45 protein-coding genes, 2 tRNA genes and 1 riboswitch (2 of these 48 running past the window's edge) are annotated in these 57,671 nt (G+C 35.8%); of the genes, 24 read left to right on the forward strand and 23 right to left on the reverse strand.

Going from position 1 to position 57,671, the window contains the following annotated elements:
- On the reverse strand, positions 1-2,055 hold the 5' portion of the coding sequence (locus C8J95_RS00540; protein ID WP_107807170.1) for a glycoside hydrolase domain-containing protein. It extends 924 nt beyond the left edge of the window; 2,055 of the gene's 2,979 nt are visible here — the first part of the coding sequence; it begins with the start codon at positions 2,053-2,055; the stop codon falls past the left edge of the window.
- Positions 2,056-2,223: 168 nt separating this feature from the next.
- On the opposite strand from C8J95_RS00540, the gene C8J95_RS00545 reads away from it, so the two are divergent.
- Entirely contained in the window at positions 2,224-2,946 is a 723-nt protein-coding gene (locus C8J95_RS00545) for a hypothetical protein (protein WP_107807171.1), read from the forward strand.
- Between the two features lie 126 nt (positions 2,947-3,072).
- Here C8J95_RS00545 and rpsJ read toward each other — a convergent pair whose 3' ends face one another.
- From rpsJ to C8J95_RS00570, 5 genes are all read right to left on the reverse strand, one after another.
- Positions 3,073-3,378 carry a 30S ribosomal protein S10 gene (gene rpsJ, locus C8J95_RS00550; RefSeq protein WP_009087374.1) on the reverse strand — a complete coding sequence of 102 codons (306 nt, stop codon included), beginning with the start codon at positions 3,376-3,378 and terminating at the stop codon, positions 3,073-3,075.
- A gap of 18 nt (positions 3,379-3,396) precedes the next feature.
- Positions 3,397-5,514, reverse strand: coding sequence for an elongation factor G (gene fusA, locus C8J95_RS00555; RefSeq protein WP_059155913.1), 2,118 nt, complete (start codon positions 5,512-5,514; stop codon positions 3,397-3,399).
- An 8-nt stretch (positions 5,515-5,522) separates the two neighbouring features.
- Positions 5,523-5,999 carry a 30S ribosomal protein S7 gene (rpsG, locus tag C8J95_RS00560; RefSeq protein ID WP_034871612.1) on the reverse strand — a complete coding sequence of 159 codons (477 nt, stop codon included), beginning with the start codon at positions 5,997-5,999 and terminating at the stop codon, positions 5,523-5,525.
- 22 nt (positions 6,000-6,021) lie between these two features.
- Positions 6,022-6,429: a 30S ribosomal protein S12 gene (gene rpsL / locus C8J95_RS00565; protein WP_009087380.1), complete on the reverse strand. Its 408-nt coding sequence runs from the start codon at positions 6,427-6,429 to the stop codon at positions 6,022-6,024.
- A gap of 150 nt (positions 6,430-6,579) precedes the next feature.
- A complete protein-coding gene (locus C8J95_RS00570; protein WP_107807172.1) occupies positions 6,580-7,542 on the reverse strand; it encodes an alkaline phosphatase family protein in 963 nt (320 codons plus the stop codon).
- A 242-nt stretch (positions 7,543-7,784) separates the two neighbouring features.
- Here C8J95_RS00570 and C8J95_RS00575 point away from each other — a divergent pair, with 242 nt between their 5' ends.
- The 7 genes from C8J95_RS00575 (at position 7,785) to C8J95_RS00605 (ending at position 13,453) form a co-directional block, all read left to right on the forward strand.
- The gene (locus tag C8J95_RS00575) at positions 7,785-8,261 is read left to right on the forward strand and encodes a Dps family protein (RefSeq protein WP_107807173.1); all 477 of its coding nucleotides are present in this window, start codon (positions 7,785-7,787) and stop codon (positions 8,259-8,261) included.
- Positions 8,262-8,377: 116 nt separating this feature from the next.
- Positions 8,378-9,565 (forward strand): nicotinate phosphoribosyltransferase, encoded by a 1,188-nt coding sequence (pncB, locus tag C8J95_RS00580; RefSeq protein WP_107807174.1) that lies wholly within the window; start codon positions 8,378-8,380, stop codon positions 9,563-9,565.
- A gap of 5 nt (positions 9,566-9,570) precedes the next feature.
- Positions 9,571-10,032: a YciI family protein gene (locus C8J95_RS00585; protein ID WP_107807175.1), complete on the forward strand. Its 462-nt coding sequence runs from the start codon at positions 9,571-9,573 to the stop codon at positions 10,030-10,032.
- 52 nt (positions 10,033-10,084) lie between these two features.
- Positions 10,085-10,573, forward strand: a complete 489-nt coding sequence (locus C8J95_RS00590) for a TspO/MBR family protein (RefSeq protein WP_107807176.1) — start codon at positions 10,085-10,087, stop codon at positions 10,571-10,573.
- 120 nt (positions 10,574-10,693) lie between these two features.
- Entirely contained in the window at positions 10,694-12,190 is a 1,497-nt protein-coding gene (gene rmuC, locus C8J95_RS00595; RefSeq protein ID WP_107807177.1) for a DNA recombination protein RmuC, read from the forward strand.
- Positions 12,191-12,616, forward strand: a complete 426-nt coding sequence (locus C8J95_RS00600) for a hypothetical protein (RefSeq protein ID WP_107807178.1) — start codon at positions 12,191-12,193, stop codon at positions 12,614-12,616.
- A 72-nt stretch (positions 12,617-12,688) separates the two neighbouring features.
- Positions 12,689-13,453 carry an RNA methyltransferase gene (locus C8J95_RS00605; protein WP_107807179.1) on the forward strand — a complete coding sequence of 255 codons (765 nt, stop codon included), beginning with the start codon at positions 12,689-12,691 and terminating at the stop codon, positions 13,451-13,453.
- A 119-nt stretch (positions 13,454-13,572) separates the two neighbouring features.
- On the opposite strand, the gene C8J95_RS00610 is transcribed toward C8J95_RS00605, so the two are convergent.
- Positions 13,573-13,839, reverse strand: a complete 267-nt coding sequence (locus C8J95_RS00610; protein WP_107807180.1) for a hypothetical protein — start codon at positions 13,837-13,839, stop codon at positions 13,573-13,575.
- Between the two features lie 182 nt (positions 13,840-14,021).
- Here C8J95_RS00610 and C8J95_RS00615 point away from each other — a divergent pair, with 182 nt between their 5' ends.
- Both C8J95_RS00615 and C8J95_RS00620 read left to right on the forward strand, forming a co-directional pair.
- Positions 14,022-15,125, forward strand: a complete 1,104-nt coding sequence (locus C8J95_RS00615) for a hypothetical protein (RefSeq protein ID WP_107807181.1) — start codon at positions 14,022-14,024, stop codon at positions 15,123-15,125.
- The gene (locus C8J95_RS00620) at positions 15,109-15,711 is read left to right on the forward strand and encodes a hypothetical protein (protein ID WP_107807182.1); all 603 of its coding nucleotides are present in this window, start codon (positions 15,109-15,111) and stop codon (positions 15,709-15,711) included. The genes C8J95_RS00615 and C8J95_RS00620 overlap by 17 nt, the downstream gene beginning before the upstream one ends.
- Here the strand turns inward: C8J95_RS00620 and C8J95_RS00625 are convergent.
- Both C8J95_RS00625 and C8J95_RS00630 read right to left on the reverse strand, forming a co-directional pair.
- Positions 15,648-16,184 carry a 5-formyltetrahydrofolate cyclo-ligase gene (locus C8J95_RS00625; RefSeq protein WP_255412688.1) on the reverse strand — a complete coding sequence of 179 codons (537 nt, stop codon included), beginning with the start codon at positions 16,182-16,184 and terminating at the stop codon, positions 15,648-15,650. The two genes, C8J95_RS00620 and C8J95_RS00625, sit on opposite strands and share 64 nt — an antisense overlap.
- Positions 16,185-16,312: 128 nt before the next feature.
- Positions 16,313-17,683 carry a rhodanese-related sulfurtransferase gene (locus C8J95_RS00630; RefSeq protein WP_107807184.1) on the reverse strand — a complete coding sequence of 457 codons (1,371 nt, stop codon included), beginning with the start codon at positions 17,681-17,683 and terminating at the stop codon, positions 16,313-16,315.
- A gap of 287 nt (positions 17,684-17,970) precedes the next feature.
- On the opposite strand from C8J95_RS00630, the gene C8J95_RS00635 reads away from it, so the two are divergent.
- Positions 17,971-19,494 carry a trypsin-like peptidase domain-containing protein gene (locus C8J95_RS00635; protein ID WP_034871625.1) on the forward strand — a complete coding sequence of 508 codons (1,524 nt, stop codon included), beginning with the start codon at positions 17,971-17,973 and terminating at the stop codon, positions 19,492-19,494.
- Positions 19,495-19,562: 68 nt separating this feature from the next.
- Here C8J95_RS00635 and C8J95_RS00640 read toward each other — a convergent pair whose 3' ends face one another.
- From C8J95_RS00640 to C8J95_RS00660, 5 genes are all read right to left on the reverse strand, one after another.
- Positions 19,563-21,272: a RagB/SusD family nutrient uptake outer membrane protein gene (locus C8J95_RS00640; protein ID WP_107807185.1), complete on the reverse strand. Its 1,710-nt coding sequence runs from the start codon at positions 21,270-21,272 to the stop codon at positions 19,563-19,565.
- Positions 21,273-21,284: 12 nt separating this feature from the next.
- Positions 21,285-24,161: a SusC/RagA family TonB-linked outer membrane protein gene (locus C8J95_RS00645; RefSeq protein WP_107807186.1), complete on the reverse strand. Its 2,877-nt coding sequence runs from the start codon at positions 24,159-24,161 to the stop codon at positions 21,285-21,287.
- Between the two features lie 153 nt (positions 24,162-24,314).
- The gene (locus tag C8J95_RS00650) at positions 24,315-24,749 is read right to left on the reverse strand and encodes a hypothetical protein (protein ID WP_107807187.1); all 435 of its coding nucleotides are present in this window, start codon (positions 24,747-24,749) and stop codon (positions 24,315-24,317) included.
- 6 nt (positions 24,750-24,755) lie between these two features.
- The gene (locus C8J95_RS00655; RefSeq protein ID WP_009087415.1) at positions 24,756-25,136 is read right to left on the reverse strand and encodes a RidA family protein; all 381 of its coding nucleotides are present in this window, start codon (positions 25,134-25,136) and stop codon (positions 24,756-24,758) included.
- A gap of 26 nt (positions 25,137-25,162) precedes the next feature.
- Positions 25,163-27,769: a putative LPS assembly protein LptD gene (locus tag C8J95_RS00660; protein WP_107807188.1), complete on the reverse strand. Its 2,607-nt coding sequence runs from the start codon at positions 27,767-27,769 to the stop codon at positions 25,163-25,165.
- Positions 27,770-27,814: 45 nt separating this feature from the next.
- Here C8J95_RS00660 and C8J95_RS00665 point away from each other — a divergent pair, with 45 nt between their 5' ends.
- The 12 genes from C8J95_RS00665 to C8J95_RS00720 all read left to right on the forward strand — a co-directional run bounded on the left by C8J95_RS00665 (position 27,815) and on the right by C8J95_RS00720 (position 41,399).
- Complete coding sequence (locus tag C8J95_RS00665) at positions 27,815-29,113, forward strand: N-acetylmuramoyl-L-alanine amidase (protein WP_107807189.1); 1,299 nt, start codon at positions 27,815-27,817, stop codon at positions 29,111-29,113.
- A 61-nt stretch (positions 29,114-29,174) separates the two neighbouring features.
- A tRNA-Glu gene (locus tag C8J95_RS00670) sits at positions 29,175-29,246 on the forward strand.
- A 70-nt stretch (positions 29,247-29,316) separates the two neighbouring features.
- Positions 29,317-29,571 (forward strand): 30S ribosomal protein S20, encoded by a 255-nt coding sequence (gene rpsT / locus C8J95_RS00675; RefSeq protein ID WP_021348600.1) that lies wholly within the window; start codon positions 29,317-29,319, stop codon positions 29,569-29,571.
- 12 nt (positions 29,572-29,583) lie between these two features.
- Positions 29,584-29,658: transfer RNA gene (locus C8J95_RS00680), tRNA-Glu, on the forward strand.
- Between the two features lie 189 nt (positions 29,659-29,847).
- On the forward strand, positions 29,848-31,203 hold the full coding sequence (locus C8J95_RS00685) for a hypothetical protein (protein ID WP_107807190.1): 1,356 nt from the start codon (positions 29,848-29,850) through the stop codon (positions 31,201-31,203).
- Positions 31,200-32,030, forward strand: coding sequence for a hypothetical protein (locus tag C8J95_RS00690; protein WP_107807191.1), 831 nt, complete (start codon positions 31,200-31,202; stop codon positions 32,028-32,030). Before C8J95_RS00685 ends, C8J95_RS00690 begins: the two co-directional genes overlap by 4 nt.
- Positions 32,031-32,178: 148 nt before the next feature.
- On the forward strand, positions 32,179-32,400 hold the full coding sequence (locus tag C8J95_RS00695; RefSeq protein WP_107807192.1) for a hypothetical protein: 222 nt from the start codon (positions 32,179-32,181) through the stop codon (positions 32,398-32,400).
- Between the two features lie 145 nt (positions 32,401-32,545).
- On the forward strand, positions 32,546-33,307 hold the full coding sequence (locus C8J95_RS00700; protein ID WP_107807193.1) for a GntR family transcriptional regulator: 762 nt from the start codon (positions 32,546-32,548) through the stop codon (positions 33,305-33,307).
- Between the two features lie 64 nt (positions 33,308-33,371).
- Positions 33,372-36,701, forward strand: a complete 3,330-nt coding sequence (locus tag C8J95_RS00705) for a glycoside hydrolase family 38 C-terminal domain-containing protein (protein ID WP_255412689.1) — start codon at positions 33,372-33,374, stop codon at positions 36,699-36,701.
- 629 nt (positions 36,702-37,330) lie between these two features.
- The gene (locus tag C8J95_RS00710) at positions 37,331-38,272 is read left to right on the forward strand and encodes an ROK family protein (protein WP_107807195.1); all 942 of its coding nucleotides are present in this window, start codon (positions 37,331-37,333) and stop codon (positions 38,270-38,272) included.
- A 14-nt stretch (positions 38,273-38,286) separates the two neighbouring features.
- Complete coding sequence (locus C8J95_RS00715) at positions 38,287-40,041, forward strand: class I mannose-6-phosphate isomerase (RefSeq protein WP_107807196.1); 1,755 nt, start codon at positions 38,287-38,289, stop codon at positions 40,039-40,041.
- 5 nt (positions 40,042-40,046) lie between these two features.
- On the forward strand, positions 40,047-41,399 hold the full coding sequence (locus C8J95_RS00720; protein ID WP_255412690.1) for a sugar porter family MFS transporter: 1,353 nt from the start codon (positions 40,047-40,049) through the stop codon (positions 41,397-41,399).
- A 65-nt stretch (positions 41,400-41,464) separates the two neighbouring features.
- Here C8J95_RS00720 and C8J95_RS00725 read toward each other — a convergent pair whose 3' ends face one another.
- From C8J95_RS00725 to C8J95_RS00735, 3 genes are all read right to left on the reverse strand, one after another.
- Entirely contained in the window at positions 41,465-43,354 is a 1,890-nt protein-coding gene (locus tag C8J95_RS00725; RefSeq protein ID WP_107807198.1) for a MutS2/Smr-associated SH3 domain-containing protein, read from the reverse strand.
- A 342-nt stretch (positions 43,355-43,696) separates the two neighbouring features.
- Entirely contained in the window at positions 43,697-45,190 is a 1,494-nt protein-coding gene (locus C8J95_RS00730) for a RagB/SusD family nutrient uptake outer membrane protein (RefSeq protein ID WP_107807199.1), read from the reverse strand.
- Between the two features lie 15 nt (positions 45,191-45,205).
- The gene (locus tag C8J95_RS00735) at positions 45,206-48,124 is read right to left on the reverse strand and encodes a TonB-dependent receptor (protein ID WP_107807200.1); all 2,919 of its coding nucleotides are present in this window, start codon (positions 48,122-48,124) and stop codon (positions 45,206-45,208) included.
- A gap of 83 nt (positions 48,125-48,207) precedes the next feature.
- Positions 48,208-48,303: riboswitch (SAM riboswitch) on the reverse strand.
- A gap of 308 nt (positions 48,304-48,611) precedes the next feature.
- On the opposite strand from C8J95_RS00735, the gene C8J95_RS00740 reads away from it, so the two are divergent.
- Complete coding sequence (locus C8J95_RS00740; protein WP_107807201.1) at positions 48,612-49,022, forward strand: type II 3-dehydroquinate dehydratase; 411 nt, start codon at positions 48,612-48,614, stop codon at positions 49,020-49,022.
- Between the two features lie 77 nt (positions 49,023-49,099).
- On the opposite strand, the gene pckA is transcribed toward C8J95_RS00740, so the two are convergent.
- The 6 genes from pckA to C8J95_RS00770 form a co-directional block, all read right to left on the reverse strand.
- Complete coding sequence (gene pckA / locus C8J95_RS00745) at positions 49,100-50,683, reverse strand: phosphoenolpyruvate carboxykinase (ATP) (RefSeq protein ID WP_107807202.1); 1,584 nt, start codon at positions 50,681-50,683, stop codon at positions 49,100-49,102.
- Between the two features lie 95 nt (positions 50,684-50,778).
- Positions 50,779-51,690 carry a GYDIA family GHMP kinase gene (locus C8J95_RS00750; protein ID WP_255412691.1) on the reverse strand — a complete coding sequence of 304 codons (912 nt, stop codon included), beginning with the start codon at positions 51,688-51,690 and terminating at the stop codon, positions 50,779-50,781.
- 57 nt (positions 51,691-51,747) lie between these two features.
- Positions 51,748-52,623 (reverse strand): ACP S-malonyltransferase, encoded by an 876-nt coding sequence (fabD, locus tag C8J95_RS00755; RefSeq protein WP_107807203.1) that lies wholly within the window; start codon positions 52,621-52,623, stop codon positions 51,748-51,750.
- Positions 52,624-52,681: 58 nt separating this feature from the next.
- Positions 52,682-54,583, reverse strand: coding sequence for a LysM peptidoglycan-binding domain-containing protein (locus C8J95_RS00760; protein WP_107807204.1), 1,902 nt, complete (start codon positions 54,581-54,583; stop codon positions 52,682-52,684).
- 37 nt (positions 54,584-54,620) lie between these two features.
- Positions 54,621-56,213 carry a bacillithiol biosynthesis cysteine-adding enzyme BshC gene (gene bshC / locus C8J95_RS00765; RefSeq protein ID WP_107807205.1) on the reverse strand — a complete coding sequence of 531 codons (1,593 nt, stop codon included), beginning with the start codon at positions 56,211-56,213 and terminating at the stop codon, positions 54,621-54,623.
- A gap of 9 nt (positions 56,214-56,222) precedes the next feature.
- Positions 56,223-57,671, reverse strand: partial view of a putative porin gene (locus C8J95_RS00770; protein ID WP_107807206.1) — the 3' portion only. 492 nt of this gene lie beyond the right edge of the window; the window shows 1,449 of its 1,941 coding nt (coding positions 493-1,941); its start codon lies beyond the right edge, outside the window; the stop codon is at positions 56,223-56,225.

Genomic DNA, 57,671 nt, shown 5'->3' on the forward strand with positions numbered 1-57,671 from the left:
CTCACGGATGGTATTGTAGATTTTAACCTTCAGTCCGCTCTGGTGTGCCTTGCTGATATAATCTTTCATTTCTTTTGTAGCAATGAAGGGGTAATTGATATATGGATTTATATCAGTTCCATGGTGAATATTGATTACGTTGGCACCACTTTCTTTGGCTTTTTCTATCGGAACATATTTATGGTAAAATCTGTTTTCCCATTGCCATTCTGTATTTATAGTATGGAAAGGCGTGATGAGTAAATGGAAGTTATAATACAACTCCTCCCCTTTTTTCAGGTTTCGGCTTCCGCTGTAATTATTAACAATTACTCCGGATTTGTCTTCTGTAATATTAATTCCGCCCATGTTATTATTTCCCCATGAACCCGGAAGTATCAAAGGCTTTTGTAAATAGAAATTAGTATTCAGCGGGCGTGAGTATTTTTCATCCCGAAGACTAAACTGCAGCCCGGCATTTACATTACCTAACCAGGCTCCATCCTGATTCTTTTTTGCTACATCCCATTTCCAAGAGAAATTTTCAGGACGGTTACCTCCTTTCTCGCCTAACCCCATTAGATACTTGGATGCATAAGATGAAAACGGAATTTGCATAGAGATATCCTTTAGTTCTACATCGTTCAGCGCAGTTACTTTTACTTTATATTCCATAAAGCCATCAAACTCCAGGGATCCTTCTATTTCCATTTTCAGGTTCTGTCCCTGGCTTTTCGAATACCAGCTGTACAATCCTTCTTCTTTTTTGACCAGCTTAAATTCTGCCTGACCAAGCTTCTCGGGGGTTCCGTTAGCATTTACTATATTAAATTTAACTGGCGAAGCCAATACCTCATTGGCCTTTGTGGAGATTTCCGTCATCTCCTGAGTAAAGAATGTCTGTATTTTTGCAGGAAGCCCATCCGGCGAAAGAATTACCTTTCTTCCTAACAGAGAAATTTCACGATTGGTTGTATTATATACTAATGGTGTATAAGGTTTGATTACCGTATTCTCTTGTGCCATGGTAGAATTAAGCCACGGAAGGCGCGTCATCTTCCAGGGTTCATCATAACCTTTGTGCTTTGCAATAGAACCGGAGATACTAATTTCTACCGGAATATTTTGTGCTGGTGCATTCTCCGGCTGAATAGTTACAACAGCTTTGTAAGTCCCGGCAGGGACATCAGTAGGAATATCAAATCCACACCAAATGGACTGAATATTACCTGGTGCCACATTTACGGCAAATTTCAGAGGTTTTCCTTCATAGCTGGTACCATCTATATTGATGGAAGTAAAAAGCGAGGAATTTATTTTACCAGCAGAGGAAACTAAATCTGTTGCAGTAACTTTTACATTTTTCAGTTCCGTAGCTTTTGCCAGTACACCCAACTGAAAAGCATAAAATTCTCCTTTGTCAGTATTTCCGGTAAATTTGCTATTATCCCTCTTAGGATCTACCCATATCTGCGGAAGTTCATTCATCTTTACCGGATTCTCTCTGGATTCCGGGAATATCAGATAGGCATCATTTGCATGTTTTTTCAGATACTGATCTATCTCTGCTTTTGACGCCAGAACTTCCATAGGATTGTTCTCGTTAAATCTGTCTACAGCATCTATCCGCATAAACTTTGCTACCTCACTTCCCTTTACATCTGAAGTACCAGGAACTGTTTTTTTAAGATAAACAGCCTGCGGGTAATTTTCACTAGCCTTCAACTCATAAGGAAGATAATAAATATAGTATGTCCCTTTTCCGGAAACAGGGTCGAAAAGAACTTCTCCCTGTTCTCTGTTGATATTGAGATAAGCATTTACTTCGTATTGTTTCTGCGAGGTACTGTCTACTACTAAAATCCGTTGTCCGTCTTTTACTTCGGGATTTCTCCACGGAATTACAGCTTTTGCAACTTTAGATTTTCCCTCAAATTTTACAACTGCTCTTTTGTTACCCAATTTATCGGGATTCCAAAGCTCTTTTTGTGGAGGATAAATATGCTGAGCATGTATTGCAATACCCAGAAATGAAAGTACGGACAGCCCTAATTTTTTAGAGTATGCTGTTTTCATAGTTTATGGTTATTTGTTTTATTCTATCAAAAGTACTACTCTTCAACTAATTAACAGTCATAAGTTTTGATATTTAATCCCTGAAAACAGTGATTTTAGCAGTTTATCTGCTCCAAAGCATATTAGATATTCAGGCTTTTCGCTACTTTCACCACATAAAAAACAAATATGAAAAAGACATTCGGCTTATTATTTTCATTTATTTCTTTGTTGGCTTTCTCACAGATGCAAACATATAAACTGGAGAATGCAGTTTCATACAGGATTAAAGACGATTTTTACTCCAATTTTCTAAATATTTTTTCAACATCGGATTATTCAGCTAATCTCTTTGTCGTAGCAACCCCCATGGGAAACACTGCTTCCTTAAATGTAAATAACCATTTTTATGCGGTATATTCAGATGATGGGAAAGTTTTTAAAATTGATGTTGAAGAAACTTTTGACAGGAACAAGTATAAAAATAATAACGATCCGGATCTTGACTTAACAGATTTTAAAAATACTCTTCTGGTAAAAAGAACAAACAAGAAAGAAACTATAAACTCCAAACAATGTGATGTATATTCTATAACCAGTAAGGATGGCAAAAACAACAATGAAACAGTTTGCATTGATACAACATCCAGATTGAATACTGTTCCTTTTATAATTCCGGCAATAAAAGATTCGGTAAAGGGCTTAGTCTACCGTATTGGTAATAAAATCGAGCTCAATTATTCCGGTACAATTGAGGATATGGAAAAAGAAGAAAAAGATTCTGAAGATGGAAGTGATGGCGAAGTGACTAAGACAAAACAAAAAGATCTCGTTATACAGTTTAATGAAAAGACCGAAATAGAAAATTATAAGAAGGAATACAACAAAAAGAGATATTTTAAAAAAGAGTAAAAGGTCATAGTCTTCCAGCTATGCTCATATATGAATTATAAAATCTCTTGGTACAGAAATGCGTAAAAAAACACCACATTCTTTCGAATGTGGTGTTTCTATTATCACGGCAAAGTATGCACGTTATCACACTTTAATTTCTACGTCTACACCGCTAGGAAGTTCTAACTTCATTAGAGCATCCACAGTTTTAGAAGAAGAAGAGTAGATATCCATCAATCTCTTGTGAGCAGAAAGTTGGAACTGTTCTCTTGATTTCTTGTTTACGTGTGGAGATCTCAACACAGTGAAGATTCTTTTATTTGTTGGTAAAGGGATTGGCCCGTTTACGATAGCCCCTGTAGCCTTTACTGTTTTTACGATTTTCTCAGCAGATTTATCAACTAAGTTGTAATCGTAAGATTTTAGCTTTATTCTGATTCGTTGTGACATTTTTAATCTAATTTAAAATTAACCTCTAGCTTTTGCGATTACATCCTCAGCAACATTGCTTGGAGCTGGTTCGTATTTCTCAAATTCCATAGAAGAAGTAGCTCTACCAGAAGATAATGTTCTTAATGAAGTTACATAACCGAACATTTCTGATAATGGAACGAATGCTTTGATAACTTTAGCGTTATTTCTGTCATCCATACCGTTTACTGTACCTCTTCTTCTGTTAAGGTCACCTACGATGTCCCCCATGTACTCCTCAGGAGTTACAACTTCAAGTTTCATAATAGGTTCCATGATTACAGGCTTAGCAGCTCTACCAGCTTCTTTGAAACCTAGCTTCGCAGCCAATTCGAAAGATAACTGATCGGAGTCAACCGGGTGGAAAGATCCATCCTTAAGAGTTACTTTGATACCTTCAATTTCGAATCCAGCTAAAGGACCATTTTTCATAGCCTCTTTGAAACCTTTTTCTACAGAAGGAACAAATTCTCTTGGAATGTTACCACCTTTAATTTCGTTGATGAATTCAAGACCTAACTTACCTTCTTCAGCAGGACCGATTTCGAATACGATATCTGCGAATTTACCACGACCACCAGTTTGTTTTTTGTAAACTTCTCTGTGGTTAGCAGTAGCAGTAAGAGATTCTTTGTACTCAACCTGAGGCTGACCTTGGTTAACTTCAACTTTGAATTCTCTTCTTAGACGGTCTACAATGATATCTAAGTGAAGCTCACCCATACCAGAGATAATTGTTTGGCCAGAAGCCTCATCAGTTTTAACCTGGAAAGTTGGATCTTCTTCAGCAAGCTTAGCTAATGCGTTACCAAGTTTATCCTGGTCTGCTTTAGTTTTAGGCTCAACAGCGATACCGATTACCGGATCTGGGAAGATCATAGATTCAAGAACGATAGGGTTCTTTTCATCAGATAGAGTATCACCAGTTTTAATATCCTTGAAACCTACAGCTGCACCAATATCTCCTGCCTCGATATACTCAACAGGGTTTTGCTTGTTAGCGTGCATCTGATAGATTCTTGAAATTCTTTCTTTGTTACCAGATCTTGTGTTAAGAACATAAGAACCTGCATCTAGTCTACCAGAGTAAGCTCTGAAGAATGCTAAACGACCTACGAATGGGTCAGTAGCAATTTTAAATGCTAAAGCTGCAAATGGTTCTTTAACGTCTGGTTTTCTTGTAATTTCTTCATCAGTTCTTGGGTCTGTACCTTTGATATCGTCTTTGTCCATTGGAGAAGGAAGATATTTACATACAGCATCCAGCATGAACTGAACACCTTTATTTTTGAAAGATGATCCACAAGTCATTGGGATAATAGAAAGATCAATTGTAGCTTTTCTTAAAGCTTCGTTGATTTCGTCCTCAGAGATTGAATCTGGATCTTCGAAGAATTTCTCCATCAAAGTCTCATCATAGTCAGCAACAGCTTCAACTAATTTCTCTCTGTATTCAAGAACTTCAGCTTTCATATCCTCAGGAATTGGAACTACTTCGAAAGTAGCACCTTGTCCAGCCTCATCCCATACGATCGCTCTGTTCTTAATAAGGTCTACAACACCTTTGAAGTCCTCTTCAGCACCGATAGGTAATACAATTGGAACTGCATTAGATCCTAACATTTCTTTAACCTGGTTTACCACGTTAAGGAAGTCAGCACCTTGTCTGTCCATTTTGTTTACGAATCCCATTCTAGCAACTTTGTAGTTGTCAGCAAGTCTCCAGTTGGTTTCTGACTGAGGCTCTACTCCGTCTACTGCAGAGAATAAGAATACTAAACCATCCAATACTCTTAAAGAACGGTTTACTTCTACTGTGAAGTCAACGTGTCCCGGTGTATCGATGATGTTGAAGTGGTATCCTTTAGTTTCTGGTAAAGATTTACCTTGGTCTGTAGGGAAGTTCCAGCTACAAGTTGTAGCAGCAGAAGTAATGGTAATACCTCTTTCAGCTTCCTGCTCCATCCAGTCCATGGTAGAAGCACCTTCGTGAACTTCACCAATCTTGTGAGTTTTTCCTGTATAGAAAAGGATACGCTCAGTTGTAGTAGTTTTACCAGCATCGATGTGTGCAGCGATACCAATATTTCTTGTGTATTTAAGATCTCTACTCATCTTACAAATTAAAATTTAAAGTGTGAGAATGCTTTGTTAGCCTCAGCCATTTTGTGCGTATCTGTCTTTTTCTTAACAGCAGCACCTTCTTCTTTAGCAGCAGCAACAATCTCTGCAGCTAATTTCTGAGCCATAGACTTATCATTTCTGGCAGTAGCATACTTAATTAACCACTTCATTGCCATAGAGATTTTTCTATCTGCACGGATAGGCATTGGAATTTGGAAGTTAGCTCCTCCAACTCTTCTAGATCTTACCTCTACGTGTGGCATTACGTTAGTTAACGCATCTTTCCAAATTTCAAGGGAAGTTTTTTCCTGATCTTCTTTCTTCTTTTCAACGATTTCTAATGCATCATAGAAAATTCTGAAAGCGATAGACTTCTTACCGTCTAACATCAGGTTATTTACAAATCTTGTTACCAATTGATCATTAAACTTTGGATCTGGTAGCAAAGGTCTTTTTTTAGCTTTTGTCTTTCTCATTGTACTGTTCCTAATTTAATGATTACTTTTTCTTACCTGTAGCTGCAGGCGCTTGTCCTGGTTTAGGTCTCTTAGCTCCGTACTTAGATCTTCTCTGAAGTCTTCCGTTAACTCCCGCAGTATCTAAAGCACCACGTACAATGTGATATCTAACTCCCGGTAGGTCTTTCACCCTTCCGCCTCTTACCAATACTATCGAGTGCTCTTGAAGATTATGTCCTTCTCCCGGGATGTAGGCGTTAACCTCTTTACCATTAGAAAGTCTAACTCTCGCAACTTTTCTCAAAGCTGAGTTAGGTTTCTTAGGCGTGGTTGTATATACTCTCGTACATACGCCTCTTCTTTGTGGACATGATTCCAAAGCAGCCGATTTACTCTTCTTAGTAAGCGTGGCTCTTCCTTTTCTAACTAATTGTTGAATAGTAGGCATGTAATTGCTTTATTATTTTTTATTTGAGGATGCAAAAATATAAATTATTTTTTGATTTACAAACAATTATGTTTTTATTTCGTGCAGAAAAATCAGTATTAAAATTTGTAAACCATATCATTACAATTCTAATGCTCATTATTTCTTCACTTATTTAAATACATCTTTTATTACTTTTCCTTTTGAATATTGCAGCGGAAACTGCAGAAGTTCTGCAATCGTATTTGCAATATCTATTTGTTCATAACTACCCGTATTAATGGTAGCATTCTTTTTAAAATCCGGCCCCATTGCAAAAAATTCAATATGTCTGCAACCTACACAATCATCGCCATGATTCTGGAATCCACCTTTGCTATCAATGTGCCTTCCGTGATCGTTACTTACAATTAATGTAGTCTTATCTTTATATGAAGGCAAAGACTGGATATAGTCCCATATTTCTTTAATTGAAGCATCTGTTGTTTTTATAGCCTTAATATATTCTTTCCAATTATTATTATGTCCATAAGAATCTACATCTTTCAGATTTATAACAATAATATTAGGACTATACTTTTTCATTACCTCTTTTGTATTCGCTACAGTTACAGCATCATCACGATAGTTGGATCCATTACCGCTGATACCACAGTCTGCGCTGGGCTGAAACTTATCTTTCCAGCCATCAAGCTTACAATTATTCAGAACTTCAAGTTTGTCTTTAGATGCTATAACCCAGGCTTTAGTCTTGTCCGCTCCGGTATACTTCAGCCATTGCTGCATTATTGACGGAAACCCTGGCAGCTCTTTTCCATTATTTTGTATGGACTCATAGACTCCACTACACATTGCGCTATGACCCGGGTTAGTATTGGTTGTACCATTATTTTTAAAGTCACTGATAAAAACCCCTTGCTGTAAAAGATTTACCCTATTCGGAATATTCTCTTTATTGGCAGCCTCCCAGGTCTCGGAGATACGCGGACCGTCTACTACAAGCAGAACAACATTTTTGGTCTGGTACTTTTCTGCCACCTTTTGAGAAGATTCAAATGACTCATTATTATTATCACTACATGAAAATGATAACAACAATGAAATAAGAGGAAATAGTAATGTGAATTTCTTCATTATAAATATTTTGTGATTAGTGTTTTTATATGACGGCAAAAATAACGCTCCTCTCCTATTAAGACGATGAACATAATATTACAGAATCATTAAAAGTATTTAACACACTTTTTCATAATCATCCACTGCAACTTTTAATACTTATCTTTGAGTTAGATTTAATCTATCAATATAAAATAAATCAATAGTTTTTATTTATTAAATTTGTATATCGAAATATTAACATTAATAATATAATACAAATGAAAAATTCTAATTTAATAGGACTAAAAGCAGAAGATTGCAGGAACATTGCTGAAAAACTAAATGTTTTATTGTCTAACTATTCAATATTTTATCAGAATACACGTGGAGCGCACTGGAATATAAAAGGTGATTTATTCTTCACGCTTCATCCAAAATTCGAAGAACTTTACAACAGCCTTATATTAAAGATTGATGAAATTGCAGAAAGAATCCTTACACTAGGTGCACAACCACAGCATAATTATTCATTCTATATTAAAAATTCATCTATTAAAGAGAGCAATGAAGTAAGTGATGGCCGTAAATGTGTTGAAGACATTCTTGCTTCTTTCAAAAAGATTATCGAGCTTCAAAGAGAATTACTGGACATTACAGACGAAGCAGGTGACGAAGGAACAAACTCTTTAATGAGCGATTATATTACAGAACAGGAAAAAGAAGTATGGATGTATAGCTCTTTCCTTGGAAAATAAACTCATTCTATATCATATAATATATAGAACAAAGCAGCCTCTTTATTTTAAAGAAGCTGCTTTTTATTTCTGCAATCTTTCATCTATCTTCCTTATATTAGCATAAATAAACGAAGATGTTAGAAGATCATAACGTAAGATTGGTTTCCCTATTAGATAATGATTTTTACAAATTTACCATGCAATGTGCTGTTGTAAAGCTGTTTCCAAGTGAAGTTGTAAAATATGATTTTATAAATCGTGGCAAACACGAATATCCTGAAGGCTTTGCAGACGAGCTGAAAAAAGCTGTCAATGCAATGTCTCAACTAAGGCTTACCAAAGAAGAAAAACAATTCTTAAAAAAGACATGTCCATATCTGGACTTGCCCTATATAGACTTTTTAGAAGGTTATCGCTACGACCCATCCGAAGTACACATTAAACAAGAAGGATCGAACCTGGAAGTACAGGTTTCAGGATTATGGTATCGGACAATCTTGTGGGAGGTTCCTTTATTATGCTTGATCAGCGAGCTTTATTACTCCATGAAAGGACTTCAAAGAGAAGATGATGAAACAATCATTCAGAAGACTATAGAGAAAGAGAAAAAGTTTAAAACACTTCAGGTTCCTTTTGCAGAATTCGGAACAAGAAGAAGACACTCTTACAGGGTACACCGATTGGTTATGCAGGCACTTACATCGATGGAAGACTCTACCTTTACAGGATCTTCCAATGTACACATGGCCATGTTATACAATGTAAAACCAATTGGTACACATGCCCATGAATGGTTTATGTTCCACGCAGCAGAATATGGCTTCAAGATGGCTAATTCTCTTTCTCTGGAACATTGGGTAGACGTCTATCGTGGCGATTTGGGAGTTGCTCTTTCAGACACCTATACTACAGATGTATTCTTTCAACAGTTTGATAAAAAATTTGCAAAACTATTCGACGGCGTAAGACATGACAGTGGAGATCCTATAGAATTTGCAAACAAAACTATAGAACATTATAAAAAGCACGGTATCAACCCATTATTTAAATACATTATTTTCTCTGATGCCCTGAATCCTGAGAAAGTTGAAGAAATTACCAAAGCCTGCCGTGGCAGAATTGGAATTTCCTTTGGTATCGGAACCAATCTGACAAACGACGTTGGTCTTGCTCCGAGTAATATTGTAATGAAGCTTATCAGTGTAAAAGGAATCAATAACGAATGGATTCCAACAGTAAAGCTTTCTGATGAAAAAGGTAAATATACCGGAGATCCTAAAATGATAGAACTGGCAAAAGAGTTTTTACAAATAAAAAGCTAACAGCTATGAAGGCAAAAAATTTTATAACAGGAATAGCAATACTTTCAGTTGCATTATTACAAGCACAAACCCAATCTGAATATAATGAAAAGCTGGCAAAAGATTTGGAAGCAGATAAATATGGGATGAAAAAATACATGTTTGTAATTTTGAAATCCGGAAAAACAGAACTAGCAGACAAAGCAAAAAGAGCCGAGCTGATAAAAGGACACCTCACAAATATTGGAAAACTTGCCGAAGCCGGAAAACTGACAGTGGCCGGACCATTTTTGGAAAAGAATGATAAAAATTACAAAGGCATCTTCATCCTTAATTCCGATAATAAAGAAGAAACAGAAACACTTTTAAAAAGTGATCCTGCTATTGCTGCCGGTATTTTCGATGTAGAAATTTACCCGTGGTATGGATCTGCCGCATTACCCACCTATCTGGAAAATCATAAAAAAATAGCCAAAGAAAATCCATAGTGATTTTCTTTTTTATTTTTGAGTAAATTTGCATAACCAAAGAGAAGAGCATATGAAAAGACAAATTGACTGGAAGGCTTTAGCTGCATGTATATCCTTTCATGTATTTGTATTTTTCATTATACACACTCTAACACCTGCCAACTCCTTCAATGTATGGTACAACCATTTGGACAAACCGCTCTTTACTCCACCATCTAATTTTTTGTTCCGGACTATATTTCTTATGTATTTCTTTTCCGGCATCGCATTTTATTTCATCTGGAAATCTAAAGAAAACCGTCTCAAATATCGTCAGAAAGCGCTTACATGTTATTATATCATTTTCGTACTCATATCCTTATGGTTTATCATTTTCTTTAACTTCAAATTATTAGACCTAGCAGTTATTGTAAATGTCATCACATGGGTACTTTCCATAATTCTATTCTTCCTCTTCAAGCGAGTTTCTAAACCAGCAAGCTATCTCATACTTCCCACTTTGTTATGGGATACTTTCAACATGGTTTTAGCCTGGGGATTCTGGCAGCTAAATCATTAATTTTTTTTCTTTTCTTTCTTCTTAATAATCAGCATATAAATCATTATTTTACGGTTTCCAGTAAAGAATACCCTTATAATTAGTTTTATATTGCCACACAATATTTTGTAATTTTGGAAGATGGAAATAACCTATTTACTTATTGGATTTATTGTTGGCGGAATTATTGGTGCTGTAATTTTGTATTTTATTTCAAAATCATCTTCCATTTCCAGAAATTCATACAACGAATTAAACAATTCATACATTAAAAGTGTATCAGATCTGGAAAACCTTAATCTGAAGAACCAGGAACTCGTACAGATTATTAATAAAGAAAAGGAACTCAGCCAGCAGCAGTCAGACTTATTAAGCGATCTGAAGAATGAGTTTGCAAAAATATCAGCTGAATACTCCGCTCTTAATTCTCAATCTCAGGAACAGAAACAAACAAATACAAAACAAGTATCCCAGATTGAAAACCTTATATCTGATAAACAAACATTATTTGCCAAAAATTCTGAATTATCTGCTATTAATGAAAGTTTACAGAAATCTCTTGAAACCCAAAAAGAAGAGGTAACCAAAATCCAGGAAGAAGCGAAACTTCAATTTGAAAACCTGGCCAATAAAATTCTGGAAGAAAAGACTGAAAAGTTCACCACTCTTAATCAGAACAATCTTAAAACAATTCTGGAACCTTTTCAGGAAAAAATTGCTGATCTAAAAAATAGAGTCAACGAAGCTTATGAAAAGGAAAATAAGGAGCGTTTTTCATTAGCAGAAAAGGTAAGAGAACTTGCGGAGCTAAATCAGCAAATCTCTGAAGATGCTAAAAAACTAACAAGAGCCTTGAAAGGAGAAAGCAAAACCCAGGGAAATTGGGGAGAAATGATCCTGGAAAGCATTCTGGAAAAATCCGGATTGGTAAAAGGAAGAGAATATTATCTTGAGCATGAACTCCGTGATGAGAACAACAAAGCTATCTATTCTGAATTCTCTGGAAAAAAAATGCGCCCAGACGCGGTTGTAAAGTATCCTGACGAAAGAAATGTGATTATAGATTCCAAAGTTTCTCTAACAGCTTTCACTGAACTTGTGGATGAAACTGATGCTGAAGTCTATGCAATAAAACTTAATCAGCATTTATCTTCTATTAAAAATCATATTCAACAGCTTAGCCAGAAAGCATATGATGACTATGGAAAATCTCTGGACTTCGTCATGATGTTTATCCCTAGTGAACCAGCTTATATTGCAGCAATGCAGGCTGATCAAAATCTGTGGAACTATGCCTACGAAAGGAGAATTTTATTACTAAATCCGAGCAACCTTATTACTTCCCTTAAGCTGATTGCTGATCTGTGGAAGCGGGAATACCAAAACAGAAATACAATGGAGATTGCTGACAGAGGCGCTAAGTTGTATGATAAGTTTGTAGGCTTTGTCGAGAATTTAGAGAAAGTAGGTAAAGGACTTGACCAGGCTAAAAACGCATATACCGATGCTTACAAACAGCTTTCCACAGGAAATGACAACCTTGTAACACAAACTCAAAAGCTAAGAGCGTTAGGAATTAAAAGCAAGAAAGAGCTTCCACAAAGCCTTATAGAAAATAGCGAAAGCATCGAAGAATAAATGAAACCACAAGGCCTGACACTAATTATAAGCATTGCGTTATTTATTGCATCATTAACGCAGATTGCCGTTAATATGGGTAGCGACTATATGCTTTCTGTAGCATGTCTGTTGTTAGGCTGGGCTGAAGTTTTTGAAGGAGGAATTGCCTGGCTGGCAAATCCTCTTTTATTTATTTCATGGTTATTACTTCTAATAAAGCAACCCAAAATAGCTGCACCCCTATGCTTAATCACATTCCTTTTAAGCCTTTCTTACCTTTCCACCAGCACTATTACAGTTAACGAAGGTGGTGGCAAAGCCTCAATCACCTCTTATGGCTTAGGATATTACCTATGGCTGGCAAGCAGCATTTCTCTATTTATTGGAAACATCTGGACGATAATATCCAACAAAACATCTACTCCAGAGAAATCATCTGTATAAAAAGAATCAATACCCTGCCTTATGAAATAGCAAAAAACCTTTCTAATGATAAATTTTGCCTAGTTTTGCAAAATGCAAATAGAAAGTCTACAGAACGATAAAATCAAAAAGCTAACTCGTCTTATTTCTAAAAACAATGAACGTCGCAAAAGTGGGATTTTCATTGTAGAAGGTGTTCAGGAGAACGAAAGAGCTATTCAATTTGGCTATACTCCTACAGAATTCTTTATCTGTAATGATATATTCCATGGAACTATCCCTTCTGCTGTAATTAATAATGTTTCTGCAAAGGTTTATGAAGCAATTGCATACAGAGGAACCTCAGAAGGCATTATTGGAGTTTATCAGGAAAAACAAAAATCATTAGAACACTTTACTCCAAAACCTAATTCCGGAATCATCCTTCTGGAAAGTGTAGAAAAACCTGGTAATCTTGGTGCTGTGCTAAGAAGCTGTGAAGCTTTTGGAATAGATGCTATTATCATTACCGATCCTAAAACCGATTTTTACAATCCAAATGTAATACGCTCTAGCGTTGGCTGCCTGTTCGGAATGAACTTCTTCCAAACAGATAATGAGTCAGCCATAGATTTCTTTAAACAGCACAACTATCAGATCATCACAACATTTATGGATGATAATACCAAACAGATTCAGAATGCTGATTTTAATAAGAAGACTGTTACCTGCTTTGGTACAGAACATTCCGGATTAAGCGATTTCTGGAAAGACAAAGGCAGCAATTACCTGATCCCAATGACGGGTAGCATAGATTCTCTCAACCTGAGTAATGCTGTAGCGATTACATGTTATGAGATCCTGAGACAAAAGATATAAAACCAACTATAAACAAAAAATCCCCTAAACTTATTTAGGGGATTTTTTTTATGACAATATAATCATAATGCATAAAAAAAGCCGCTCGAGAGCGGCTTAATAATTATCTTTGTAAGAAATTATTTTTTAACTTCTTCTTTCTTAACTTCAGTAGTTTTAGTTTCTTCTACTTTTTTAGTAGCGTCAGCTTTAGTAGAATCTGCAGTTGGAGCAACAGCTTTAGTAGAATCTACAGTTGTAGTAACAGTAGAGTCAACTTTAGTAGAATCTACTTTAGTAGAATCAGTTGTACCTTCTGTAGCAGTAGCTTCAGTTTTTTTACAAGATACTAAAGAGATAGCAACGATAGCAGCAGCAGCAGCGATGTTTAAGAATGACTTTTTCATAATAAATTAAATTTAATTTTGTTAAAAATATTTTTCTAAATTGTAATGTGTTCTTTATTTGAACAAGACAAAGGTATGGTAGCAATAAAATTTGTCCGAGAAAATTAATTGTAATACCTTTGTAAAACTATTTTACAAAATAATACAACTGATAATCAATAGATTAAATAAAAAATAAATTTTTGACTGATTTAGAATTATTACACTTCGAACAGCTAAAATCTGAAGTTCAGGCCAAATATCTGGAAAATCACACTCCTTCCTATGATGAAATTTCTAAATGGAAAGGCATTGATATCATTTATTTCCAGGAGGACCTCAGAAAAAATGCAAAAGGTAACATTAGTGAGAAGTCATTTTACACTTATTTCAAAACTTCTCCAACGGCTAAGTTACCACGTATTGATATGCTGAATATACTATCGATATACTCAGGTTATATCTCATGGTATGACTTCAAGAAGAATCATGCATTTGCCGAAGAACTTCTTTTAGAAAACGAAAACAACCTTTCTGAGACTAAAGAACCACAAGTGGAAAGCCTTGTTGAAGAGGAATACAAAGCCCCTGCCATTAGAGAAAAAGAGAACTCCCCTGTTGCACAACCTCAAAGTACATCACCAGAAGTAAGGACCAACAATAGCAAAAAAACTTCTAAACCAATTATTTCCAAGGTAAAGAAATACTTATGGATCGGTATTTCTGCTGTTCTTGCAATATTTGTAGCGGCTTTAACCTTTGCAGACAGTTTCTTCACAAAGACTTATACATTTAAGTTTACAGATGCGGACAGAAGCCAACCTGTGCAGAATGAAGTAGAAATAAAAGTATTAAAAGCAGGTGAATCTCCTCTTACCTATAGAGTAAAACCAAATGAAGCTTTTGTGTACCCTACAAAGGACAAAACACTTAAAATGGTGATCAGTTCTGTATTCTACAGAACTGATACAATAATAAGAAACCTGGAAAATGCACCAGAAACTGAAGTAATTCAGTTAAAACCGAATGAATATAATATGATGTTATATTCCTATTCAAGATCTAAAGACTTTAAGAGCAGAAGAGCCCAACTGGAGAACTTGATCAGTAATGATGCGGTTATATACCAGGTATTTGACAATCAGTATTTCAATGTGGAAACTATGAGCAAGCAACGTTACATTAACTTTCTTTCACTTCCTACAACCTCACTGGAGAATCTGGACGTTATAGAGACTAAAATCTCTTCCAATGGAAAAATAGTATTAATCAAATTCAGAATCAGAAACAATGAAAAGAGTTTATAGCATATTCAATATAGTAGCAGTCATGTTAATTTTAGTTATAGGATTAGCTGCCTGTAAAGAGAAATATAAAGGCAAAAACTCTCTGGAAACTGTAAAGTATAATAATAATACAACTACATTTTCTCCAATAGAATTGGACAGCCTTCAGACCATTAATAATATTACAGCTCTGAAGCTACAAGAGGTATATGATCTGGGGACAAATTACGCAGCAGGAAATAAGGATTCTGATATTGACACTACGCTGTATAATCAGATACAGGAATATTTCGAAAAACCTGATTCAACAACAATAATGTCTTTCATAAAGCAACTAGACAGTCTCAAAGCTCGTTTTGTCAAAATTAGTGACGTATCAACATCCAAATATATTAGCACTAAGGATACACTTGACTTTGCGAAGTATAAAATGGATTACTATGATAAGGAGAGAAAATATATTGGCTACCTTAATAAAGAAGTACAATATGTACTAAAAGAAGCTCCTGCGAAAGAAAAGAAATTCAAAAGTGAATTCAAATTCTATTTCGTAGAATTTAAAGGTCCACCTAAGAAAGACAGTATTCCGTCTGGCAAGACTAAATAATCCAGCTTTATATCAAACTGATCTACATCCTGAATTAATTCATCAGGAGCAAAATAGTTGATCCCAATTTTCAATACCGGATTTTTGACAGAACTGAAAAACCTGTCATAGAAACCTTTACCATAGCCTATTCTATTACCTTGTTTATCAGCATAGAGCAATGGTGTGACAACCTGATCAAAATCAACACTCTCAGCAGTATTTGAAACAGGTTCCCATATTCCCCATGAGTTCAATGCAAGTTCTGTATCTGGTCTATAAGCTATTGAAATAATCTCATCTCCTACCATTTTGGGAATAAAGACATTGACACTCTTCTTCCAGAAGTAATCAATCCAAAGATGGGTATTAATTTCATTTTTCGCAGAGATAGGTAGGAAGATATGAATATTCTGATTTTCAGGAACATTAAATTGTAAAAGATATTGACTAAATATCTTTCCAGACAAAAAAGCAACGTCTTCGGGGGACATTGCTTTTCTTTCTTTTAAATATTTTTTTCTAAGTTCTGATTTTAATGAACTAAACATCTTTCATACTGATTTAACAGAGATAATAATTACATACAGGCTTTTACAGCTTTTTACACCAGATCAAAAGCTTAAGCCTGAATTATTTTGTATAGTTTGTCCGACAATCGAACTCTGAAAGGAAGCTCAAAAGTGATCTGATCTCCTACTTTTGCAGTTTCACAAGGGCCTCCATTTACATGGATCTGAGTAATTGTAATTTCATGGTCGCCTGTTGTTGGCCCAGAAATTAAAACTTTGTCTCCAACCGAAAGTTCTTTATTCTCAATTAAAAACTGTGCAATTTTTGATTTTGAATAATAATGTTCAGCTTTTCCGATCAAAGTCTTTTTAACCTTTATTTTTTGACGAATATCTTTCGTTTCAGGTTTTGCTGTAGCTTGCGCTAAAGGCTGTGTTGACAAATCTCCTGAATGTTTAAATTTCAAAGCATCAGATTTTCCTTTTCTGAAAACCTTATTTCCAACCTGTAAACCTTTTCTTAATGCAACTTGCTCTTCCAAAGGTAAATGAATTGTTTCCAGACATTCTGTAGAACAACAGTTTTCCATTGCTGCTTTACAATCATCACATTGGATAAACAATAGATGACAAGCATCATTAGCACAGTTTGTATGATTGTCACAAGGTTTACCACATTGGTGACATTGCGAAATGATATCATCTGTAATTCTTTCTCCTAATCGGTGGTCAAATACAAAGTTTTTACCAATAAATTTACTTTTAATTCCTTCTTCCTTTATCTGACGGGTATATTCAATAATTCCGCCTTCCAATTGGTAAACGTTTTTAAAACCTTGATGTTTAAAGTAGGCACTCGCTTTTTCACAACGGATTCCACCTGTACAATACATCAGCAGGTTTTTATCTTCTTTAAAATCCTGTAATTGATCGTTGATAATCGGTAAACTTTCTCTAAAGTTTTCCACATCCGGAGTGATCGCTCCTTCAAAATGCCCAACTTCACTTTCGTAGTGATTTCTAAAATCAACAACAATGGTATTAGGGTCATCAAGCATATTATTAAACTCTTGAGCTTTTAGGTGAACACCTTTATTAGTAACATCAAAAGTATCATCATTTAAACCATCAGCAACAATTTTATTTCTGACTTTTATCGTCAACTTTAAAAAAGAGTGATTGTCTTGCTCCACCGCTACATTCAAGCGAATACCTTTCATAAAATCATAGACTTCAAGCGTATCACGAAAAGCCTCAAATTGATCAGCAGGAACACTCATCTGAGCATTAATTCCTTCAGTCGCCACATAAATACGGCCAAGTGCATCTAGGGAATTCCAGGCTATAAATAATTCGTTGCGAAATTTTTTTGGATCTTCAATTTTGGCATACGCATAGAAAGACAATGTAAGGCGTTCCTTACCAGCTTCATCAATAAGTTGAGCTCTTTCTTCTGCGCTTAATGTGTTATACAGTTGCATGCTATAAACTTTTTAAGTGAGAAAAATATTTTTGCAAATATAGTGATTTTTCAATTGAATACATTTGATCCGATACCACTACAACTTTCAGTACTCTAAAATAGGGGTAATTATTTGAGTAAATATTTCAATAATCTAATAATATCCCGTTAAGATTACATTCATAACAATTAAAATTTCAAAACACTTGTTAAACTTAGTTAAAGTAAGCCCTTTTAAGAAAAATACAACAACATTTGCCTTAAATTTGATTACTCAATAATAAATAAAAAAAGTACTATAATAAAATGGATTTCAAAAAAATTATGCCGTTGGCTGTAGTAGGAGTCCTTTCTGCAGCGACTACTGTAGGCACCCTTCACTACTTTGACAGTAATCATGATACAAATGGAGATTTCAATTATTTCCATTCTTCAAGAAAAGACGGGCAATTTGCCAGCCTGAACGCAGTGGCACTGGGAGATGACTTTGTAAAAGCATCCAAAACTGCAGTTCCTGCCGTTGTCACAATTAAGAACTACCAGAGCAATGCCGGAAGAAATCGTGGAATGGATCAGGATCTGTTCGACTTCTTCTTCGGTGATCCGTTTGGAGGAAGAAAACAACAGCAACCTCAGCAGCAGCAACCACCAAAGGATATGCCTTCAGGTCTTGGTTCAGGAGTTATTATTTCTCCGGATGGTTATATCATTACCAATAACCATGTGGTAGCCAATGCTAACAAACTGGAGGTTGTACTAAGCAATAAGAAAAGCTATACCGCCAACCTGATTGGAACTGACCCGAGTACAGATATTGCTCTTTTGAAAATTGAAGACAAAGGCCTTCCTTACCTAAATTTTGCTAACTCAGATTTAGCAGAAGTTGGGCAATGGGTATTAGCTATTGGTAACCCATTAGGCCTTAACTCTACTGTTACTGCCGGGATTATTTCTGCAAAAGGAAGAAGCATAGACTTACTAAGCCAGCAAAGTAAAACTCCGATAGAATCATTCATCCAGACTGATGCCGTAATCAACAGAGGAAATAGTGGTGGTGCATTAATTAATATCAACGGAGATTTAATTGGTATTAACTCTGCAATTTCATCTTCATCAGGTTACTATGAAGGTTATGGATTTGCAGTACCTTCTAATCTTGCCAGAAAAGTTGTAGAAGATATTAAGAAGTTTGGTATTGTACAGAGAGGTTTCCTTGGTGTAAGCAATCTGGACCTTTCCGACGAAATGCTTATCAGACAATACAACCAGCAATACAAAACCAACATAAAGCCAGGAATTGGTATGTATGTTATTAATGTTGCCGATAATAGCGGTGCATTAGATGCTGGTATTAAGAAGGGTGATATTATCACTAAAATAGACGGGCAAAACATTACAAACTTTGCTGATCTTTCCCTTGCCATCGGTAGTAAAAGACCTGGAGATGTTGTAAAAGTAAGCTACCAAAGAAATGGTAAGGAAAATACTACATCTGTAACATTAAAAGATCAAGACGGAAATACTAAATTTAGAAGTAAAGCTGATTTACCTGTAGCTGAAAAGCTTGGAGCAGATTTCCAGCCTTTAACTGAACGTGACAAAGTATACTTTGGCTTAGACAGTGGTGTAGGTGTTACAAATGTTACCGACAGTGGCTTATTAGCTTCAATTGGTATTGGTGAGAGAAACATTATCACTGAGATCAATGGTAAACCTGTAAATTCTAAAAAAGATGTTGAAAAAATCCTGAACAACTATAAAGGTCAGGTGAATGTAAAATATCTTGATGATAATGGCAGAATGACCAGCAGAGGTTTCAAAATGCCTTAATCTGAATAAGGATTAATAGAATAATTGACACATAAAAAAACCCGGAAGCAATGCTTCCGGGGTTTTGTTTATAGAGGATTCTGTTGCAATCCTGGTTGTAGATTAATCTGACTTTGTGGAATATCACATTGCAAGTCATTATCTGTTGGTTGAATTGTTTCTTTCCCTAGCTTCATCCTTGTTTCGTTAAGATGCACTCCTGGGAATTTTCTATCAATTGCACGATTATTTCTGATCAAATCGAATTTACGCTGAGATTCAAAAGCAAACTCTAGCCATCTTTCATCCAAAACAATATCCAAAGCTGTTTTTCCTGCAGGCAAACTTGCAAACTCCGGAGCATTTGCTCTTCTTCTGATTACATTAACATCATTCAATGCTCCTGTAACATCACCCGATTTTGCTTTAACTTCTGCTCTGATTAAATATAGCTCCGCCAATCTTGAGATTACCGGGGAATACAGTTGGGAGTAACCTTCCTGTAAAGAAAGCTTATTTATATAGTATTTAGGGAAACCTCCTCTATTATTCATTTCATAATCACGAGTCAGATATTGTTTTTGACCGTTGATAGTAGTGAAATACTTTGTATAAGTAGGCCCTCCATAATTTACATCTTCAGAACTTATAGGATAAGTATTGCCATCCTTTGTAAATGAAATATAATTACCATTTGCATCTACGTTAGCAGGATAAAATTTATATTCATATCTAAAACGGCTAGCAACATATTCAGTCCAATATACTACCGGAGCTTTTTTCTTCGTTTGTGCATCTAATTTATAATCCTGCTGGATAAATTTATTTCTAACATCCTGAGGAAATCTTTGCAATAATTGTATATAAGGATCTGCAGCATACATTTCTCCCCAGCCTTCATTATTAATAACCGTATACATAGACCCCAACATATAGTCAGGATTATAAATATAAGTTGAAGATGTATCATACCTAACTGCAAAAATTGTTTCGGAGTTATTTTCCGGTACTTTTTGAGCATAAGTTGGTAATTCAGCAGCAGAAACCAGAGAATATTTACCGCTATTGATTACTTTATCCGCGTATTCTAAAGCTTTTGGATTATTATCCATATAAAGATATACCCTTGCTAAGAGAGCTTGTGCTGCAGCCTGAGTAGCCTTTATATTATTTTTGCTATCACCCGTCATTAAACGTTCTGCACTTAATAAATCTTTTACAACTGCATCATATGACTCGCCTACAGTAGCCCTATTTGGACGATCACTTTCATCGGTTGTATACTTCAATGGAATACCTAAATTCCCTCGTCCCTGATTATAAGGTTTAGAATAATGAAGCAACATATTAAAATTAATAAATGCTCTCAGGTAATAAGCCTCCCCCAACATATGGTCTAAAGCTTCTGATCTTCCTTCATTTAGATTTTTGAAAATACTATTTATTGCATTTATAGCACTGAATCCATCATTCCACGCAACAACCATTCTTGCATTAGAAGCATCTCTAACTAAGCTATAATACCCCATTAGAGGATCCGTTGTAGTTCCGCTCAGATTTACTTCATCGGCCCCATAAGTGCCATTTCTATAGTAGTTCATACTTATCCCGTAATCACTACCTTTCTGATTAATAACATCTCCTCCTCTTACTTTAGCATAAATACCATTAAGCAATTGTTTTAATCCTGTTTCGTTCGTTACAACCTCATCCGTTATTCCACCGTCATAAGGAGCTCTATCTATATTACACCCTATTAAACCAATAAGGGCGATTGATGATAATATTATTTTTTTCATTTTTTCAATTAATTAGAATGATACATTTAATCCCACGGTTATTGTTCTTGGGGCAGGATAGCCTGTATAAGCAAATCCATCTCCACCGGAATTACTTCCTAAGAAATCCATTTCGGGAGTCTGTCCTGAATATCCGGTAATCATAAACATATTTTCAGCATTCACAGATATCCTTGCACTTTTAAATGTATTTCCCGGAATAAAGCTTTTAGGCACATCATATGAAAGGCTGATACTTCTTATCTTAAGGAAATCTCCTTTTTCCAAGTACCTTGTAGATTCATAACGTCCTTTTCTTGTATCTTCATAAATAAGAGAAGGGTGTGTTGCTTTAGCATTCTGTTCAGCTGTATTCTTAGGGCTCCATCTTATCCAATCTTTATCTGGTACCATTACATTATAGTATGGATAAGTACCATCTGCATCTAAGAAGCTTGAACGTTGTCCATTATACAAATACCCACCAACAGAGAAATAAGCACTCGCAGCTAAAGTAAAGCCCTTGTAACTTACTGAAGTATTAAAACCACCTGTAAAATCTGGCAAACGAGACTTATCTTTAAGATGAACATAAGTTGCCTGATCGTAATTATTCGTTGTTTTACTAGTTACATTTGCTCCAGGATTAGCATTCATATAATCCGTTAAATTTGCAATTCTCTTTCCTGCAGAGTCATAGTAAGCATTCCATAATGGGTCTCCGTTAGAGGCATCAACCCCTGCCCATTCTCTAAGCTCATAGGTATACATTTTTTCACCAACAGCAACTCTGTACATTCCACTTTTATAACTTCCGTTATAAAGATCTACATAAGTGGCTTTATTCTTCGCAATATTAAAGCCTACGTTCCAGCGAACATTACTGTTTCTGATAATATCAGCATCAATTGCCAATTCCACACCTCTATTTCTAATAGTACCAATATTTACAGTTTTACTATTAAACCCTGTGATCCAAGGTAACTGAAGGGATGTAATTAAGTCTTTAGTATCTTTATTATACCAGTCAAATACTACATTAATTCTGTTATTTAAGAATGAAATATCCGTTCCCAGATCTAACTGATAAATAGTCTCCCATTTTAAGTTATTATTACCCGCCTGAGTTGGATATAAACCTATATTTCCATTATAAGGCACTGATGTACTTTTATTATAAGTGGCATAATAATTAGTCGGAGCATTTCCTTGCGCACCGTAACTACCTCTTACTTTCCACTTATTAACTGTAGATTTTAAAGATTGAAAAAATCTTTCATTTGCAACATTCCAACCTGTACTCACAGCCCAGAAAACCCCGGTTTTATTTTGCGAAGTAAAACGAGAAGATTGATCTACCCTTACAGATCCCTGCAATAGGTATTTATCATCATATGAGTATTCAGCATTAGATAAGTATGATTGGAAAGCATATTCATTTCTTTGCCCCGTAGGTACTCCATCTGCCTCAGCTGAATTAGATAAAACCTCAGAACCTACTATAATATTCTTAACTCTAGCACCATTAGCTTTATACATGTAATCTTGATATTCATATGCCACCAAAGCGTTTAATCTGTGTTTATCATTCCATGTATTTTCATAACGCAGCATTTGGTTTGTATAACTTGTCCATCTGATAGCATTAGACTGGCTCATTCTTCCACCTGTTGTAACTTCTGATAACATCGATGGATCATTATATGAAAAACCATCATAATTATAATAAGTTAAAGAGTTGGTAGAAATAAATTTCAAATTTTTAAGAAGCTTCACTTCAAAATCTAAGTTTCCTTGAGCATTAAAAGTATTAGCTTTACTATAATACTTATTTCGGTCAATCAGGTAATTTCCTCTATCTCTACTAAACCATGATGCATTATTACTAGATGTAACATAATACAAAGATCCGTCCGGGTTATATGGAGAATCCCATGGCAATTTATAAAACCCATCAAATAAGCTATATTGTTGATCAAAAGTCTTATCATACATAAAGTATAACTTTGGACTAACCTTCAACCATTTATAAAGTTGTGTTTCATGGTTCAATCTTACGGTTAATCTTTCTAATTTATAACCTTTAATCGTACCTTCTTCATTATAATAACCTGCATTTAGATAAGTTTTGCTTCCTTCAGATGATTTATTAAAGCTAACATCATAGTTATGAACAACACCTACCTGCGTTGCAAGATCTTTCCAATTAAAATCATTTTTAATATCATCCCAGCTATTAAGAGTTTTCCCATACTGTTGAGACAGGACGCCATCTGCTCCAAAAAGTTTCAAGTTTGGATTATTATCCAAATATTCCATAAAATGATCTTTGAGCTGTTGAGAGTTCATAACTTTCAAAGGTCCCATATTAAAGAAATTGAATGAATTATTCATCCTTACATTAATAGAATTACCTTTCCCTGCTTTTGTTGTTATAACAATAACACCAGCAGCTCCTCTGGATCCATATAATGCTGTAGCCGCAGCATCTTTTAATACAGTAACATCTTCAATCTGATCAGGAGCTATATCAGCATTTCCATGGACTATTACACCATCCACCACATATAATGGATCATTATTAGCCGATATACTCGCTATACCACGAATACGCATAGTTGGTTTCGAGCCAGGTTGCCCACTAGACACAGCTGCCACAACTCCGGGCATCTTACCCTGAAGCATTGTTTGGAAGTTTGCACTCGTTACATCCTGAAGCTGTTCAGAATTTACAGTTGCGACGGAAGATGTAAGCGTTTCTTTACGTTGTTTTTTGTATCCAACGACAACAACTTCCTCGATCTTTTTTTCATTTAGGGAATCTTTTTTTGTAGTCTGAGCATGTACCATTCCGGACATCAGAAAAAAGCACACACCAGCTTTCCCAAAATTTTTGATTTGAGTCTTCATAGATTACAGGTTATTATTTTTTAACTGTTTCAAAAGTATAAAAAAAAAGCGTATATCAAAGTATACGCTCTTAATTTATGTTAATTTTTAAATAATTTTACTTTTGTAAGACAAAATTCAAATTATATATTTACTATAATAAGAAAAATAAAATTATTTTTTTTTCATTTTTTGAAAACGATTTGTGGCAATTTCAACAATTTTACCCCCAATCCATGAAAATGGAAAAAATATAAGAAAAATGGAAATTTTATAAAACGTAGGGTGAAACGGAAATATAATAACATCCAGCATAGCAATAAATAGCAATATAAAACCGATGAGAATAGCATATGCTACTTTAGCATACTTCACTACCAGTGCCGTTACAACTCCTCCTATCATTGCTCCTATACCCGAGGATACTAATAATGCTATGAAGAAATAATCCTTATTTCTGACGCTATAAAGAAGATACTCCCATCTTTTAAAGGGAGCGAACTGCTCATAGGTAATCCAAGCAGGATTCAGTCGAACCCCGAGAGTAATAATCAGAGCTGCAACAAACAACCCCAAAATAACACCAAATGTATTTCTTAAAAAATTCACGTTCTATTAACCCTTATGTGCAATCATAGAAATTTCTACATTCACATTCTTAGGAAGACATGAAACCTGAACCGTTTCTCTTGCCGGATAGCAAGAAGAATCAAGGTAAGATGCATAAATATCATTCATCACAGCAAAATCATCCATATTCTTCAGAAATATAGTAGACTTTACAACATCTCTGAACGTTAATCCCGCAGCATCCAGAATAGCTTGCAAATTCTTCATTACCTGATGCGTTTCTTTCTCGATACCATCAAGTATTTTCCCTGTTGCAGGGTCCATTGGAATCTGTCCTGAAATATATAAAACACCATTGATCATATTCGCTTGCGAATATGGTCCGATTGCCGCTGGTGCATTATCTGTAGAAATAATTTCTTTCATGATTATTTTTCGTCAAATATATAAAATTAGAACGAACTTGTTGTATTAGGGAAACTCCTTGATTTATACTTCACTGCGTCTCTCAGGATATTTGCCTTGATCCCAATAAAGAAGTCATAAACCTTATATGGTCCTCCGGTAGGAACCCAGTTGAAGTTAATTGTAAAGCTTCGCTGATCTCTGGAAAACCCTATACGGGTATAAGCCAACTTCCCTGTAACAACGTCATAATAAGTACTACCATTGATATTCCAATAAGGTGTAAGCTTTATACTCCCGTCCAATCCCACTGAGAAAGTTTTTGTTCCGGTACGGGTTAAGCCTTTATTATAGCTATACTGTGCATTCACATTTAATGTCCATGGCTGCTTGAATCTTGCATAGTAATTTTCGTCGAAATAATAATTTTCGTAACGTATTTCCCCTTTTGTTTTGTATTCTTTGGCAGGATCTTTTCTTTCCCCTAAAATAGCTTCAGATAGAGGTAATGACAATTGCGCATTGAAATTAGCAATACTAAACGCTCCGAACTTCTCTGTTCTTATTCCTTGCTCTATACCTGGTAAAAATTCAGTTTTATAAGGATCCAACATCATAGACATATTTACATTCAACTTATTCTTAAAGAATGAAGACTGTGTATTTATGTTAATCATTGACCATTTATACTTTGGAGCTGCAAAGTTGTAGTTTCCGGAAATGTTCAGGTTTTCAAAGATTTTCACTTTTTCAACTCCTGTAGAATCCTTTTTAGATTTAACTTTCATCTCCAAGCTATTATTAATATTAAAGCCTATAGACTGTGTTAATCCTGTTCCTGGAGAACCATAAACACCCCCTTCAAAAATAGAATAAGGCACCAGCATACCTGTTCTGTCATAGTATTCATTATAATACCCCCATGACTGGGCACTGAAATCCGGTGCATAATTAAAGCTAATACTTGGTGTCACCATATGTCTTATCGCCTGCACCTTGGAATTTTTATTAAATTTTAGCATACCATACAATACTGTCTGCAAACTTGCCGATGTAGTAAACGTACTGAATCCAGATATGTTTTTTTTATAATTATTATCAATTTTATCAGTAACAGGATTATAATTTCTGTCCAACGTTTTGGTAGTCATAACGTTATTCACATTAGCACTAAGTGAGAACGTAAAGTATTTGAACAATGGTGTATTGGTAGTCAATCCTATTGTATTCTGCAATCCTGTCTGCATTTTGTCAAACATCGCTTTAGTGAATAGCTCATCTTGCTTGGCATTTACGTAGTTAGTAAATGATAAGTTTGTATTCACATTAATATTCTCCAACAGACCAGTTCTTACTCCGGTTTTTGGCTTAAACAGATAAAACTGGTTAACATTTACCGTTAATTGAGGTAGGCGAAGATCCACCAAACCTGTTGCAAAGTTCTGGGAATAAGATGCCGTTCCGTTAATCGTAACCGGCAGATTTAAAAATCTTTTGGTAAAGGAGATAGAAGAACTCTGTTGTGTATTAAGTGCATTACCCTGGAAAATATAATTATTATTAAGAGTATTATTATAGAACTTAGTACTTACAATATCTACTGATGCAGAAAAGTTAAAATACGGATTAGCTTTTGTATCCTGGGAATGCCTCCAGCCGATCCTGTATGTACTACTCTGCGAATAGCCGTCAAGTCCTTTAATCCCAACAATTCTCGATCCGAATTCCGCTATAAAGTTACCAGTATAGCGGTAATTTTTTTTATAGCCTATTTCAGGTCGCAAGTTCCAGCTTCCTTTAGTATAAATATCACTTAGAATTTTAAGGTCAAAGTGCTCACCTATTGGCTGATAATAGCCTAATCCATTTAGGAAAAAACCAACATCTTCTCTTTCACCAAAGCTGGGAATCAGGATACCGGCACTTCTTTTTTCGGAAAACGGCAGAATTGCAAATGGAAGCACTAGAGGTGTTGGTACATTTTCAATATACATCTGGATAGGTCCGGTAATAACCCGTGAACTTTCTTTTCCTTTTATCATCTTGATTTTGGGTGCCAACAAATAATAATCGGACATAGAATCCTTTTTCTTCAGGAAGTATTCATCCGTCGTATATTTCCCCTGCCTCAGATAATATATAGAATCATTTGCTTTCTTAGTCTTACTGGCTACAATAGCCCCTTCGCTCTCTTCAGTACGGGTATTGTAAGCTATTGCTTTATTCGTTTTATAGTTGTAATTAAGACTTTCGGTTTCATATTTCTTCCCTCCCTGGGTAGTAATTACCGGAGAAACAATTTTTCCTTTATCATTAAGCTTTCCTCTTGCAAAAATCTGATTTTTGTCCCAATCTATAGAGATATAATCAGCGTCAATCTGAGTATCCTGATACACTACTGTAGCGTTTTTATTCAGGATTGTCATCTTTTTAGGGACGTCACTCTTATTGTTATCTGCTTTGGTTTTTACTACGTCAGCAATCTTCTCTGTTTTAAGCAGAGAATCTGACTTTATACTATCCGTTTTCACCGCTATAGTGTCTGTTACAACCTTTTTCCCCTTAACAGTTTGCTTAGTATTCTGTGCTAAAAAACTGTTAAAAATTAGGAAAATTAAAATATGTAAGGTATTTTTGAAACCGTTTGAACCCAAATCTATTCTATAATTATTCGGGTCAAAATTAGCAAAATTTAAAAAATGAAGATGAATAACCCCTTATTTAATCTTAAAAAATATTTATTCCTGCTTGCAGGCGTCCTTTTTATCAGCCTTTCGGCTCAAAAAAAATTTACTCTTGTTATAGATCCCGGGCATGGAAGTAAGAATGGCTCCGCCAGAACTTATTCTGATCTGGGTGAAGTAAGAGAGGATCATGTCGTTTTAGCCGTCGGGCTAAAATTGGGCAAGCTTCTCGAGAAGAACAAAGACATAAAGGTTATTTTCACCAGAACGTCGGATGTCCTTCCTTCACTAACAGAAAGGACGAACTTGGCCAACAGAAGCAAAGCTGATTTATTTGTTTCCATCCACTGTAATGCAACGGGTACCAACAACGGTTCTGCATATGGTACTGAAACTTATATACAGGGGCCCAATCAGAACAGTACGAATCTGGAAGTTGCTAAGCGAGAAAACTCGGTAATCTATCTGGACAAAGAAGACCGCCAAAACTTCGCCTCATACGATCCAAATTCTCCGGAGTCACTTATTGCCCTGAAACTTCAGCAAAGCAAATATTTGGAAAGCAGCTTGCTTATCGGTAGTATGGTGGAAGAAAATTTCGAGAAAAAAGATAAAAGACTTTCCCGTGGAGTAAAGCAAGCCAACTTGCACGTTTTACGACTTAATGCCATGCCTTCCATTCTTGTAGAAACAGGCTTTGTCAACAATTACGAGGAAGCACAATACCTGATCTCAGAAAAAGGACAGCAGGAAATAGCCGAATCTATTTATGAGGCTATCATCAATTATAAAAAAGCTGTTGAACGAAACAGAGGCTCTGTAAGCGTAGAAGAAGCTAAACCTGTAAAAGTAGAGACACCACTGAAAAATGACTTCAGAATACTCTTGATGACAACCCAGAACAGGTATAATGAAAATGACCCTGCCCTGAGAGGGCTTAACTATATACTTCCAGTAAAAGAAGGGGTATTTTACAAATATTATTATGCCACTACAAACCTGGCATCTGTAAAAGACGGAAATATAAAAACAGCCAAAGATGCTGGTTTTATAAATGCTGTAGCCATTGGTTTTGTACCCAATGCTGTTATCGCAAAAGGCTATTACACTATAGAAGTTGTAGTTTCTAAAGAGAAACTCAATAGTTCTTCCTATATACTTCAGACTCTTAAAGACATTAAACGTGACAAAAGAGATGGTACATTCTACTATACTTTTGGCAAGGTAAATACCCTGGAAGCGGCTATTAAGCTCCAAAAAACACTAGAAGAGAAAGGCATTAAGAACACAATTATTGAAAAAGTTACAGAATAATTGAAAAATTATTTTGCAGTATTAAAAAAACGTTCTATATTTGCACTCACAAAAATCAAATGGCCTATTCGTCTAGTGGTTAGGACTCAAGATTTTCATTCTTGCAACAGGGGTTCGATTCCCCTATAGGCTACAAGTTTTTTGTAAAAATTATTTTGGTAATTAAAAAGATTTTTATATCTTTGCAAAAGTTTTAAAAAGTTATGGCAAATCATAAATCAGCTCTTAAAAGAATTAGACAAAACAACGTTAGGAGATTAAGAAACAGATATTATCACAAGACAGCTAGAACAGCAGTTAAAGTGTTAAGAAGTGAGACTGAAAAGGCTTCTGCTACTGAGCAATTGCCAAAAGTAATCTCTTTACTAGACAAATTAGTTAAAAAGAACATTATTCACAAGAATAAGGCTGCTAACTTGAAAAGTAAACTAACTAAGCACGTTAATAAGTTAGCTTAATATAAAATTTAAGGCCCGTTCGTCTATCGGTTAGGACCTCAGATTTTCATTCTGGTAAGAGGGGTTCGATTCCCCTACGGGCTACCAAAGCTCTCAACAAATGTTGAGAGCTTTTTTTATTTACCCGTTTTCCGCTATCTACTCTATTCATGGTAAAAGATATTTTCCTATTTTTATAATGAATAACTAAGAACCATGAATCACGCCACATTATTTTTAAATAAAAGAATATTTACTTTGACTTATAATGTAATATCATCCTTCTAACCTAACCAGATGATTTACATTTCTGCACAACCTGATCAGATTTATTTTCTCTGGCAACTGGAGATACAGTTAAGAAACTTTCAGTCTCTGGGAATAGATAAAGACGACATTCATGTTGTTATTGGCTATAATCCGGTGACTGAATTAAAACAAAATTTCAAAATCTTTATAGAAGAAAATAAAGATCTCGCCAATTTTTTCACATATCCCGACACCCGAAACAATCCAAAATACGAATCTTCTATACGCCCCCACTTACTTGAAAAACATTGGGTAGAAAATTCTGATATCCGAAATGAAACTATATTTTATCATGACTCTGATATTCTCTTTAGCAGAATACCATCTATTGACAATGAATTAAACAACCATGTTAATTATGTTTCAGACACTCGTTCATATCTTGACAGTGTTTATATTCTATCAAATACAGATCAAAAGGTATTCAAGAAAATGACTTCAACTGTAGGAATCAGTGTGCAAGACGTTAAAAATATGGATAAGAATACAGGCGGAGCACAGTATATACTAAAAAATATAGATTCCTATTTCTGGAGAAAAGTTTATGCAGATTCCGAAACTATATATAGAATACTATCAGACTACAATACAGAAGAACTTCAGAAATCAATTATTAATCCGGATTATCAGCAAAAAAAAATTCAAGCCTGGTGCTCCGACATGTGGTCACTTCTTTGGAATCTTATATATTTTGACAGAGAAATTAAAATTCTTCAGGAATTAAATTTCTCATGGCCAACAGATGATATCAAAGAATGGAGCAATAAAGCAATTCTTCACTATGCAGGTTTGCATACGGACAAAGAAAATTATTTTTATAAAAGAGATTACGTTCACCATACTCCTTGGTATGATGATAATTTAGATTCAATTCCTCGATCAAATTGTAGCTATCCTATCATTGACTTGATAAAAAGAAGAAAAGAGGAACTGGATACGAAAAGGATAATTTTAGAAAATATAGTTCTTTCATTAGGCGAACAAACAGAAATTCAAAAAAAATATATTGCAAAGTATTTCTTCCCAACTGATATGACAATATTTAGTAAACCTATACTTGTAATACCTCAAAACTTAATCATCCCACCTGAATTATTACAACAGATTGACAAGCTCATTGGAGAAAATCAGTATACAGAAATACAGCTTAATCATATATACCGCGTAGATCTATTATTAAGTGAAGCTTTTAATAAAGTTCTGGATCCAAAAATGTTAATTCAAAATAAAGGAAAATTTCAATTTTCTAATTTTCCTGTAGTTCTCCATATTAAATATCCACATTACAAGTTGAATGATAGAAATGTAATAAATTTAACAAATACTGTATTTGAATTATCATGAATATTGGGCTAATTAACGGACTATCCGGAGAAGTTCTTCTCTTGTATCTATCGGCGGATGAGAAAAATAAACATAAGGGACAAAAGCTCCTCAATACGATTTCTGAAGAGATTTCTACATCAGCAGATTATAGCTTCGAAACTGGGGTTACAGGTTTTGGATGGCTTGTAGCTTTTCTCCATCAGGAAAAACTAATTGATATTGACAGCGATGATATTCTGGAAGATTTTGACGATCAGATTTACAAGTTGACATTACAGGAATTATCAGATCAAAATAATAATAATAATAATAATAATAATAATAATAATAATAATAATAATAATAATAATAATAATAATAATATAGGTACTTTATTAGGTCTTATTGATTATCATATTATAAGACATCGCAATAAAAATTTCAATGAGCAATATTTCAGAAAATTTATTCATCAGGAATGTATTAATCTAATGGCAGAAAAGCTTAGTACGCTTATAGACTATTATATTTCTCAAAAAGAACTTACCCAAGCACAGATAGAAAATAGCAGTAAGATATTACTAAAATTTAGTTACATATCTAACTATATAAATAATAAAATAATTAATGATCGGCTACCTGGTCAGCTATATTACTTTATAAAACATATCCAAGGCAATCTACAGCTTCATAGTAATTTTAAGAAAATATGTCTAAAAAAATTACGACAAGCATGCAAAAATAAAAACTATGAAATTTTTATCGCACAACTAGATAATGAACTATCAGAAATTGATGATTCCGAAATAGAGCAAATCTCAGGTATTAGAAATACTGTATTTAAATTAACTAATTTGATTGATTAAGTAATATATCAATTATCTTATTTAGAATAAATTACAAAAAACACTCACTTTATAGTGATTTAAAAAAATAATACATATATTGTAATCGAATTACAAAATAACCTAAGATGGCCCCTACACAAAAAGCCATCTTCTAAATCTTTATATCATGAAAAAAATCAAATTAAATCAGGTAAACTTAACTTCTGAAAAGCAATTAAACAGAGAACAATTAAAAAATGTATTTGGAGGAGAAGTCATCTTTTCTACTTGGAATGAAGTTATATGTTTCGTAGAATATCGTTGTGACAATAACCCCGATCTTATTGTAAAGGGATCTGCCACTAATTGTGTATTAGCTGAGCAAAATGCCAGAAAACAATGTCATTAGTCATTAATAACACCAAAAATATCGAAAGGGCGCTTTGCGTCCTTTTTATTTTAATTAAAAAGCCCCAATCACTATCTGTAAACGATTATGTAATAAAAGAGTATTAATATAAAAATATTTTCTATCTTCGTACTTTCTCATATGTATGAACATACTAGCTAGAAACTTTACAATTGATCATAACAGCAAACTACCTTTACATGTACAGGTAGAAGAACTTTTTCGTAAACTAATCAAAATGGAAGTTTATAAAAAGGGAGCTTTGTTACCAAAAGAAGTAGATTTAGCTAACCTTTGGGGAGTATCCCGGAACACCATCCGCCAGGCAACAAACAAATTAGAGCACGAGGGCCTCATTATACGGAAAAAAGGAGTTGGAACCCGTGTTGCGGAAAAGAAAAGCCTGGTAACCGGACTAGATCATTGGTATAGTTTTACCAGAGAAATGCAGGAGAAGGGAATCAATGTTATCAATCAGTTATTAAAGACTGAGGAAATACAGCCAAATGAAGAAATATGCAATTTCTTCAGCATCACGCCAGATAAAAAAATATTCAAGCTTTCTAAACTAAAAGGAGAAAACTCAGGAGACCCAATTGTATACTTCGAAAGTTATTTTCATCCGAGAATCGGAATTAATAAAAATGATGATTTCGATATGCCACTATACAGCATGCTTCAGGATCATTTCGGAGTTATAGTAGATCGCTCACGCGAAAATATAAGTGCCTGCCACGCAGGTGCCGTAATAGGAAAAAAACTAAAGGTACCTGCTACTTTTCCCTTATTAAAAAGAGAACGTTATGTTTATGATATAAACGGAAAGCCTGTAGAATATAATATAGGCTACTACCGTTCCGACAAATTCACCTATACCATAGATATAAATAAGTCTACGGAAAGTTGATTTTATTTTTTTAGTTCTTAATATGTTCAAACATTCTAACATATAACCATAAAAAATGAAGCTCATGTATTACAGGTATTTTCTTTTGCTAATGTCTTTCTGTATGGCAGGCAATTTTATTTATGCCCAAAAAAAGGTTCCGTATTTTGGCAACATAAATGCTATAAACGGATATGAAAATGAAATAAGCGGTGAGAATATTGATTATTTTTCTGCATTTCCGGATCACGCAACCCGTGCATTACTAACCAGAACAACTGATGGGGCCAAGACAATAGAATGGGAGACAGCTAAAGTCCCTCAAAAAAATTCCGGTCCGTATATATATTTCAACTGGTTGGTATCCCATTCTTCAGGCAGTAGTGGCGGTATCCGTAATTTTGATTTGTACATAAATGATCAAAAAACGCTAACCCTTAGTACCTACCCTGCTAACCAGCATCCGACTTGGATATCCAAAGCTGCGGACAGTACCGCATTTGTCTTTAATCAGACCAAAATGGACGGACTGAAAGACTCATATGGTATTGCATATCTAAGAGTTCCAATAAACAAAGTAACACCCGGTAAGCCTCTTAGATTAAAATTGGTAGGACAGGCACAAAACAGCAGAGATTGGTTTATGACTTATAAGTTTACTTTTCAAGAAAAAATGGATGCTAACCCAACTCCTTTTATCCTGAAAGATGGCAAAAGACTAATTACTCTTACGACATTACATTTCGGTCCAGAAGAGAAGATCACTGCAAAAATTGATAACAAAGAGAGTTTTTCTTTTACAATGCCAGATGGTATTAAAACATTTGATATTCCTGTAACGCTTTCACAATCCGGAGGCAATATACAACTAACTGTAACCTCAGGAAAAAAAGAGCTTCTACGCAAAACTATACAAGCAGGCACTATTGTTCCGCGTACTTTATATTTCATTCACCATTCTCATACTGATGTAGGATATTCCCATTTACAGGCAGAAGTCGAAAAGATTCATACCAAAAATATTTACGATGCACTGAAGATGATTGATGAAACGCACAATCTGCCTGAAGAGGCTCGATTTAAATGGAATGTAGAAGCACTGTGGGATGTAGAGAATTTTATGCAAAAGGCTACACCCGAAGATAAAAAGGCTTTTGTAAAAGCTGTAAAAGAAGGAGGAATTGGTCTTTCTGCCATGTATGGTAATATACTAACTGGACTTAGCCAGCCGGAAGAACTATTCCATTACACCGAATACGCACAGAAGCTGGAAAAAGAATATGGACTTAAAATCAACAGTGCTATGATGTCTGATGTTCCGGGGTTTGCATGGTCACTTGTTCCTGCACTAACCATTTCTGGTGTAAAATATTTTTCCAGTGGTCCAAATTATTTAGGAAAAACAAATCCTTACCTGGGTGACCGTGTCGGAAATTTTGTAAAAAACTGGGGAGACAAACCTGTATGGTGGCAGTCTCCATCCGGAAAAGAAAAAATATTATTCTGGACAGCCGGAAGAGGCTATTCATCATGGCACGGTATTCATCCCGGAGCGGTATTCGAGACTGGTCAGAAAAAGATAGCAGAATACCTTGATGATCTTACCCGAACTAATTATCCATATGACATTGTACAATGGCGCTACAATATTGTATCGGACAACGGGCCTATTGATCCTTCAATATCAAAGTTTGTAGATGAATGGAATAAAAAATATACTTCTCCAAAAATTGTACTGAGCACTAATGAGAAAATGTTTGAAGTATTTGAGAAAAAATATGGAGACCAGCTTCCTGTAGTGAAAGGAGATATAAGCCCACATTGGGAAGATGGTGCAATGTCTACAGCTAAAGAAGAAGGAATAAACAGAAACAGCGGACTGAAATTACAGCAGCTAACTACTCTTTATTCGATGCTAAATCCCCGCTTATACAACAGTCAGAGTTTTTATGATGCGTGGCGGAATGTAATTCTTTTTCATGAACATACATGGGGAGCTTTCAATAGCATTACAGCTCCTGACCTTCCATTTGTTACCGATCAATGGAAGGTAAAAAGACAATTTTCACTTGATGGAAATTCTCTTGCTAATCAATTGGAAAAACACCTATTGCAACCTCTGACTAATCCGGCATCTAAAAAAATTGAAGTTTTCAATACCTCTTCCTGGATACGCAGCGGAGTTGTAACTATTCCTGCAACAGCAGAAGGCAATAGTGTCCAGGATGCAGCAGGTAATAAAATACCATTGCAAAAACTGGAAAATGGTACAATGGTATTTATGGCAAAGAATATTCCGGCATTAGGCTCTGCAGTCTATACTATTATTAAAAATAAAACATCGGCAACTGCACCGTTTGTAATCACCAACAATAGTGTATCCAACGGCAAAATTACACTGACCTGGGATAATAAAACCGGAAGTATTACCCATTTTACAGATAAGGGTACAACTAATTATGCAGGAAGCTTCAACAATCAGGGACTGAACAGCTATTGGTATGTACCGGGATCAGATCCCAATGAAGCTAAGTCAAACACTGAAGTACAGACAAAAATATTGGAGAATGGACCTGTAACAGTAAAAATCCTATTAACAGCAGATGCTCCCGGAGCCAACAAACTGGAAAGAATCATCACCCTATATAAAGACAGTGATGAGGCATTATTGGAGAATATTGTAGACAAAAAACCAGTTCGAACTAAGGAGTCTGTCCATTTCGGTTTCCCGTTCAATTCTGGTTTCAAAAATATTACAGCAGATGCCGGTTATGGTATTATGAAATACCTTACCGATCAACTACCGGGATCTAATATGGATTATTGGTATAGCCGCCGCTGGGTAGATGCTTCTTCCGGGCAGAAAGGAATTCAATGGATGATGATAGAAACACCATTAACGGAAGCAGCAGAAATGATAGATGAGAGAATGCTTATCGATAATAGTCATAAGAAATGGAAAGATAAGGGGACGCCCGGAACTACTAACTGGTTCAGCTACGCGATGAACAATTACTGGCACACCAACTACAAAGCAGATCAGGAAGGCCCCGTACATTACCGTTATGCACTTCGTCCTCATGATTCTTTCAATTCCGTGGAGAATGAAAAGTATGCAGCTGCATTTACACAACCTCTTATCGCCATTCCTGTAAACGAAAAAGCAGCTATCAAAGGAAGTCTTTTCAACATGAAAAATGATAAAATTGTGGTAACAAGTATAACACCTCAGGACGATCAAAGCTTTATTATAAGGCTTTATAATCCTGATGAAAAGGAGCAGACAACCACATTTACATGGGAAAGACTAAAACCTTCTAAACTGATTTATAACAAAACAGGAAAGGAAATATCCATAAACGATTCAGTTAGTCTAAATAGCATGGATGTAATTGAAATAAAGGTAATTCCATAAATAAAAAATTCCAGATAACATTCTAAAGTATTGCATATAGCCAGAAATAATATCAAAACTTGTTATAGCTATCAATGTGTGAATAAAAGGAATCGAAACAGTGCAGATATATAGTAGTACGATACTAATTTACCTACCTGATATTATATAATTCTGTACAAGCTCATACCATAAAAAGCAAATTGTGGATAAACTGTTAAGGAGCACAAAAAACTCCACAATAGAGGGAAAATATCAGAATATTTATTCCCCAAATGCTGTGGATAAGCATGTAAAAAGAACCCCTTTTGTGGATAAAAAAGTAAAGTTCTGCTGTATAAATAAAAGCTAAGCATTATATCAGAATTAGCAACTTTCAGAGGTAAGGAAAGTACAAAAATGAAAAAGAGAATTTCAGACAACAATATAGTCCCGGATTTCGCATTTGAACATAATATCCGGTAGAAAATATCCCGTTTGAAATTCTCATACAGGAGAAATTGTGGATAAACTGAACCAATATCAGAAAATCCTCGGTATAAATAGATCAGAGCTTATTTTTTATTCACCAAACATTGTGGATAAGCATGTGGAAACAGCCCCTTTTGTGGATAAAAAACAGCGTTATTCCGTAAATAAAAACTAAAAAAATGTCAAAACCAGTTATTGCCATAGACATGGGTGGCACCAAAATAAAAATTGGAATTGTTCATCAAGATACTATTCTGGCATCAGCTTCTATAGACTCTTATTCAGGGGAAGGTCTTAGACCAAGACTACCCCTTATAAAAGAAATTGTGGATAAACTATTGAAAAGAACGAAAACTCCTATCACAAGCGTATCAGGGCTTGGTATTTCTTCACCAGGAATTGTTGATAACCATAAAAAAAGGATACTATCTGTGGATAAAAAATTCGGTGATGCACCGAGCATAAATCTGGAAGAATGGTGCTTACTAACATTCGGAATTCCGTTTTTTATAGAAAATGATGCTCGCTCTGCTCTTATCGGAGAATGGAAATATGGAAATGCAAAAGATGCTGACAATATTATACTGATGACACTAGGTACAGGAGTAGGAAGCGCAGCGGTAACAGAAGGTCAATTATTAAGAGGTAAGCATTTCACCGCAGGTATAATGGGTGGACACTTTGTTATCAATTATAAAGGGAGCCTATGTAATTGCGGAAATAAAGGCTGCGTAGAAACAGAAGCTTCTACCTGGAATATTACCAATATTGCAAAATCCGAAAAGAGCTTTACAAAAAGCAGGTTGGCAGATTTTCCGGTAATTGATTACGAACTCATTTTCAAATTGGCCGAAGAAGGAGATGAAACTGCCATACATCTACGTGACCAGAGCCTGCAAGCATGGTCAGCTTCTGCCATCAATCTCATCCATGCTTATGATCCGGAGATACTTGTACTTACTGGTGGGATTATGGCAAGCAGCGCACACATCATTCCTTATATAAGAAAACAGGTTGAAGTTCACGCATGGACTCCTTGGGGAAAAGTTGATATAAGAGAAGGAAAATTCCCAGCAACAGCAGCATTACTAGGCATCGCCCATGTAGTAAATAATGGATAAATAAAAGAATACAAATGAAATCAAATTTTAATAAATTCCCTGTCATCGAAATACAAAATCACAACTGTATAAGCGGATGGGAAAACATTGCAGAGGAAATAAAGTCACGCACATCTAAGATAATTGCTATTGAATGTTATTCCGGAGTATACACCGAGGAAATTAACACTGCGTTACAGGAGCTACTACAACCTGAATTAATAATAAACACCATACAGGCAATGAAACCAGAAAGTGAGATTTCTGCATTGGTACAGCCCTTTGTAACAGATGATCCTGTATTTGGCAATTTAACATCATTGGAGCTGGAAAACTATTTTGACATCTCTAAAGTAAACAGTCTTCGCAATCGTATAGCCACCACCAATAATTTTATAATCGTTACCGGCCCCGGAGCTACACTAATAGCTCGAAATGCAGATCTTTGCATTTATGCAGATATGCCACGATGGGAAATACAATTGCGTTATCGTAAAGATACCGCTTGCAATCTAGGTAAAACCAATTATAACGACTCTTTTGCCTATAAATATAAGCATGCATATTTCGTAGACTGGCGCGTATGCGACCGCTACAAAAAACGAATATTAAGCAACTGTCAACTCTTTCTGGACACCACCAAACCTCATCAACCTAAAATGATAAGTACCGATGCTTTATACGATGCTATGAAGGAAACTATAAAGCGCCCATTCAGAGTCGTTCCATTTTTTGATCCCGGTCCATGGGGAGGACAATGGCTGAAAGAAGTCTGCGATCTGGACAGAAGCAAGCCTAACTATGCATGGGGATTCGATTGTGTTCCGGAAGAAAATAGCCTTTTGCTAGGATTCGGCGATCAGATAGTGGAGATACCATCTGTAAATCTGGTATTTTTCCAGCCGGAAGCTTTACTAGGGAAACAAGTATACAAAGGATTTGGCGATGAATTCCCAATCCGATTTGACTTTCTGGATACTATGGAAGGAGGTAACCTCAGCCTACAGGTACACCCTTTAAAAGAGTATATCAAAGAAAAATTTAGTATGTCTTATACACAGGATGAAAGCTATTATATACTAGATACCGGAGAAGAATCTTTTGTGTACCTTGGATTAAAAGAAAACATCAATCCCGATGAGATGATGAAAGATCTCGAAGCTGCACAAAACGAAAATATAGCTTTCGATGCAGAACAGTATGTACAGAAATGGACTGTTCATAAACACGATCATGTATCCATACCTGCAGGAACAATACATTGTTCGGGAGCAAATACCGTTGTTCTAGAAATTAGTGCTACTCCCTACATTTTCACATTTAAGCTATGGGATTGGGAACGCATGGGACTTGATGGCAAACCACGCCCAATATCTTTGCAACATGGTAAAAATGTAATACAGTGGGATCGTACAACATCATGGACCAAAAAGAATATACTAAACCTTACAGAACCCGTTTCTGAAGGAGACGGATGGCGGGAAGAACGTACAGGACTGGATACCTCATCTTTCATAGAAACCAGGAGACACTGGTTTACTAAAAAGGTAGTTTACCATACTGGAGGCGTAGTTAACGTCATTAATCTTATAGAAGGCAGAGAAGCCATTGTAGAAAGCCCTGACAACAGCTTCGAACCTTATATTATCCATTATGCAGAAACATTTATAGTACCGGCGAATATTGATACTTACACTATAACACCGTATGGGGAAAGTACCGGTCAGGAATGCGCAACAATAAAGGCAAGCATACGTACAAATATGATTGCAGAAAAAGTTTTAAAATAAACGATATGCAATCAACAGTTAATTCAGGTATTATTTACAAAGCTACTCTTGTAGCTTCTGTTGGCGGATTATTATTTGGCTATGATACAGCCGTAATATCAGGTGCCATAGGATTTATGCGCAGCTTTTATCAGCTTTCAGATATTATGACAGGCTGGGTAGCCTCTTGTGCATTATTAGGTTGCATCGCAGGCGCCATGTATTCCGGCAAGCTTAGTGACCGTGCTGGGCGAAGAAAGGTTCTGATGCTTTCGGCAGTTCTCTTTACTATTTCTTCTATTGGTACCGCAATATCTCCTAACCTTTGGTTTTTTGTTCTGTTCCGTATTATAGGAGGAATGGGCATAGGCATTGCATCAATGTTATCCCCCATGTATATTTCCGAAATGGCTCCGGCTTCGGTAAGAGGTCGATTAATTTCAGTTTTTCAGCTTGGGATTGTTACCGGAATTCTTGTTATTTATTTTGTAAACGCATACATCGCGGGCATACACAATGAAGCCTGGAATATTTCTACAGGATGGCGGTGGATGTTTGGCTCCGGCATTATTCCTTCCGCAATTTTTATACTATTATTGCTAACGGTACCTGAAAGCCCGCGTTGGCTCGCCAGCCAAAAGAAACAATCTGAAGCTCTGGCGATTCTCAGCCAGATCAATGGTGATACAGCTGCACAACAGGAGTTCTACTCTATTAATGAATCCCTGAAAGATGAAGCACCTTTTTCTTTAGCCTCACTAAAAGGTTCTAAATTAAAAAAAGCACTGATTACCGGTATATTATTAGCCATATTTTCGCAATTTACAGGGATCAATGCGATAATGTATTATGCACCAGAGATTTTTAAATCAACAGGCACAGGTACTGACTCCGCATTTATACAGACCATACTCGTAGGTGTTATTAATGTTGTTTTCACTCTTGTTGCAATAAAATATGTAGACTCCTGGGGACGAAAAAAACTATTACTCTCAGGTATTTCTGGTATGACTGTATGTCTTTTCATTGTAGGTCTTGCATTTTATACTCAACAACAGGGCTACCTGGTACTTATTGCAATACTGGGTTATATCGCCTTTTTTGCAATGTCGCTTGGCCCACTAACATTTGTGGTCATTGCGGAAATTTTCCCTACAAAATCCCGGGCAACAGCAATGTCTATCACCACTTTTTTTCTGTGGCTGGCTGTATTTCTTGTATCCCAAACCTTTCCTATTCTAATAGGATCTATAGGCAACGCTTATACTTTTTGGTTATATACCGTAATTTCTGTACTCGCTTTTCTATTCATCCGAAAAAACATTCCTGAAACTAAAGGTAAAACACTGGAAGAAATTGAAGCAAGTTGGACAAAATAATAAGCTTATAGAATAAAAACCAGAGAACATTAGTCCTCTGGTTTCTTCTTATATACGGCTTCTGATTATTCAAAGCGGATTAGGCGGTCATACTTAACTATACTTTTTATAGCCCCGAATACAACTGTAGCCTGTTTGCCTTTTATATCCAAAACAGTTCCTATAGCCGTCTGCCCCTCCAACTTTACTTTATCCCCAATCCCAACAACTAAGACTTCTGTCGTAGTTTCGATCTCTCTATTTTCATTTAAAGTGTTTTGTTCACAGCCACTATACGATTGATCTTCTGAAATCTCTGCTTCATTTCTTTTTCTCTCCCAATAAAGCCTATCTCTTACTATTGACTGTAACAAATTATCCATGTTAGCAAACTCAGTTCCTATTCTTTCAGCCGAATCCATAATAATATCTTCGGGAAGTCCTGTTCTTCGTGCTACTTCAATCGCAAAAGAGCTTCCCGGGCTGCCTATAGCCAACTTGTATAAAGGTTTCATTTCTTCAGCATCATACAGCATTGCTCCATTCACAATTCCTTTAGTCACATAGGCAAACTGTTTAAGATTCTGAAAATGTGTTGTGATAAGTCCGAAACTGTGCTTACGGTTAAATCTTTCCAATAATGTTTCTGCAATAGCTCCGCCTATTTGAGGTTCCGTTCCACTCCCAAACTCATCTATCAGCAAAAGTGTTTTATCATCATTGTGTTCTACAAAGAATTTCATATTCTCCAAGTGCGAAGTATAAGTACTAAGGCTGTTTTCTATACTTTGCCCATCCCCTATATCCATAAAAATATTTTCAAAAATTCCGGCATTCGAATCAGACCTAACCGGAATTAGCAATCCACACTGAAGCATATACTGGAGTAGCGCTGCTGTTTTTAAGCACAAGGATTTCCCTCCCGCATTAACACCGGACACTACAAGTATTCTGTTCTCCTGATTCAGGATAATGCCTAACGGAGCCGCTTTTTTATTCTGTTTCCTCAGCGTAATATTGAGTAATGGGTGCACAGCCTGTATCCAATCCATCTGCTGCTTATTTTCAAAAACAGGTTTTCCAGCATTAATACGTACAGCAAATAAGGCTTTTGCTCTGATAAAATCAATAGTACCCAGAAAATCATATGATACTAACAGATCCGCAACCTCTGGTCTTAGCATATTGGTAAACTCTGTTAATATCCTTATTACCTCACGACGCTCATCGGTTTCCAGTTCCTTAAGCCTATTTGTAACCTCTACTACTGCCTCCGGTTCTATATATACAGTTCTACCACTTCCAGAATCTCCTCGTACCTCGCCTTTTATCCTTCTTTTATAAGAAGCATTTACAGGAATCACCAAATAACCGTTACGCATATCCGAAGATATTTCTTTTGAAACAATACCTTGCGACTGTGCACTTCGAATAGCTTCCTGCATCTTTCTCGTAATCTCTTTAGCAGCCTCAGTTTTATTCTTACGAATATCTGCCAACAGATGTGAAGCATTATCTTTTATACATCCGGACTTGTCCAATATAGAAAATGCTTTTTGTACAAATTGTGGGAATGTTTTTATTTTCTCACTCATAGTATGAAGCATCGGATATTTCAAACTATCATCCAACACTCTGGAATTATTTAAAAACGCTGTAATATTAATAATAGTCATAAGGGAATTTCCAAGTCCCGAAACATCCTTCTCCGATAACCATACTGTTGGGTCCTTGTCTATATTAATCAGAGTTTGCCGAAGATCCAGATAATTATCTGTCGGAAAATCTTCTTTATTCTGTATAATCTGTAAAAATTCATGCGTCTGTTCCAGCCATTCCGAAACTGTAGTATAATCGGATGAAAATGTCATTGATGCCACTTTCTCTACTCCAAGTACACTGTGGCATTTTTCTATAATAAGTTCTCGGATTGTATTAATTCCTATTTTTTCTTCAAAATTATCCGGGTAAATCATAATCTCATAAAGTTTAATAATACCGGTTTACTTATCAAAATCTGATAAGCCGATACTATGATTGATAAAAAGTATGTGTTAAAAAAACTGAGATTTCCCATATTACAACAGGATATAATAATATTACAGGCATTATTGTCTGCAAATATCCCTTAGTAACTTCAGATACTAATTCGTAATATGGTATTTACGCGGAAAGAAAATACATGATAAGGTATATTCCGATATATTGAAACAACAAAATTATTCTTTTAGCTTCACAATTCCAAGTCAGATAGTTACAAAAAAATTCCGGGAATAATAATTCCCGGAATCCGATTTAAAAGTAAAGTAAGATAATAATTAAAGATTAGGATTGCTTTCCGTTTCTTTTTGTGGTATTGGGAATATATAATAGCGACTATTAGGCGCAAATTCACTTTTATCAGGGAAAGTAAATACAGAATGTCCTCTTGCATCTACCTCTTTTACTGTGCCATCTGGTGTAGTCACTTTAACTTTTATAGGCTTTCCATCAGCGGTTGTATAAGGGTTTCTTACAACTTTTCCTTGAGTACGGATAATATCCGATAATGAAAACCCTTCGCCGAATAATTCTTTTCGTCTTTCAATCAGCACTTCTTTTAATACCGCTTCTGCATTCAGACTTCCACTATAAAGATTTGCTTTTCTGGCAGCCTTTAGAAGATTCAGATTCGCTACTGCTTCAGATGCATTTCCGGATCTTGCATAGCCTTCTGCTGCAATCAGATACATTTCGGCAGATCTCATGTACACAATATCAGCAATTAAATTCGGTTTAAATTTGAACTTTTTATATCTCAACAGACCCTCACGTCCTTTTAATCCGTCCCATTCGAACAATTGATACCTTATATCATTTGTATCAAATAAATCCTTAAAGAACGGGTCTGCCATAAAACTATAATAGTAACTACCGGAAGAAGAAACATCCAGATAATGGAATGCATAGCTTTCACTAGACTGCTCTTGTGTTTGTCCATGCCCCCAAATCCACTCGGAGTTTCCAATATCGTTGAAACCTTCAGAATATTTTTCGGTTGGCATAAAAGTATATCCTGTTCTTGCTGTATTTGCAGCATCAGCAGCTTTCAGCCATTCTCCTGTATTCAGGTAAGTTCTTGCTAAAAGTCCATTAACAACAGACAAGTCGATCTTATCTTTGTTATTTCGCTTGTAGCTTTTCAATAAATATTTAGCATCCAAAAGATCACTTTTTATCAAGGTATAAAGCTCTTCGAGACTTGCTCTTTTATTACCTACCGAATTAATAGTAGCCGGCTGCGTATAAATTGGCACTGTTAAGGCAGTTTTATCTTTTTGATAGCTATACTGATAAAAACTTGCCAGATTAAGATAACAAAAAGCTCTGAAGGCCTTTGCCTGCCCTTTTACCTGATCTTTCTTTTCCTGGGAGCCTTCTATATTATCTATTCTGCTCAGTACATTGTTCATGTTGTTTATTGCAGAGTAAAACAGATTCCAAACAAATAAAGTACGCGATCCGGCATTATTTACAAGATCTGTAAATGCATAAGCGGAGTTGAATCCGTATTTATTAGTTAGTACCGCAACATCACTCCCCATTGCATCACTTGCGCGAAGTACCGTAGAATAACCAATATTAGCATAAGTTGTACCGTCATCATTAAATTTCGCCCAAGCTCCGTTAACTACCGTTTCGGCATTATCTGCAGTTTTAAAAACCTCTTCTTCATTAGCCTGGTTAGTAGGTGCTGTTTCCAGTTCTCTCTCACAACTTATAAAAACAGAAGCTGCAAAAGCCAGAAACAATGTATATTTTATTTTTGTCATGTCCTTTATTTTTAATTAAAATGTTGCCTGTAATCCGAAAGTCACTGTTCTCATTGCCGGATATCTGTAATAGGTTGTTCCGTCAACTGTCTGCTCAGGATCCATTCCTTTGTGCCCGTAGAATGTTAATAAATTCTCTCCCTGCAGATAAATTCTGAATCTCTGAAGTCCCAGATTAGCGAAAGTATCTTTTGGCAATGTATAACCTACACTCACATTTTTAAGTCTTGCATACGTACCGGAATAAAGGAATCGGGTTGATGTGGATGTCCAGTTATTAGTTGTGGTACTAAGTGCCGGAACATCTGTATTTCTATTCTCAGGTGTCCACCTGTTCAGTATTTCTTCACCCCAGGCCCTTCCTGCTGAATTCCCGTTGGACAATAGCATTGTATAATCGCTATCCAGTATTTTCCCGCCTATACTGTATGATAATAATGCCGAGAAATCAAAGTTTTTATAGGTTATAGATGTACTAATACCTCCTATCCATTTAGGCAGCGAGGAACCTTGCAGCATTTTGGTCGCTTTGGAATACTCAGAAGTTGTTCCTTCTACAATATTTCCGCTAGCATCTGTCGTTTGTGTTTTCCATAATGGCGCTCCGTTGTTAGGATCTACTCCTGCCCATGTTGGAATAAAGAAGTCATATACAGATCCTCCTACCTGCAGCAGTTTTGTTCCGCTAACAATAGAACCTTTTGGCAATTTTGTAATCTTATTTTTTGTAGTAGTAGCATTGATATCCAAATCCCAACGGAAATTTTCTGTTTTTATGGGTGTTGTCTGCAGGCTAATCTCGAATCCGGTATTTTGCAACTCACCAATATTATCGGAATAACCGTTGAATCCTACAGATGGCGCCAATGGCATTGTAAATAATAAATCCTTACTCTGTCTTTTAAAATATTCTACATTACCTCTGATTCGGTTATTCAGAATAGCAAATTCTAATCCTACATTCAGGTTCAGATTGGTTTCCCATTTCAGGTCCGGCGTTGGAAGCCTACTCGCCACAGTTCCTCCTTCACCAAGATTATTATAAAAAGCGTATAAACTCTGGTATGCATAAAATGTACTCAGTCCATCATTACCTTGTCCTCCATAACTGGCTCGTAATGTCAATTGATCAAAAAAGTTCAGGTTCTTTACAAAGTCTTCGCTCGAAAGTTTCCAGGATCCACCAACCGACCAGAATGTTCCCCAACGATTTTTAGGAGAAAATCTTGAAGATCCGTCTGCTCTTACTGATCCGGCAAGGAAATATTTATTCTGATAATCATATTCCACTTTTCCTAAGAAACTAAGTAATGATCTCTTATCACTATTCCCACTAAATCCACCTAATAGGGCCGCAGCATCCGGCTCAAAATATCCCGGCAATGAGAACTGGCTTCTGTTACCTGAAATAATCTGATACTCATACTGATAAAATTCTTGTCCTGCCAATACATTAAAATGGTGCTGTCCAAATTTTTTATCGTAGGTTAAAATATTACTGGTTGTATAAGAAAGTGTTCTGTCACTACTTTTGGATACGGACCCACCAGTTTCTTTTCCTTGCCCTAAAAGTAGGTTGGTGTAATAATGCGTATTAAGACTTACCAAATCCACAGACAAGCTTGATTTGAATCTAAGTTCCGGAAGGAAAATAAACTCTAAGAATCCTTTACCAGAGAAATTATCAATTTTTCTTTCATTTTTATCCAGAGGGAGCGTTGCTGCTGCGTTCTCATTCTGTAAAGCACTGGTAGGTCTGTATTTACCAAAATCATATATTCTGTTTCCATTTTTATCCAAAACATAGCTTCCGTTTTCATTCCTTTCATAATAAGGATAGAATGAAGGTATTACTCTGGCAGCATTTATGACATTATCCGTTCTGGAATCTGATGCTGGTGGAGCTTGTTGAAGCGTATTAACGTAGCTTAAGTTAGCCCCGGCATTCAACCAGCTTTTTACTTGTGAGTTTATTTTTAATCTCGCACTGTATCTTTTGAATCCGGATTCTATAGCCATTCCTTTCTCATCCAAATATCCCAGGGAAAAGAAATAGTTTCCTTTTTCATTACCTCCGCTTAAATCTAAATCTACCTGGCTTCTGGATGCAGTTCTTTGCAAGATATCACGCCAGTCATCATTCCACAAGGCGGTAGCTCCCGGCAACAACTTACCATCCAGGCCAACTGGTTTAGAATAAGCAGGACCGTATGGATTAATCCCTAAACTGGAAATAAGATTATCTGTTGCCATTTGTGCAGCCTGGCTCTGAGAAATTTTAGGAGACACATAACCGTTCCTTAGAGCTTCCCAATACAGCTGAAAATATTGATCTGTATTTACCTGCTTATAATCTTTTACTGCACGTCCAGAAAATCCCTGGCTAATATTGAAGTTGATTTTAGACTCTCCTCTTTTTCCGGATTTAGTTGTAATTACAATAATTCCATTTGCACCTCTGGAGCCATACAGCGCACTTGCTGTTGCATCTTTTAGTACACTGATAGATTCTACATCATTAGGATTTATAGCATTTATATTTCCATCGTAAGGAATACCATCTACCACGTAAAGCGGAGAACTGGATGCACTCACAGAGCCTATTCCTCTAATTCTTATTGCTGCTGTTTCACCTGGCTGTCCTGAAGCACTTACAGCCTGCAATCCTGGAACCTGTCCTTCTAAAGCTTTGGTAATATTGGTAATTGGTCTGGTTTCAATTTTGCTTCCGGAAACTGTTGCAACAGATCCTGTATAGCTGGATCTCTTTGCTTTTCCATAAGCTACAACTACCACTTCATCAATTTCTTTTTCCCGAAGAGAGTCTTTCTTCCCTTTTGTATTCTGACCATAAATCCCCGAAACTCCCAGGAAGAATACCGCTACCCCTATCGGTATTCTAATATTAGCTTCTATTGCTGATTTTCTAAGCATATTAATATTTTTTAATTATCTATCAAAAAAATTCCCTTTGCATAATAGACAGCAAAGGGCATTTATAAATACAAAATACCTATTGCTTATCTTTCCTTAAAGGCTGAATGTAACACCTTGCGTCGAGCAGGTTGTCAAGATATCATCGGGTCAGTTCCCTCCATCTTTCTTTATAAGCTTGGTTATAATTATGAGGCAAAGTTATAAATAGAACATCTATCAAACAAGTAGATTTTTAGATTTGTTAAGAATTTTTAACAAAATTGAAATTGAAAAATTCACAAAATACTGTTAAATAAAGCGATGAGGAAAATTCAATAAAATTAAAAACTGATAAATATCATGTAAAATAAATATTTAACAAACGGTCGTTAGCAATAAGTGAATACAGTACATAATTTACAGCTAATTCTCACCTTTTGACCTCAATAATACATAATAGGTGTTGGATTTTGGTTGTTTTTGTAAAAACATCTAAATTTATCCTATGAAAATATTAATTGTCAACGGCCCGAACCTAAACCTTTTGGGAACAAGAGAACCTGAAATATACGGAACAACCTCTATGGAGGATTATCTGCAAGAACTCAGACAAGAATTTGTTCAGGATGAGATCTTGTATTATCAGTCAAATATTGAAGGGGAGCTTATCAACAAAATACAAGAAGATGATTTCGATGCTCTTATTGTTAACTTTGGAGCTTTCACTCACTACTCTTATGCCTTGGCAGATTGCCTGAAGAATATTCGTAAACCTAAAATAGAAGTTCATATCAGCAACATTTATAAGCGTGAAGAATTTCGTCAGAAATCGGTAACAGCAACATATACCGATGCTATTCTTTCAGGATTTGGAATGAGGGGATACAGATTGGCTTTAATGCACCTACTCCATTAAAAAATACTCTTACAAATACAAACAAAAAATCCTCAGTTAATTTTAACTGAGGATTCTTAACTTAAGAAAAGTTTATCTTAAATCACTTCTGCTTCTTTTCTTGGAGCTCCTGCTAAGATGCTTTCATCTTTAATGTCATCGAATCTTTCGAAGTTTTTATGGAAAGCTGATGCCAAAGATCTTGCTTTCTCAATATAAGCATCGTAAGAATCCCAGCTGTTTTCCGGTAGTAACATAGACTCATCGGAAACACCTTCACATGATACAGGAATCTGTACCTTAAAGATAGGACTTTCTTTGTAATCTACATCATTTAATTTACCATCTAATGCAGCGGAGATAAGAGCTCTTGTATCTTTAAGGCTCATACGCTTCATTTTACCGTTGAAACCAGTATTCACCAACCATACTTTTGCATCTGCACTTTTTATTTTTTCAGATAACATTTTCCCATACTCAGTTGGATGAAGAGGCATAAACGCAGCACCAAAACATACAGAGAATGTAGTTTGCGGTTCTGTTACACCAACCTCAGTACCTGCAACTTTGGAAGTATATCCTGAAATAAAGTGATATGCTGCCTGCTCCGGAGTAAGCCTAGAGATTGGAGGCAATACACCAAATGCATCAAATGTTAGGAAGAAAATATTTTTAGGATTCTTTCCGATAGAAGGAACCTGAATATTGTTAATAAAATCAATCGGATAGCTTACACGTGTATTAGGTGTAATGCTGTCGTTTGTATAATCTGCCTCACCATTCTCATCAAAAAATACATTTTCAAGAATAGCACCTGGCTTTATAGCACCATAGATATCTGGTTCTTTTTCTGCAGAAAGGTCAATAGCTTTAGCATAACATCCACCTTCAATATTGAATACAGTATTATCCGGAGTCCATCCATGCTCATCATCCCCGATTAGTTTTCTGTTCGGATCTGCTGAAAGAGTTGTTTTACCAGTACCAGAAAGGCCAAAGAAAATAGCTGTTTCTCCATCTGCTCCGGCATTAGCTGAACAGTGCATTGGCAATACATTCTGTTGAACAGGGAGTGTAAAGTTAAGTGCAGAGAAAATACCTTTTTTCATTTCACCGGTATAAGCTGAACCTCCAATCAGAGCAATTTTTCTCTTGAAATTAAGAATAGAGAAATTATGTTGTCTCGTCCCGTCTCTTTCCGGATCTGCTTTAAAGCTTGGTATACAAAGAATCAACCAGTCGGTTTCACCAAAAGATTCAAGCTCATCTACCGTAGGACGGATAAACATATTGTATACAAACTGATTAGACCAAGGGAATTCGGTAACTGCAGTAATTTTTACCTGGTAACGCTTATCTGCAACTGCAAACGCTTCTCTTGCATATAAAGGAATCTCAGAAGCATATTCTGCTACTCTATCATATAGCGCATCAAATTTTTCACTGTCGAAAGGAAGGTTTACTTTTCCATCCCACCATACTCTGTCTGCAGTAACTTCATCTTTTACGATGAATCTGTCTTTAGGAGAACGTCCTGTAAATTCTCCTGTGTTAATTGCTAAAGCGCCAGATTTTGCAACAAAACCCTGTTTGAGATTAACAGTTTCCTGTACCAGTTCTTCTGGAGACAATTGCCATTTAACATTGCCATTTTTAATTCCGAATTTTTCTAATGATCTCATTACTTTACTTTTCAATTGGCTAAAGTTAATAAAATTTAACAAGTAGCCTCAATGATATTCATCATCTTACGAAAAAGTTCTTATAAATCTGATTATCAGAAAATTAATTGATCATAGGAAAAGAAATTTGGGAATCCATTATGCAGAAAATAGCTTTCATAATCCCGGAATTTTGAGGTCAAAATGAAATCCCCACCCCATGCACCCAAACTTTTGAAAAACGAAGGGGCATTTTCAAAATATTTTTCTTTAACCGTGGGTATTTTAAGAAAATTACTCATGGTTTTTTCGTGTTCATCCATTATAAGTGAAAATTTTTCTAAATTATCACTTTCCAAAATTTCTTCTGTAAGTTTTGAAAAATAACAGATTAGATCTTGTGATTTTTCCATTTGCCTGTACATCGTAATTCCTTCGCGGGAGTCTTGTTTTTTGTTCAGATGAACGAATAAAAGCTGGTCTTTGAAGCTTGGTGAATAATTTACAGTTTCAACAGTTTTATTTCCACCATTCCGGGTATAAATAATTGGAGCTCCAACTTTGGCTACTGCGATATCATAACCGCTCCCCCCCAAAGCAATATCATTTAGGATAAATGCATCCACTCCTCCCCAGTTTGCAATATTGTTCATAAGGGTAGAACTGCTCCCCAATCCAAAGTTCTCGGGAAACTGCACATTAGATTTCAATCTATAAGAATCATCGCCGGATAATTTTACAGAATCTAAGTCTTTAAGTGTTTTAAAAATTTTAAGAATAAAATCTGAAGCCGATTCTATATTGGTATCCAAGATGCTAAGATCTTTGTAATCTATACAAGTTTTTAACCACAACTGTCCCTCCCGATATGTTTCCCAATGGATTTGAGACTTATGATCAGTGATTATTTCAGCTGAAAGATTCTGTCCTAGTTTGGTTGGAATAGCCAGAGCTTTTGCCCCATCCAGAACAAAATACTCGGATGTCAGTAATAATTTGCCGTGAGAGAAAAAATGTTGTTTATCCAAAATGGGTAATTAAAGAAGAGACACAAATTTCTTTGTGTCTCTTTATTTTTATTCTGATTAAAATGCAGAAGATGTTTCGACTGCCGAATCTATTTTTTTGATCAGCCCTTGTAGAGTTTTACCTGGTCCAACTTCAACAAAGTTAGTAGCTCCGTCTTTTATCATATTCCTTACAGACTGTGTCCATTTTACAGGTCCTGTAAGCTGTTTGATAAGATTTTGCTTAATCTCTTCAGGATCAGAAACTGCTGTAGTTGTAATATTCTGGTATACCGGAATGATAGGTTTATTGAATTTTGTTGTATTAATAGCTTCTGCTAATTCTTCCTGAGCCGGCTGCATTAAAGGAGAATGGAAAGCTCCGTTTACTGGTAATAATAAAGCTCTTTTGGCACCAGCTTCTTTTAGCTTGGCCATAGCTTCCTCAACAGCCTGAGTTTCTCCAGAAATTACCAATTGTCCCGGGCAGTTATAATTAGCCGGAACAACGATCCCTTCTACAGAAGCACAAATCTCTTCAACTTTGTCATCGTCAAGACCTAAAATAGCAGCCATAGATGAAGGGTTAGCGTCGCAAGCAGCCTGCATTGCCAAAGCTCTTTTTGAAACTAGGCGTAACCCATCTTCAAAAGAAAGAACACCATTTGCTACTAAAGCTGAAAACTCCCCTAAAGAATGTCCTGCAACCATCTGTGCTCCAAGCGCATCTACAGCCTTAACTGCTGCAATAGAGTGAATAAAGATAGCAGGTTGTGTTACTTTAGTTTTTTTCAGGTCTTCATCTGTACCTTTGAACATCGTGGAAAGAATATCAAATCCCAGAATATCGTTAGCCGATTCCATTAAATCTTTAATTTCCTTACGGCTATCGTAAAGGTCCATTCCCATTCCAACAAACTGTGAACCCTGTCCAGGAAATACTAATGCTTTCATTCGTTTAAATTATTTTGTTTGTAAACCTACTTAAAATTTAGTAGTATAGCACTTATAATTAAGGATTTAGTCTTATGACACGATATCCTTTATTAACATAAGCACCTTCTTTTGTTTTTTCGTATTCAAATTTGGTTGCCAAATGTGTCTGACTTTTGCCCATTTGTCTGAAAATTTCTCCTTTGGAATTTTCTCTGGAAAGCGCGTCGTTCATTACATCAAATCCCACAACCGCATATTTAGACGGGGACTTACAGAACTTAGCATTATACTGTGCCAATACTTCTTTCTCGAAATTTCCGTCAGTATTAATCTTTCTGTCCATAATGTAAACCATGTTTACTTTCCCCAGATCTGCTTCTTTTTTATCAAAGTCATTGGAATAGAACATACTGAATGCCTTTACCCCCGAAACCTCTTTTCCTAAAGAAACCATTCTGTTGGTAAAAGAAGATTTTGTAGCCTCATTATCCGATGCCAGAACTGCAATTACAGGAGCGGACTGTCCTGTCATCATATTCTTATCAACCTGAATATCATTAGGATTTGCTACAATAGCAATATTTGGTTTTTTAAGAGATTTTTCTAATCTTGTGCGAATATCTTCAGCATAAGAATCTCCTACAATGTATATTTTCTCTCCGTTATAAGAGTCCGAAACTTCTTTAGCAATTCTCTCTGCATAGGTAGAAGCATCTGTTTCTATAATGATCAGATTACCATATTTATACAAATCCTTAGAGTTTGCAAAAGGAGAGATTACCGGGATTTTCTTTGAAGAAACATAAGACATAAGTTCCACAACATCAGACTTGAAGAATGGCCCTACAATAAGATCTGTATTGTCCTTATTAATGGAAGTTAGTGCTTTCTGAAATGAAGATTCGCTCCCTTCGTCTATTACATTAATATTTAACTTTTGTCCTTTCGCTACATTTCTCTGGATTGCCAGTTTAGCTCCTGTTAAAAAGTCCAGTGCAGCATTTCTGTATTTCGCATCATTGGTATCGAATCCGAATGGCAACAACAGAACAACGTTCAGTGCATCACCTGAAGATTTGATAAATGAGCTATCACTAGATTTTTTAATTTTAAGAACCATTCCGGCTTTTAATCCGTTTGAAAGCTGTGGATTCAGTTCTATCAACTGATCCAAACTTACGCCGAATTTATTCAGAATACCAAAAATAGTATCTCCCGGCTGAACGGTATAAGTAATATCGTCTGCCGTAGCCTCGGTTTTTATGGTTTCACGTTTAGGCTGTTCTGAAGGAGTGTCATCTATTTTTGAAACCTTTGGCTTTTCTTCAGGTTTTATAGCTTCAGCTACAACACTTCCACTTCCTACAACAATGGGTACTCCGGGCTGAAGTCCTTTCTCTTCTAATCCAGGATTCATACGGAATAAATCTTTCTGAGAAATATTAAATTTCTTGGTAATCTTATAGTAAGTATCTTTTGGCTGAACCAGATAATTTTCTGCTTTAGCAGATGTTTCTACAGGTTTTTCTTCGTGCTTTTTCTCCTGAACTACAGGCTCAGCAGAAACTTCGGCAACACCATATTTTTTAATATTTGCAGCAGGCAGATTAATCTTCTGTCCGATTTGCAGCCCTTCTCCTAATTCAGGATTCAGTTTTTTGATATCTGCTAATGAAACATGATAATCTCTTGAAATAGCATACAAGGATTGCCCTTGTTTTACAGCTATCTGTCCTGAGGTTGTTTTGGCTGTTACTGTTTCAGTAACATTTTTTCCTGTTTTGGATATCACAACGATATCTCCAATATCCAAAGTTTTGTTTTTTACATCCGGATTCAGTGCATAGAACTGATCCAGTGTAAGACCATATTTTTTGGAAATGCTATACGGATTATCTTTAGCTATTACTGTATGTGTCTTTTGTGCAGATGCAGAAAGCCAGAAAACAGATAATGCTGATATAAATAATTTCTTCATTAGCGTATATTATTATGCAAAAATAAACTTTTTGTTTTTATAAAACCACCACTGTTAATTCAGGATGGGCAACTTCGATATTCTCGTAACAAGTATTAAGCCAGTTGCGTCCATTTTCAGCATAGAAGTTACTAAAATTAATTTTACGTTCCTGCCATACTCCGGCAGGGTTTACTACTTCATATAATTGGTTGTAGCGCTGATAGAGATCTGCCTGCACAATTTTTTCTGCACGAAGCAATCTTTTATGCATTCTCTCGAAAGATTTAAGCTGACGGACTTCTTCCGCTGCCACAAGGTTACCAAATGTTTTATCGGTTGTTTCCGCTTGCTTCTTCAGCTCGCTGAACATGGATTTGATATTTTCTTCTTTTTCTTCCAATAATGGTTGCAGAGATGTTTTCCCAAGCAGTTTACTGTGAACAACTTCCTGATAATTTCCAAAGAAATTTTCTACACATAAGTCCAGTTTTTGGATCTTACGAAGTGTTTTCTCTGTAATAAAGGCCAATGAATTTCTGGGTACTAAAATCGGGAATTCTACATCTATTGCTTCAAAGAATTTCTTGAGTTCCAGCCAGTACATAATCTCTGCGTTCCCGCCGATATAAATAATATTGGGTAAAACAGTTTCCTGGTATGCTGGCCTCAGAACAGCATTTGGACTAAACCGCTGAGGGTTAGTATTCAGTTCTGCTAATATTTCTTCCTCACTAAAACTAATATCTGTATCTACAACATGATAGGAACTGCCGGTCTTTTCAATTCTGTCTCTTGACTCATCTCTAAGGTAAAAGAGATTTATCTCTCTCGGATTAACCTGAACCTTACCATATTGATTAATCAGAACATCAACGGTTTCTTTAGAATTCTCATAAAGACTATTTTCCAGTAGTTCTTTTCTGAAAACAGGAGCGGCCAATGCTTTTAGTTTTTTATCATCTCCATTAAGGATAAGCAATCCTGAATCTCCAAAAATTCTGTTAACCAAAATTCTTGTAGCAAGAGTTAGCGATCTCCCTTCCTGATATGCTTCCTTTGCCCAGCGGACTAATTCGGTTCCGTATGTAAAATCTTTAAATTCTTTTTCAAAAACATCCAGGAAAGAAAGATCGGAGGACTTAATCCGTCCTACTGCTCCACCTGATTTTTCTTGAATCTGATAGAAATTACCTTCTGTTTTAAAATGGTTAATTTCATCAAAATCATGATCTTCTGTTGCCATCCAGAATACCGGAACGAAGTTTTTCCCTTCATTATTCTCATTCAGATATTTGGCGGTTTTTATGGTCTGAAGAATCTTATAGATAAAGAATACCGGCCCGGTAAATAGATTTAGCTGGTGCCCCGTGGTTACAGTAAAAGTATTCTCCTTACGCAATAGCTCGATATTCTGCATCTGCTTGGCGCTAATAGCTATATTTCGCATCTGCTTTGTAAGAACCTCCGTAAGAACTTCTCTGTGTCCGAAAGGATAATTTCTGGATTTTTTATTTGCCTGTGCTAAGGCATTATCTTTACTGAATTGTAACCCGTGGTACGCTGAAAGATTACCATTCAGGTAATCCTTCAACATTTCAGGAATGCTTGGTATGTCCCTGAAATCAATATTAAAACGACAATCTGCCATTCTTCAAATTTATGAAAAAATATACCAAACTATACCCAAATTAAGCCTGAAATCGGCAACCGGATAATATGGCGCAGCAAAACCTTTATTCCCTGATATTGTTGTATTAATCTGCTGTCCTTCTATAAAGAACATCATGGTTTTTACTTTCAGATTAATATACAAGTCCATCATTGGTTTTCCACCGATAGAATAGCCCGATGTTGCACTTGGCAGTACAAATTCGTTAAGTACCGGGAAAAATTCTCTGGAAGCAAATTTGCTGAAGTAATATGCTTTAACTCCTGCCTGAACTTCTGCCGCATCTTTGAATACTTTGGACTGAAAATATACATTTGCACGCCCAACAAAGCCAGGCATTGGCATAAGGTCTTTATTATTAATTGCAGACTGGAATAATACTCTTCCGTTCAGATGGAATTTTCCATATTTAAAAGTTGCATCTCCTCCAGCCTGAGTAATATTAATGGATGAAGTTGACTGCTGCATCTGTTTGTTAGCATCAATATAGGCATAGTTTCCAATACTGAAATAGTTAAGAAATGCTGATGCATCGAACCATTTCAGTCTCACAATACCTCCGGCTTCTAAAACGCTCTGATTTTTGAAACCTAAATTAACATAGTTGAAGTTTCTATATTGAGACCCGTTCAACAGTAGGTTAAATGATGGCGCTCCGGATTGGAAGTTTAGTTTCCCTTCTACAGCAAAACCTTCTGCAGGAATAAAGGAAACTTTGTTATTGATACGAATAAAGTTCCCGAATGTGCTTCCTGTAGTATATTCTGCGGAAGAATTGAGATCGAATCTATTCCAGAGTTTAACCTGCAAATTTCCTTCTACTCCTATTCTATTCTCTTTCCAAACGGTGTTATTATCTACAACATTATTCGGCAGGAAGATCTGATTGGTTCCCAAAATTACATTCTGATATTTCAGTCCGGCATCTAATTTAAATTTCTCTCTATCAAAAACCAAGCTTACAACATTAGTCAGTTTTTTAGAATACTTTTTTGTTGATGGAAAAAAACCACTGATAATATCTGCTGCATTGGTTGTATAATAGCTTTCTGTTCCATTCTGAGTGTAATAATATTTATTCCCCTCATGCATCAACATATGCCTGATCTTCAAAGGAAAAGCATCATTGATTCTGAATAAACCAAAATCATGACTCAGATAATACCTTCTGTAAGAAAAGAAGCTCTCTGTATTATTCAGGTTAACCTCCATATTCAGCCTGTTATTAAAACGGGAATCCCCGCCTAAGAACTGATCTAAAGTTTTGATACCACCGTTTTCTTCATTATTCACATTCTGATTAAGGTAATGTGCATAAAGCTCGTAACGCCCTGTTTTATTCTTATAGTGCGCTCCGGCATTAAAGTTATTGCTCGCTGAAAGGTTTCTCTGGTAGATCCCCTTGGCACGCAGTCCCATATAATTAACAAAGAAATT

Origin of the sequence: Elizabethkingia sp. YR214, assembly GCF_003058195.1 — a bacterium.
In the GTDB taxonomy this organism is placed as follows: domain Bacteria; phylum Bacteroidota; class Bacteroidia; order Flavobacteriales; family Weeksellaceae; genus Elizabethkingia.

Excerpts from the sequence above, each read along its gene's own strand:
- C8J95_RS00545 (WP_107807171.1), top strand. The coding sequence starts at position 2,224 with ATGAAAAAGACATTCGGCTTATTATTTTCATTTATTTCTTTGTTGGCT.
- rpsJ (WP_009087374.1), bottom strand. The coding sequence starts at position 3,378 with ATGTCACAACGAATCAGAATAAAGCTAAAATCTTACGATTACAACTTA.
- fusA (WP_059155913.1), bottom strand. The coding sequence starts at position 5,514 with ATGAGTAGAGATCTTAAATACACAAGAAATATTGGTATCGCTGCACAC.
- rpsG (WP_034871612.1), bottom strand. The coding sequence starts at position 5,999 with ATGAGAAAGACAAAAGCTAAAAAAAGACCTTTGCTACCAGATCCAAAG.
- rpsL (WP_009087380.1), bottom strand. The coding sequence starts at position 6,429 with ATGCCTACTATTCAACAATTAGTTAGAAAAGGAAGAGCCACGCTTACT.
- C8J95_RS00570 (WP_107807172.1), bottom strand. The coding sequence starts at position 7,542 with ATGAAGAAATTCACATTACTATTTCCTCTTATTTCATTGTTGTTATCA.
- C8J95_RS00575 (WP_107807173.1), top strand. The coding sequence starts at position 7,785 with ATGAAAAATTCTAATTTAATAGGACTAAAAGCAGAAGATTGCAGGAAC.
- pncB (WP_107807174.1), top strand. The coding sequence starts at position 8,378 with ATGTTAGAAGATCATAACGTAAGATTGGTTTCCCTATTAGATAATGAT.
- C8J95_RS00585 (WP_107807175.1), top strand. The coding sequence starts at position 9,571 with ATGAAGGCAAAAAATTTTATAACAGGAATAGCAATACTTTCAGTTGCA.
- C8J95_RS00590 (WP_107807176.1), top strand. The coding sequence starts at position 10,085 with ATGAAAAGACAAATTGACTGGAAGGCTTTAGCTGCATGTATATCCTTT.
- rmuC (WP_107807177.1), top strand. The coding sequence starts at position 10,694 with ATGGAAATAACCTATTTACTTATTGGATTTATTGTTGGCGGAATTATT.
- C8J95_RS00600 (WP_107807178.1), top strand. The coding sequence starts at position 12,191 with ATGAAACCACAAGGCCTGACACTAATTATAAGCATTGCGTTATTTATT.
- C8J95_RS00605 (WP_107807179.1), top strand. The coding sequence starts at position 12,689 with ATGCAAATAGAAAGTCTACAGAACGATAAAATCAAAAAGCTAACTCGT.
- C8J95_RS00610 (WP_107807180.1), bottom strand. The coding sequence starts at position 13,839 with ATGAAAAAGTCATTCTTAAACATCGCTGCTGCTGCTGCTATCGTTGCT.
- C8J95_RS00620 (WP_107807182.1), top strand. The coding sequence starts at position 15,109 with ATGAAAAGAGTTTATAGCATATTCAATATAGTAGCAGTCATGTTAATT.
- C8J95_RS00625 (WP_255412688.1), bottom strand. The coding sequence starts at position 16,184 with ATGTCCCCCGAAGACGTTGCTTTTTTGTCTGGAAAGATATTTAGTCAA.
- C8J95_RS00630 (WP_107807184.1), bottom strand. The coding sequence starts at position 17,683 with ATGCAACTGTATAACACATTAAGCGCAGAAGAAAGAGCTCAACTTATT.
- C8J95_RS00635 (WP_034871625.1), top strand. The coding sequence starts at position 17,971 with ATGGATTTCAAAAAAATTATGCCGTTGGCTGTAGTAGGAGTCCTTTCT.
- C8J95_RS00640 (WP_107807185.1), bottom strand. The coding sequence starts at position 21,272 with ATGAAAAAAATAATATTATCATCAATCGCCCTTATTGGTTTAATAGGG.
- C8J95_RS00645 (WP_107807186.1), bottom strand. The coding sequence starts at position 24,161 with ATGAAGACTCAAATCAAAAATTTTGGGAAAGCTGGTGTGTGCTTTTTT.
- C8J95_RS00655 (WP_009087415.1), bottom strand. The coding sequence starts at position 25,136 with ATGAAAGAAATTATTTCTACAGATAATGCACCAGCGGCAATCGGACCA.
- C8J95_RS00665 (WP_107807189.1), top strand. The coding sequence starts at position 27,815 with ATGAAGATGAATAACCCCTTATTTAATCTTAAAAAATATTTATTCCTG.
- rpsT (WP_021348600.1), top strand. The coding sequence starts at position 29,317 with ATGGCAAATCATAAATCAGCTCTTAAAAGAATTAGACAAAACAACGTT.
- C8J95_RS00685 (WP_107807190.1), top strand. The coding sequence starts at position 29,848 with ATGATTTACATTTCTGCACAACCTGATCAGATTTATTTTCTCTGGCAA.
- C8J95_RS00690 (WP_107807191.1), top strand. The coding sequence starts at position 31,200 with ATGAATATTGGGCTAATTAACGGACTATCCGGAGAAGTTCTTCTCTTG.
- C8J95_RS00695 (WP_107807192.1), top strand. The coding sequence starts at position 32,179 with ATGAAAAAAATCAAATTAAATCAGGTAAACTTAACTTCTGAAAAGCAA.
- C8J95_RS00700 (WP_107807193.1), top strand. The coding sequence starts at position 32,546 with ATGAACATACTAGCTAGAAACTTTACAATTGATCATAACAGCAAACTA.
- C8J95_RS00705 (WP_255412689.1), top strand. The coding sequence starts at position 33,372 with ATGTATTACAGGTATTTTCTTTTGCTAATGTCTTTCTGTATGGCAGGC.
- C8J95_RS00710 (WP_107807195.1), top strand. The coding sequence starts at position 37,331 with ATGTCAAAACCAGTTATTGCCATAGACATGGGTGGCACCAAAATAAAA.
- C8J95_RS00715 (WP_107807196.1), top strand. The coding sequence starts at position 38,287 with ATGAAATCAAATTTTAATAAATTCCCTGTCATCGAAATACAAAATCAC.
- C8J95_RS00720 (WP_255412690.1), top strand. The coding sequence starts at position 40,047 with ATGCAATCAACAGTTAATTCAGGTATTATTTACAAAGCTACTCTTGTA.
- C8J95_RS00725 (WP_107807198.1), bottom strand. The coding sequence starts at position 43,354 with ATGATTTACCCGGATAATTTTGAAGAAAAAATAGGAATTAATACAATC.
- C8J95_RS00730 (WP_107807199.1), bottom strand. The coding sequence starts at position 45,190 with ATGACAAAAATAAAATATACATTGTTTCTGGCTTTTGCAGCTTCTGTT.
- C8J95_RS00735 (WP_107807200.1), bottom strand. The coding sequence starts at position 48,124 with ATGCTTAGAAAATCAGCAATAGAAGCTAATATTAGAATACCGATAGGG.
- C8J95_RS00740 (WP_107807201.1), top strand. The coding sequence starts at position 48,612 with ATGAAAATATTAATTGTCAACGGCCCGAACCTAAACCTTTTGGGAACA.
- pckA (WP_107807202.1), bottom strand. The coding sequence starts at position 50,683 with ATGAGATCATTAGAAAAATTCGGAATTAAAAATGGCAATGTTAAATGG.
- fabD (WP_107807203.1), bottom strand. The coding sequence starts at position 52,623 with ATGAAAGCATTAGTATTTCCTGGACAGGGTTCACAGTTTGTTGGAATG.
- C8J95_RS00760 (WP_107807204.1), bottom strand. The coding sequence starts at position 54,583 with ATGAAGAAATTATTTATATCAGCATTATCTGTTTTCTGGCTTTCTGCA.
- bshC (WP_107807205.1), bottom strand. The coding sequence starts at position 56,213 with ATGGCAGATTGTCGTTTTAATATTGATTTCAGGGACATACCAAGCATT.